The organism is Streptococcus sp. C150, from assembly GCF_000187445.1.
Taxonomy (GTDB): Bacteria; Bacillota; Bacilli; order Lactobacillales; family Streptococcaceae; genus Streptococcus; species Streptococcus raffinosi.
This window is the reverse complement of record NZ_GL698449.1, coordinates 1-57,671: the sequence shown is the minus strand read 5'-3', so window position 1 is coordinate 57,671 and position 57,671 is coordinate 1. Positions and strand designations below refer to the sequence as shown.

Sequence of the window (57,671 nt, the reverse complement as noted above, 5' to 3'; positions counted from 1 at the left end):
GAAATCAAAAGAACACGTGCTTCAGGAACAGTGATTGAAGCCAATTGATTAAGAGGCGTTGGGGCGCCATAATATTCGACTGTGATGCGGTCAAGAAGTGACGCATTGGCACGACCTGCACGGATTGAACCAAATTCGCGAGCCAATGACTCATGTGAGTGGGCGAAGCGTTCTTTAGCTTTTTCAATAATTGCGTTTGACATAATTTCTCTCTTTCTTACTTGTGTGCGTCTGCTTTATTTGAAACGGTAGTTCCGATGTGTTCACCTAGAATAACACGTTTAATATTACCTGGTTCATTCATGTTGAAGACTACGAGGTCAATGTCGTTATCCATTGACAAGGTAGAGGCTGTTGCGTCCATAATTTTAAGACCACGTTTGATAACTTCCACATGGGTCAATTCATCAAATTTAACCGCATCAGCATTCTTACGTGGGTCATCATTGTAGACACCATCCACACCATTTTTCGCCATAAGAATAGCGTCAGCCTCAATTTCAGCGGCACGGAGGGCTGCTGTGGTATCAGTTGAGAAGTATGGAGAACCGATACCTGCTGCGAAGATAACGATACGTCCTTTTTCAAGGTGACGAAGGGCACGACCTCGGATATAGGGTTCAGCCACAGATTTCATATCAATAGCCGTTTGAACACGTGTGTCAACACCAAGTTGTTTCAAACTGTCTGCCATAACAAGGGCATTCATAACTGTTCCAAGCATCCCCGTATAGTCCGCTTGAACACGATCCATTCCTGCTTCGGCTGCAGGTTCGCCACGCCAAAGGTTACCACCACCGATAACCAAGGCGATTTGAACACCTGATTCTGCGACTTCTGCTATTTCTTTAGCCATTGTCTGTACGGTTGGAAGATCAATCCCAACACCACGTTCACCAGCCAAAGCTTCACCTGAAAGTTTAATGAGGACACGTTTGTATTTTGGTTCTACCATGATTTCTCCCTATTAACTATGTTGTTTTTCTGATTGTATTCTTGGCTCAGATTTATCATTCCTAATCCGTAAATGACCATCTTTTTAAGAAGGAGATTAAGCTCTTACAAGCTCTTTCCAGATTGACAAATGGTCTCTTTATGACAAAGCGAACACTAAATCTTCATCCTTACTATTTTATCATAAATTAGGGTTTTCACCTAGTCAAATATTTTAAAATATCCTTACAAGATGACTGTAAAAGTGATGGTGTCATCTTTGTAGGAGGCAAAGAGACGCCCTTTAAATAATTTGACCATACTTTGAGCCATGGATAGACCTATACCGAAACCTTTATTTTCCTTGTTATTATGGGATTCTTCGATACGATAGAAGCGTTCAAAAAACTTACTATAATCGACTGCCTTACCATCCTTATAGGTATTCGACACTTCCAGGCGAGCCCGTTTACGAGTTCTTCCGACTTGACGAAGCCTTACCGTAACCGTCCCTTCTGGGTCACAATACTTGTTTGCATTATCAACCAGAAGAGTTACAAGTTCAAAGAGAGATTTTTCCTCTGCCTTAACATGGATGTCTGGAGAAATATCCATAAGGAAGGATTTCCCGTCACGAACAACTGGTCCCTTAAAGTCCTCTGCTGCATCCTCAGTAACATACGAAAAATCCACATCTTGAAGAACGATATCAGGATGCTCCTCAAGCCGAGATAAGGCCACAAGCGAATTGATTAGAGTGGTCAATCGTGCCACCTGGTCGTTAGTAGACTTGGTCCATTCGTTTTCCCCAGTCATGAGTTCCTGTAGCTCCGTGTTGGCAGAAATAATGGCCAATGGGGTCTTCAATTCATGACCTGCATTTGTGATAAAACGCCGTTGCTTTTCATAGTTTCGAATGAAGGGGCGAATGACGATTCCAGACAAAGCACTGACAATAACGACAAAAAAGATGAAGCCAAACAGTGATAAAAGGATACAAAGACTCATTAAAGCTTGGGAAGAATTATAATAAGAAGACGTGTCCAAAAAGACTACCAAAACCTTATTTTTACTGACCTTACTTACTTGATAGCTAAGATTGATGTTTTTTTCTCGAATCGTTCCTAGATTATTGGTCAAACGGCTAACTGTCAGGGCATAGCTAGCCGCTTCCTCGTCGTTTATTAGGGCCGTATGGCTGGTATCCTGGCTGACAACCTTATCACCCGATAAGGTCACACTGAAAAATCGAAAACTGTCTGAAGGAATCTCATGTCCTTGATTGGTCTCAATTTTTGTGGTTTTCCCAAAGCTACCATTATTTTCCGAAAGGGTGTTGAGTACCTTGCTAATTTCCTGCTCCGTCTGAAAAGACCTCACGGTATTGATGATTCCCACCATAAAGACCAAGATAAAGAGGATGGCCAAGGAAGCAATCGTAATAAATTGCAGGCGTAATCGTCTAAACATGGCCTACTCCTCTCTCATTAGCTCAAGACAAAAGTCGCCACCCTTTTCGCCCAAAATGCTAATATCAGCCTTAATAGCTTGCAATTTCTGGCGCAGATAGGAAATATAAACCCAGACAATTGATTCATCAACGTCATCTTCATCAGCCCAGATGGTTTTAAAGAGGTGCTCAGTGCTTAACTTCTTGGTAGGATTGTGCATGAAATAAGCCATTAACTTGGTCTCACGACTTGAAAGGCGAATACTATTACCAGCCACTAACTCTTGATCCTCTTGGTCCAAACAAACCGAGCCAAGCGTCAATACTTTTGTCGTAAAAGTCTCACTAAAACGGCGCTCCAATGAACGCAAACGAGCCAAAAGTTCCTTTAGGGACATGGGCTTGGTCAAGTAGTCATCCGCACCAGCATCAAGTCCCGTCACACGGTCATCAATTTCGGCCATGGCCGTCAACATAATAACATGCGTGGTATTCCCAGTTGAGCGAATTTCTCTTAGGGCTTCAATACCTGTTTTGATGGGCATCATGATATCCATGATCATCACTTGATAGGCATTCTCGGCAGCCAAATCCACTGCTTCTTGCCCATTAAAGGCCTGATCCACTTCGTACCCCTGATGTTCAAGAGCTGCTTTATAAACCCTGGAAAGAGCCTCCTCATCCTCTGCTAATAGAATTTTCAGAGCCATTTTAATCCCCTCCTTCTTGAATTAAGTTACGAATGGTCTGCATTGTCAAATCACATGAAGCCAATTCATCTGCACAACGCTTAAGCTCACGGGTAATCATTTCAGGATTCTTGATATCATGCTTGTACTTCATCTGATGTTCCAGACTGGCCCAGGAATCCTGAGCGATGGTCCGAAGCTGAACCTCCACAAAATAAGTACCTTTCTCATTTCCTAGCACATCTGGAAAGTCTGTTTCTATTTCCAAAATGAGGTGATAAGAACGATAACCGTTAGGCTTGGCATTTGAAATATAATCCTTCTCATTGTGGACCGTGACACCAGGAATAGCCTTTATCACTTCGATAGTTTTGTAAATATCATCAACAAAGCCACAAACGATACGGATTCCAATACTGTCACGAATTTCCTTGAGGGCAGACTGGCTAGTCTCAGGCAAATTCTTCCTACGACACTTTTCACGCATGGAGTCACTTTCCTTAATCCGTGAAATAAAATGTTCATAGAGTTTAAAGCCTGTTTCTTTTTTGCTCGCAATATTAGCCGCAATAATAGGGTCAGTTATTTCTTGTAAAATGTTGGGGAGATACTGAGCATATTCCCCATAAATACTTGGAGTTGACATAAAAACCTCCTCTAATAGCGTTTCTTCATTATAGCATAGATAGGCTTAAAAATAAGGAATGAGCCTAATAGAGCTGGCATTGTGACTATGAAAAAAATCCAGCCGAAGCCAGATTCATTTTACATCTCTAAGTTTTCCTTCCACTTGACTATTCTTCAAGAGATTTGACAAAAGGCCAATTGCCCAGCTTGTGTTTTTCATAAGTCAAAACCTTGTAACCACATAGCTTATAGCCATTCTTCTCATAAAAAGGTACATTATAGTCACGGTTAGTAATCAAGCCAAGACTACGGCCTCCTGTGCTACGCACAAAGGGTTCAACACCTTCAAGTAAGAAGCGACTTCCGATTCCCTTTCTTTGAAAATCAGGAGTTACCGCCAACATCATCAGGTACCAGTCGTATTCTGCAGAATCTTCCAAATGTCTCTCTGATTCTTCGACAAAGTTAAAATATTTAAACAACTTGGTAATACTGATGAAACGGAACAGCTTGGTCGCTCCATTTTGCAAATAGTTAAGCATGGAAACCGTCTGATGCTGCAAAATAGCTACCGCAACAATGCGACCATCCTGTTCGGCTACCAAGCAAGAATCCATCTTTATTGCCAAACGCACTAACATTTCCTGCAAGGCTAAGACAAATTCCTTATACTGCTCAGGTTTCTTTAAATTACTGGCAATCATTGAGAGATAGGGATAATCTTCAAAGGCATCTGCACATACTTGTGCAACTTCCTGAACTTCATCTTGTCTTGCTTGACGATATTGCATGACGGGTCTCCTAATCTATCTGTTTTTTCTCAGTATAACATAAAACGCACGACCTATAGTCATACGTTTTATGAAAATTTGTTAAATATTATAATTTTGTAAGAAAATCCTAGGCAACTTCTTCGGTAAACTGGCTATTATAAAGATCAGCGTAGAAACCATCTGCCGCCATAAGGTCAGCATGATTACCCTGTTCAATAATATTACCATCTTTCATCACAAGGATAAGGTCAGCATTTCGAATGGTTGACAAACGGTGAGCAATGACAAAGGAAGTACGACCTTCCATAAGCTTGTCCATAGCTTTTTGAATCAATTCTTCAGTACGTGTGTCAACTGATGATGTTGCCTCGTCCAAGATAAGGAGAGGGGCATCTTTAAGAAGGGCACGGGCAATGGTCAAAAGCTGTTTCTGACCAACTGAAAGTGTAACCGAGTCATCCAAATAAGTGTCATAACCTTTTGGAAGTGTGGTGATAAAGTGGTGAACACCGACAGCCTTGGCTGCAGCAATAACTTGCTCTTCAGAGATATTTTCTTGGTTGTAAATTAAATTATCACGAATAGTACCTTCAAAGAGCCAAGTGTCCTGAAGCACCATAGAGAATTGATCATGGACAGTTTCACGTTTCATGTCGCCAGTATCCACACCGTCAATGGTGATATGGCCTTGATCGATGTTATAGAACTTCATAAGTAAGTTAACAATAGTCGTCTTACCAGCACCTGTTGGACCAACAATCGCAATCTTTTGACCTGGCTTAGCAAGAGCTGAAAAATCATGAATAATAGTCTTTTCAGGAGTATAACCAAAGGAAACATGATCAAAGACAACTTGACCTTTAGTATCTGTCAATTCAGCTGTCTTACTTGATTCGTCATCCATATCTTTTTCTTCCAAAAATTCAAAGATACGCCCAATAGCTGCAGTTGCTGATTGGAGCTGTGTAATCCCTTGTGCAATTTGAGAAAGAGGTTGTGAGAAGATACGAACATAGGTCATGAAGGCTACTACATCACCAATAGTCAAGCTACCATCAATAACCTTAATAGCTCCCACAAGACAGACCATAACGTAACCAAAGTTCCCAATGAAAATCATAAGTGGCATCATAATTCCAGAGATAAATTGAGACTGCCACATCGACTTATAAAGTTTATCGTTTAGGGCCTTGAATGCCTTACTGCTCTCTTCAGTGGCATTATAGCTCGTTACAACAGCTTGACCAGTGTAGATTTCTTCGATATATCCATTAATGTTAGCCAAATTTTCTTGTTGACGTTTGAAAAGGGGTTGTGAGAAACCCATGATAAAGCCTACTAGAACAAATCCTATTAAGACAGAACCAATGGCAGTGAAAGCCATAGTGACATTTGAGTAAAACATCATAATAATGGCTGCGACCAAAAGAACACTTGAAGTAATTAGGGTACCCAGACCTTGACTAAGAGATTGTCCCAAAAGGTCAACGTCATTGGTCACACGAGAGAGGGTGTCCCCTTGAGAGTGACTGTCAAAATAATTAAGAGGTACACTGTTGATTTTCTTTTGGATAGCGGTACGGAAACGTTGTGAAAAGCGTTGTGTAACCGTCGCAACCGTAAAGCTTTGCAAATAACCAACAATGGCTGAGATAGCATAGAGAACAGCCAAGGTTAAAGCAATGCTGCCCACCTTGTCTAAATCAATACCGGGAATAACTCCCATCTTAGTTGGCGTAATCCCATCAGTAATAAGATTGGTGATTTCTTTTAATTTATCAGGTCCAATAACTGTAATGACCGCTGAAATAATAGCTCCAAAAATCGCTAAGACAAAGGGAATTTGGAAGCCTTTAATATAGGGTTTTAAGCGTTTATAGGACGATGTTTTTGGCTTATTTTCCATTTTCTAACTCCTCCTTAGACAATTGTGAATAGGCAATTTCTTGGTAGACTTCATTATTAGCCAAGAGTTCCTTGTGGGTTCCTTGACCAACAACCTTACCTTGGTCAAGCACCAAGATTTGATCGGCATCCATAATGGTAGAGATACGTTGAGCAACAATCAACTTGGTCATATCTTGTGTTTTTTCAGCTAATTCTTGACGCAGTTTACGGTCTGTCTTATAGTCCAAAGCTGAGAAGGAATCGTCAAAAATCAAGATTTCAGGCTTACGAGCCAAGGCACGCGCAATAGCCAAACGTTGTTTTTGACCACCTGAGAAATTAGACCCAGCTTGAGCCACTTCTGCCCTAAGTTGACCTTCTTTATTTTCAACAAAGTCTTTTCCTTGAGCCAATTCGAGAGCATCCCAAATCTTAGCATCATCAAGGGGACTATTATTGCTGGTTCCCATCGTCATATTTGACGTGATATCTCCTGAGAAAAGCACAGCCTTTTGCGGAATATAACCGATAATATTGTGCAAGGTGTCATGGTCATACTGACGTACATCTACACCATCAACCTTGATAGTCCCTTGCGTGGCGTCGTAAAAACGTGGGATAAGGTTGACAAGCGTTGATTTACCAGAACCAGTCGAACCAATGAAGGCAACCGTATCCCCCTTCTTAGCTTTGAAGCTAACATGCTCCAAAACAGGCTCTGACGTTTTAGAATAACGGAAGGAAACATCATCGAATGCGACAGTACCGACTTCTTTAGGCTTTTCAGAGTTATTTTCAGGGTAAGAAACTGAAGATTGGGTATCTAAAACTTCATTGATACGTCCAGCTGCTACAACGGCACGTGGAAGAAGGAAGAAGACAACAATCATCATCATGAATCCCATAACAACCTGCATTGCATAAGAGGAGTAAACCACCATATCTGAGAAGAGATGGATTTTATCTTCCATGGCACCAGCAATCTTAGTTGGATCTGTTGGAATCTTAACATCTTCAATCAAATGCGCACCAATCCAATAAATAGCTAAGGTTAAACCACTGGATACAGCTGTCATAACTGGTGTTAGTAATGCAAAAGAGCGTCCGATAAAAAGATTATTTCGAGTCAAGGCTATATTGGCATCTTCAAATTTATCCTCTTGATAACTTTCGGCGTTATAGGCACGCACCACACGAATTCCAGTAAGAGATTCACGTGTCACGCTATTGAGTTTATCTGTCAGAGTTTGAATCAAGCGTTGTTTAGGCATAACCATGATTAAAAGGAAAAGCAAGAGAATGGCAATCACCGCCACAGCAACGAGCAAGGCTAGGAGCCAATTTCCATTTTTATCTGCAATCTTAGTAATCGCCCAGATTGCCATGATTGGCCCTTGTGTAACAACCTGTAACCCCATGGTAAGCACCATCTGCAACTGGGTAATATCATTTGTCGTACGAGTCAAAAGACTAGGTATGGAGAATTTCTTAATCTCAGCATCCGAAAAATCAAGAACCTGATGGAAAATATCATCTCGAAGACGAGTAGTGAAACTTGCCGCTGTTCTGGCAGCTAGAAATCCAACTGCTACAGAGGCCATAAAGCCCGCAAAGGACATCAAAAGCATTCGCATCCCTGGGACATCCGTATTCCAGGCGAAAATATCTGATGCTTTAGTCCCCTTGGTTGATAAGAGGGTTGTGATGTCAGACATATAGTCTGGAATTTTCAAGTTTAGATAGACGTTCAAGCAAACAAAAATCACAGCTAAGACAATCATACTTAACTCTTTTGCCGTCAAACGTTTAAAAATTTTAAACATAAGTTACTCCTTATTTTTCTCTAAATTCTTGCGAATTTGATGAAAGACTCGAAAAGCCGTCTCGGCATCTTCTTTTGATATACCTTCTAACAACTGCTCATGAATGGCCTCTCGGAAATGTTCGACATCTTGGGCCTTCTTTTTGCCCAAGTCTGTCAGATGTACATACTTGTAGCGTTTGTCCTTATCTGATGTCACCAATTCAACGAAACCATTTTTCTCCATCCGTTTAACCAGATTACTAGCCACCGATTTAGAGATACATAGTCTTTTCTCAATGTCTTTAATAAAAATTTCCTTATCTTGGTTGTCAGACAAATACTTGACAGCAAAACCTTGAGGACCAGCTAGATGCTCAACACCATGCGCTTTACCTAGCTCTTGCACGCGAGATTCCATGGTATTGATGAACTCTCTAAATTCACTAAAGGGATCTTTTCCATGCATTGCATCTTCCTCCTTAAATAATTCTCATGGAAACTATTTTAGTTCTCATGAGAATTATTGTCAAGAATAAGGTTCCTATGAGAACTAAAAAAGAGTGAGGTAGGAATTTTTAGTGTCTACTCTCACTCTGCAACTGTAATTTGTCTCTCTTAGAATCTATTTCAAGTATCTTTTAGATAATAATACCCTCTAAATGATCCAATTCATGTTGAATAATTTGTGCCAGCATACCAGAAAAACTTAACTGTTTAGGCATCCATTGTTCATCTAAATAAGCTACCTCAATCGACTCATAACGTCTGGTTGGACGACTTCCTTCTAAAGACAAACAAGACTCCTCGGTTTGAAATAGCGAAGACTTGCTTACCAAAACAGGATTAAACATAACCAGATTGACAAAACCAATATTGACGATGATAACACGCTTTTTAACCCCAATCATATTGGCTGCCATACCCACACAAGCATCTTTGTAAAATTCCAGTGTATCACGCAAATCCTTAGCCAAATAGAGGTCCTCTTTAGTCGCTTCTGTCGATTTTTGTCCTAGAAAAAAGACATCCTTTACGATAGGTTTTATCATCTCTTTGCTCCTTCATCATTTCTTATTTATACTCTGACATCATATGTTCTTCTATTATCTGAGTCTAAGGTTTTTATTTTCAGACATAATGACCTCAACCTATTATATCAAAAATGGCGGACCCCTAGGAAAGCAGACGAAAAAAGAAACCCTCAGGCTTCTTTTCATCGTTCTTTCTTCACTCTATACAAATAGCCAATAAAAGCTAAAAAACTAATCGCTGAAACACTCATTGCCATTTTAGCTACTGAGGTATAACCATAGGTCAATACAACACGATGCTTGCCTGGTGGTAAAACTAAATTAGTCGGGTTCTTTTCATTAGATAAGTAAGTTGTTGCTGGTTTTCCATCTATCGTCACTTCCTGCCCCTTGTAGTAGAAAACAGGCAGTGACAAAACTTTCTCAACTTGAGAATTATTAGTCACCTTAAATGACAGCTCATGAGGAGATTGCTTGATAGCTGACTCCATTTCCTGATTACCAAGGAAAAGGTGTTTATCAAAGACAAACTTAAAGGGAACTTCTTTATTGGTATAATCACCGTTGATATTTTTGTAAGTTCCCTTAGCCAGCATTTCTTTCGTAACTTTTGTATTACTCGGCAATATGTTCTTGACTTTAGTCATCTTATCTTGAACAGTAACAATCTGAAACATATTCAGGCAAATACCACTCAGGACAAGTACCGTCGTAGCTTTTAGAGAAATAGTCTTTAAGATATTAGCCAGGGCTAAGCTGAAAAATAGCAAAGCCAAACTCCATAATCTCCAAGGAAATTGAAGATTGGACACCGGGCTTTCCTGCAATAACTGCCAAGGAAAATTCTTCAAGGTTAAAAAGGCTAAAGCAAGAGATATAAAAAGGTAAATTCTAGCTTCCCTATCCTTCACCAAACACTTAGCAAAGGCTAGACTTAACACTAAACCAACAAAATAAAGAAGATTAACTGATGGGGTCCTTAAATCACTACTGACAATAAGCCCCCAGGTATCTGACAAACTCAAAGCCGTTTTGGCTAGAAAAGGCTTAAATGTCGTCCGCAAAGTCACATACCTAAATTGCTCTATCATAGGCACAAAATAGGCCAGAGACATTCCCAAAGTTACTAGAGTAGCCTTAAGAAAGCCCAGTAACCGCTCTTTCTTAGAGTCCCAAATGCAAAAACTGGTTACCACTACTAAGAAAATCAAAACAGAGGCTAAGACGACCGATAAAACATGGGAATAGACAAGGCCAAGCATCCCAAGGGTCAAGACCCACCATTTTTTGTAATCTCCAAAAGTTAGCAAACGCACACCTACAAAAACTAGGGGCAGAAAAATCATCGCCAGCGTTTCGCCAACCGCTGCCCTATAGTAGGAATTATGCAAGAAATAACCCGAAAAGAGATAGAAGGTAGAAAATATCAGCACCTGCTTATCAGAATACCTCAATAAACGTAAGCCATAAAAACTAAGCAAACAGGTTGCAAAGCGAACAAGAAACTGAAAACTCATCCAAGCTACAAAAATAGATTGTGTCAACTTATATACTAAGAAGATTGGATAGTAGGTCAACCAAGGATAAAAGGTATTGATTAACTGGCCAGTGCCTCCATTGGTCGTAAAATTGATAGGACTCTTCCAAATGGTGTCTAGAGACAAAAGACGGTTAATATGAAAAACCACATCATCGCCATAAAGCTTATCTCTAAAAAAGAACATTGGCAAAATTGACACGAAACTTATCAAAAAACTCAGTACAAAAACTGCCCAATTACTAGAGTTCTTTTCTCTTTTCCCAAAGGGACTTTGTTCAATAATCACAATTCTTCCTCTCGTATTAAATCATAAAATTAGCTATAAAAAGAGATTCTTTGCTCCCTCATTATACCAAAAATCTAGCAGGAAACTTTTTACCTCTTTAAAAGATTACGTTCCTGACAACCAGACAGACTATCCACTACAGCTTGATCCACCTGCCATACCTTTTCAAACAAAAAAAGAAACCCGCAGGCTTCTTTTCTTATTTTATCGAGAGGCTTATTAATCAGGTCAGGTCTGCTAATTAAACAATACCTTGAGCTGACATTGCATCTGCAACTTTAAGGAATCCAGCGATGTTGGCACCAACAACAAGGTTACCTTCATGACCAAATTCTTTAGCAGCTTCTGCAGCATTTTCGTAGATACCTTTCATGATATCGTAGAGTTTAGCATCAACTTCTTCGAATGTCCATTGTGTACGTTGGCTATCTTGTGCCATTTCAAGAGCTGATACAGCAACACCACCAGCGTTAGCAGCTTTGGCAGGACCAAATGATACACCAGCTTTAAGGAAGACATCAATAGCTCCCAAAGTTGAAGGCATGTTAGCACCTTCTGAAACAGCAAGAACGCCATTTGCTACAAGTGTTTCTGCATCTGTTTCATCCAATTCGTTTTGAGTTGCACATGGGAAAGCCAAGTCAGCTTTGATAGACCAAACTGTCTTTTCACCACCAGCAGGTGTGTAAGTTGCATTTGGACGAGCTTCTGCATATTTGACAATACGTTCACGTTTAACTTCTTTGATTTCTTTCAACAAGTCAACGTCGATTCCGTCTGGATCATAAACAAAACCAGATGAATCAGAACATGTCACAGCTTTAGCACCTAGGCTTTGCAATTTTTCAATAGCGTAGATGGCAACGTTACCAGCACCTGAAACAACTGCTGTCTTACCGTTAAAGTTTTCACCACGTGCATTAAGCATTTGTTCTGCAAAGTAAACAGCACCGTAACCAGTTGCTTCTGTACGAGCAAGTGAACCACCCCAGTTCAAACCTTTACCAGTAAGAACACCTGTGTATTCGTTACGAAGACGTTTGTATTGGCCATAGAGGTAACCAATTTCACGTCCACCAACACCGATATCACCTGCAGGTACGTCTGTATCTGCACCGATGTGTTTGCTCAATTCAGTCATGAAGCTTTGGCAGAAACGCATGATTTCGTTATCTGATTTACCTTTAGGATCAAAGTTTGATCCACCTTTACCACCACCGATTGGTTGACCAGTCAATGAGTTTTTAAAGATTTGTTCGAAACCAAGGAATTTAATGATTGATTGGTTTACTGATGGGTGGAAACGAAGACCACCTTTGTAAGGACCAATAGCTGATGAGAATTGTACACGGAAACCACGGTTTACTTGTACTTGACCTTTATCATCAACCCATGGTACACGGAATGAAACGATACGTTCTGGTTCAACCAAACGTTCCAAAAGGTTTTCTTCAATATACTTAGGATATTTATCGAAGACAGGGACAAGTGAATCGAAAACTTCTTCAACTGCTTGAAGGAACTCAGCCTCGTGTCTGTTTTGAGCTTTCACTTTTTCAAAAACGCTAGCAACGTATTCTTTACCTGTTGTCATATCAATGTTTCCTTTCAAATAATTACCTTAGTAATTTAATTACATGAATAGTATAAATTTTCAGAATCTTCTTGTCAAGTATTTTTTGTTATTTTTTTGATTTGTATGTTAGATTTTATGACATCAATTCAATTTTATCTATTTTAAGTCTTTTCTAAAACCTTATCAATTCAGCAATGTAAGCGCATTAGCTTTTTTCAGCTTTTTCTTGGAAAAAATTTTGCCTTTTTTGAAATTTTCATGCTATATTGGACGTGAAAAGCAATTTAGTAATTTTACTATTTTCTATTTACAAAGACTTTGAGCTATGCTACTATTAATTTAGTAATTTTACTATATTTCAAATAAAGGATTATTCTTATGAAAAGAAAACAGCTATCAGGAAAGCGTATTGGGATTGTGTTTGGAACTTTCGCTCCAATGCACATTGGGCATGTTGACCTCATCACCAAAGCCAAACGCTATAACGACAATGTTCTAGTAATCGTTAGTGGCAGTAATGGTCAGGAAGATCGTGGAACACGCGCAGGCCTATCACTCAATCGACGCTTTCGTTACGTTCGTGAAGTATTTTATGATGACGAACTTGTTGTCGTAGATAAATTAGATGAAGAAGGGATGCCTGCCTACCCTGAGGGCTGGATTCCATGGGTTAAGCATGTTAAGGAGCTTATCGCGAAAAATACCGATACCCCTGAAAAAATCACCTTTTATGTTGGTGAGCCCGAGTATGTGGCTGAACTCAATGAACACTATCCCCAAGCTCAGGTAGAGCTCATCGAACGTTCTATTATAGACATCTCTGCTACCGAGATTCGTGATAACCCTATGGAAAATTGGCGATTTATCACTAAGCCTTTCCGTCGTCATTTTACACGAAAAGTCCTGGTTGTCGGATCTGCTAGCGGTGGAAAAACTACCCTAGTGAAAGATTTGGCTCGTACATACAATGCTCCCTGTTCTCTGGAATATGCCCGTGAGTATCAAGAAAAGTATAATGTTCGTGATGATGAATTGGATACCAATGACTATATTCACCTCTTGACCGACCAATATGCACAGACCGCTGATATCATTGATAAGGGGCAACACTCAGGTCTTATCTTTGCAGATACCAATTCAACGGTGACAAAGGTTTATATTGACTACTATTTGAAGGAGAGTATTTCTCAAGAAGAATTTGACACCTTGGACCGCCTCTATCAAGTCACTCAAGCTCGCGAAAAATGGGATTTGATTTTTGTCATTCTACCAAAGTCAAACTATGTTGATGATGGTTTTCGCGATATGACCATGGCTGACCATCATACACGTGACTGGTTTACCAAACATCTTTTAGACCTACTGTCACCATTTAAAGACAAAATCGTTATTTTAGGGGATAATAGTGACAGTGATAGTTTTTTTGCAGACAACTACCATTTTGCCAAAAAGGCAATCAAGGAACGGTTGCATATTGAAGTTTAGATGACCTCTTCAAGAAATCATCTCTCAACTTAGCATCAAAGACAAGGAGGAAAAAACATGTCAAAAACCTTTGAAAATTCTGGTAGTGAAAAGGACTTCTTGAAAATCTACCAACAAGAAGAAATGGATAAGTATGTCAGACCCTCAGTAACTGTAGACTCAGTCATCTTCCGCTATTATGAGGGAAGCGTTCAAACCTTACTTATCAAGCGAAAAAACCATCCCTTCTTGGGAAAATATGCGCTTAGTGGGGGCTTCGTCCAAGAACAAGAAGATCTCAATATAGCTGTTTGTCGCGAAGTTCTTGAAGAAACATCGGTTCAACTCAATCCAGAACATATTGAACAACTCATCACCGTTGGGACACCTTATCGTGACCCTCGAATGTGGACAATTTCAGTAGCCTATCTCTGTTTTATGTCTTACGATGACCACCAAGTAGAAAAGGCTGAAGATGATGCCGCATCGACCCATTGGCTAGACATTGCGATGATAAATGGCCAGTTACAACTGATTGACGGTGACAAGCAACTGACTCAAGATGACCTTGCTTTCGACCATTGGGATATTCTGTTGACTGCCATGAAACGCATTAAGGGACGATTAGAATATCATCCAACCATACTCAGCATCATGCCTGATGAAAACACCTTAACCACCTACCGTCAGCTTTTTGGGACTTTTAACGAGGATTATCTCAAAATGGATTCCACAAATTTCTTGCGTCGCTTTAAACATACTTTTCAAAAAACAGGCCGCCAGATGGCAACGAGAACCAAAAAAGCTGCCACTTATTCCTATAAAATCTAGACTCCTTAAAGAGGGTCTTTGTTTGACAATTCGACTCTCACATAGTAGTATTAAGAAAAATTAAAAAGAGGTATCGTATGAAAAGTTTTACATTGATTAGCGGAATCCTCATAACCCTCTTGGGTGTCTTTTTCTTTGCTAATCCCACCAATCTTCTGGCCATCGTCGGTTGGCTTTTTGCTCTAGTGATGTTAGTATCAGGTGTATCAAGCCTCATGGTCTATTTCAAACGAGATAATGAGAAGCGTTCCTTTATTCAACTTCTTCAAAGTATTATTTCAATCATTTTTGGTATTATTTTACTTTCAACATCAGCATGGGTACTCTCAGGTGTCGCCGTAACTATCATTGCTTGGTGGTTGCTGGTCTCAGCCTTTACTCAGGGTTTTCACGCCTATCGCCAACGTCAGTTTGGCTTTTCAGGTCAACCTGCCCTGTCAATTGCCTTGATTTGCCTCGTCTTTGGACTACTGCTCTTTAGCGCACCATTTTTCTCAGCCTTTCTGATTGGGCGCTTGGTAGCTTCATTGATTATTTTTGCAGGTGTCTCTGTTCTCTCCTTTTCATTCCGCTTGTGGTAGGATAGAACCATTCACTAGATAAACTTAAAAAAGCCTTGCATCTGCAGGGCTTTTGTCATACTTTGATTACTAAAGAACTTAGCCTTCTAGCTCACTCAAATACTCATAGCGTTCATATTTTTCAAGCAAGCTTTCATTAGTGGCATCCAAGTCTCGTTGGAGGGTGGCTAACTGTCCATAATCGCTTGCATTTTCGAGCATGGCTGCTTCAATCTCTTCGATTTTAGCTTCAAGCTCGGCAATTTCATCTTCAATAGTCGCCCACTCTTGTTTCTCAAAGTAACTCATGCGTTTTTTGTCTTCTTTGACTTTTTCAACCTTAACGCTAGCTTGTGCTTTTTCCTTTTCAAGAAGGGCCGATTGCTCTTGTAAGAAGGCTTTTTCATCAAGGTAGTCCGTATAATTGCCAAAGAACTCACGCACGCCGCCATCTTCAAAGGCTAGAATCTTGTTTGCCACCTTGTCCAAGAAATAGCGGTCGTGACTTACGGTAACGACAGGGCCTCCAAAACCATTAAGGAAGTTTTCCAAAACCGTCAAAGTTGCAATGTCCAGGTCGTTTGTCGGCTCATCCAAGAGCAGAACATTGGGCTTTTCAATCAAAATCTTAAGTAGATAAAGACGTTTCTTTTCCCCACCAGAAAGTTTAGCAATCTGTGTTCCATGGGTAGAACGAGGAAAAAGGAACTGCTCCAAGAGCTCGGTGATACTGGTTGTTCCAACTGTTGTCTTGACTTCATCCGCCACTTCTTGCAAGTAGTTAATGACACGCTTACTCTCATCCATGTCCTTAATTTGCTGTGAGAAATAACCAATACGTACCGTCTCACCAATATCCAGGACACCAGCTATAGGCACAAGATCACCATTAATGAGATTGAGCAAGGTCGATTTTCCGACACCGTTATCACCAACAATACCGATACGATCACGATTTTGCATGATAAGGTTGAAATCACTGAGAATTTGCTTGCCAGCTTCATAAGCAAAATCGACATGCTCGAAATTAACCACCTTCTTACCAATACGGCTAGTCTCAAAGTTAATTTCAAGATCGTCATTATTGCCCGTTTGGTGAACCTCACCCTTTAGATCCTTAAAACGATTGATACGAGCTTGTTGTTTGGTCGCACGAGCTTGTGGTTGCGTTCGCATCCAGGCCAACTCCTGCTTATAGAGTTGCTTTTTCTTGTGTAGAGCTGCTGCATCACGCTCATCTTGTTCAGCCTTGAGTCGCACGTAATCTTGATAATTTCCTTGGTACTCAATCAGATTAGCCTGGTCTAGCTCAAAGATGCGTGTTGCCACATTATCTAAGAAATAACGGTCGTGGGTAATGAAAAGCACGGTTTTTTTAGACGACTTGAGAAAATTTGTCAACCAGGCAATGGTATCAATATCCAAATGGTTGGTTGGTTCGTCCAAAAGCAAAAGATCAGCATCATTCAAGAGAACCTGAGCCAACTGAACACGACGTCGAAGACCCCCTGAGAGGTCACCAACCTTTTGCGAGAGGTCCGAAAGACCAAGCTTAGACAAGACTGTCTTAACCTCACTTTCAATAGACCAAGCATCCAGACTATCCATCTCAGCCATAACCTTCTCCAAGCGAGCCTGATTCTCCTCAGAATAATCCGCCATAAGCGTTTCATACTCACGAATCAAGGCCATCTCACGAAGGTCCGATGACAAGACCGTATCAAGAACTGTCTTGCTATCATCAAATTCTGGCTCCTGAGTCAAATAAGCTATCTTGTAGCCATTGGCCTTGGTAAAAGGCGAGACATCACCATCAAAGCCAATACGCTCAGATACAACATCTAACAAGGTTGTCTTACCTGTCCCATTGACACCAATAATCCCAATACGATCCAAATCATGGATAATGAATGAAATCTCTTTAAAAACCGTCTTATCTCCAACGGACTTGGTTAATTTTTCAACAATAAAATCTGACATCTTACCTCCTTTTTACAAATAACACCGCTACGGATCTTACGCATGCTCTGTAGCGGTGTGTCATTTTTATAACGTCTAAAGACTCACTTCATAGCTTGAACAAAGGCTATAATGGCTTCCTTGTCATTAGCTAGATTTCCATTAACAATAGTATTTTCAATAGCTTTGAGTGCACGACCAAGGTCCGGTCCAGGTTTGAAACCCAACTCCTTCATCAGCATACCGCCATTTACAACGATTTCGTGCTTATCATGGATGAGCAACTGACCATCCAACTCAGCAATACGCTCATAATCGACTGTCAAGCCCTGAGCTTGTCTCAAACCTTCAGCTTCCTCTAGGAGCTCCTTACCATACTGATAAACATCTGGCTTGGTCACAGCTCTCTCCATACGGAATTTAAAAATCCCAACCAGAGATTGTACTGTCTTCTGGAAATTCACAGAGGTCTTCCATTTTTTAAGGAAAGAGCGTGGATTGTCATGCTTGAGAGCCAAAAGCGTTGCTGCCCAGGCCTGCTCAGAACTTGTAAATCTAAATCCCTCAGCATAATCTGCCACAAAAGACTGCCATTTCTCAGCTGTCTCTTGAAAATCTGGAAGGTACTGATAGGCCTTAGTCTCTAGAAGGGCCTTGATTCCTTTCTTCCAATGTGGGGCCAAAAGTAGCTTATCAAACTCGATGAAACTTCGCTCAATCGAAATCTTTTCCAAAAGCGGAGCATGGCTGGTCATCGCCTCAAAAGTCTTTTCTTCGATATCAAAGTCTAAACTTGCTGCAAAACGTAACCCACGCATGATGCGAAGGGCATCCTCGTTAAAGCGTTCCTCAGCCTTACCAACAGCCCTCAAAACACGGTTGTCCAAGTCAGCAAGACCATTGAACTTGTCGATAACCTCAGCATTTTCATTAAGAGCAAAAGCATTGACTGTAAAATCACGACGCTTAAGATCCTCTTCCAACGAACGCACAAAGGACACACTAGACGGACGACGGTAATCTACATAAACATCCTCTGTTCGGAAGGTTGTCACCTCATATTCACCGCCATTTTCCAAAACCAAGACCGTCCCATGCTCTATGCCGATATCTACCGTACGCTCGAAAACCTGTTTGGTTTCCTCAGGGTAAGAAGACGATGCAATGTCCACGTCATGGATGGGACGATTGAGAAGAGCATCACGAACAGATCCTCCAACAAAGTAAGCCTCAAATCCAGCCGCCTTAATTTTCTCTAATATTGGTAAAGCCTCCTGAAACTCAGAAGGCAAATAACTTAATCTCATAGTAAATGTTCCAAACCATAAACAAGCTGGTCACGTTTAACCACTTCTTTAATCCCAAGATTAACACCACCCATAAAGGAAATACGGTCGTAAGAGTCGTGACGCAAGGTCAAGCCTTCTCCTTGGGCACCAAAGATGACCTCTTGGTGAGCCACAAGACCTGGCAAACGCACACTGTGAATACGGAAGCCATCAAACTCCGCACCACGTGCCCCAGCAAGTGTTTCCACCTCATCTTCAGCTCCTTGACGTTTAGGTTCACGAACTTCACGAATAAGTTCAGCCGTTTTCACTGCTGTACCTGAAGGGGCATCCTTCTTCTTATCGTGGTGAAGCTCAATGATTTCAAGGTCTGGGAAGTATTTGCTGGCTTCTGCCGCAAACTTCATCAGAAGGATAGCACCAATAGCAAAGTTTGGAGCAATCAAGCCACCAATTGACTTGTCTTTAGAAAGGGCTGTCAAGTCCTGAATCTGTGCTTCTGTAAATCCTGTCGTACCCACAACTGGTGCAAAACCATTTTCCAAAGCAAAATGGGTATTTTCATAGGCAACAGCTGGCATGGTGAAATCCACCCAGACATCTGCGTCAAAGCCAACCAAATCCGCCTTATCCGTGAAGACAGGAACACCGTCCACTTCTTTTTCTGTCGCAAATGGGTCAAGCAAGGCAGCTAAGGTCAATTCATCATCTCCCTTGACCATATCAACCGCAGTTGAACCCATTCTTCCTTTAAATCCAGCAACAATAACTTTAATAGACATATCATTTTTCCTCTCTATTGATCATAGTCGTAGACAATCCCCATTCAAAATGGATTGTTCTTTATTTGGTGAACTTAGGTGTCAAGCCTAGAACTAACGCTCCCTCTCCCAAATGGGTAGCAATCACGGCACAGAGGGACACCACTGTTGAAACCTTAACACCTTGGGCTTCAAGCTGTTCTTTAAAATCCTCTGCCTTTTCAGGAACATTGGTATGCAAAATGCTGAGCTCCATGTTTTGATTGTCCTCAGCTAGGGCAACCAAACGCTTCACAGCTTTCTTCTCTGTACGCACCTTTTCAAAAACAACGATTTTTCCTTCATCATTAAAATTCAAAATAGGTTTGATAGACAAAAGATTTCCTAAAAGCGCCGAACCATTCGACAAACGTCCTCCCTTAACCAAATGGTTAAGGTCATCCACGAGAATATAAGCTGTTGTTTGTGCAATTTGCTCATCTAGTTTCTTCAAGATATTGTCAAAAGACATCTCTTGAGCTGACCAATGCAAAACGTTTCTCACCATGGCACCCATAGGAGTTGCCGTTATTTTAGTATCAGGAAAAGCAATTTTCAACTTGGCATGATCTTCAATCAAAAATTGACTGTTGGCCCAAAAACCAGAAATGCCTGAAGAAAGGAAAAGCCCAATGACATGGGTGTAACCTTTATCCTCTAACTCCATCAGTAGGTTATCCAAATCAGCCAGATTAGGTTGCGACATCTTGAGCAGTTCTTCTGAGTTCGCCATTTGCTCATAAAACTGTTTCAAGTCCAAGTTTTTTCCTTCAACAAAAGGCTGACCCTCAATGATGACCGGAATATCTAAAATATATACATCAGCATGTCCCTGAATATCAGCAGGGAGATTAACCGACGAATCCGTAATAACTGCAAGAGACATCTTAGAACTCCAAGTTGATACCTGGGCGATCCAAGGCAATCTCAGTGACTTCATAAGTCAAACGTTGAAGCGTATCCAACAAAGGGGCTGCCAAAGCCTCAGCTTCTTCTTGTGAGAAGTCTTTAGGTTCATTGACGATACGGTTTTGAATATGATCCATTTGAGAGACAATCCCTGAGATAACAAACTCATCACGGACAATCATAAATTGCAAAACAGCAACAACAGACGTGTTGTTAGCTTCTTCATCTTTATTGTGCAACTGGAAAGTTACCTCAACATTAGTTTTAGGAACACCATTTTCTTTTTCCCACTCATGGTTACGAACATCATAGTGGTAACGGTTAACGAATACTTTTTCGCGAATTAAATCCATTAGTCATTATTCTCCTTGATACAATTACTCTTTATTATAGCATAAATATGGTTTTTGATGGAAATATTATTGACAGAAAAATGAGTATTTTAATGAGTTTTTAACACTATAATTCGGGAGTAACTGACAAATGAAAATAAAGACGAGAGTAGGGCAAAACTTGAATGAACGAGTAAAGAACTAAAAGAGGGCCCTCTCAACAATAAGAGAACCCTTTAAACAAGCACTAACATTCCTTTAATGAACGTTTCTGTTGTCCATTTTCATCAAAATTATCAGGAGCTAACCAGTTCTCAAAGCGCTCTTTTAGTGCAGGCCACTCACTGTCAATAATAGAGAACCAGTCCGTATCACGGCTACGTCCCTTATAGATAGCGTGGTTACGGAAACGTCCTTCGTAGGTGAAACCTAGTCGCTGTGCTGCATTGGCGGAAGGACGGTTGAGACTGTCACATTTCCATTCATAGCGACGGTAGTTTAGCACGTCAAAAACATAGGTCATCACTAAATATTGGGCTTCGGTAGCTGCTCGCGTTTTTTGTAAGGCTGGAGCCAAAATGACTCGTCCCATCTCTACACTACGATTTTTAGGCGTAATAGCCATGAGTGAGAAAGTGCCCAGAACCTTTCCTGAGGCCTTATCTCTAATGGCAAAGAAATAAGGATTAGAAGACTGCTCATAGTCTTCCAAACACTGGCGTACTGCTTCTTCAGATTCAAAAGGATCCGCATACATATAGGTCCAGTCAGAAAGAATCCGATTGGTAAAGTAAAAGTCAAGAATATCCTCGTAGTGTTCTGCTACTGTCAAATGTTCAACACTACAATAGCGACCGTCCAAGAGTGCGATATCCGGCATCTTCCCAGAGCTGACATCCGCTAAGCTTGGTCCGACTTCTTGTTGGTACTGATTCAAAGGCATGGGCATCTTCCTTTCATAAATAAGAAAAGCCTACACAAAAGTGCAGACTTTAGCTGAATTATTTAGCAACTGGGTATACAGATACTTGTTTTTTGTCGCGACCTTTACGTTCGAAACGTACAACACCTTCAACTTTAGCGAAGAGTGTATCGTCACCACCACGGCCTACGTTTACACCTGGATAGATGTGTGTACCGCGTTGACGGTAAAGGATTGATCCACCTGTTACAGTTTGACCATCAGCAGCTTTGGCACCAAGACGTTTAGCTTCTGAATCACGACCATTGGAAGTAGAACCCCCACCTTTTTTGTGGGCGAAAAGTTGCAAGTTTTCAAGAGTTTTCAACATAAGATTGTGTCCTTTCTTAGTGATTAGTCGTTAGCTTACGCGTTGATAGCGTTGATAACAACTTTTGTATAAGGTTGACGGTGACCTTGTTTACGGTGGCTACCTTTTTTAGGTTTGTATTTGAAAGTAACAACTTTCTTTTGTTTACCTTGTTTTTCGATAGTTCCGACAACAGTAGCTCCTTCAACAACTGGAGTACCTACTACAGTTTTATCACCACCGACAAGAACAACTTCGTTAAAAGTTACTTCTGATCCAGCTTCAGCGTTGATTTTTTCAACGTAGATCGCTTGACCTACTTCAACTTTAACTTGTTTTCCACCAGTTTTGATGATTGCGTATGTGCTCATGATGCACCTCCTATTAAAATTTTTAATGTGTCTGAGGTTTCCCTCTGTGAAGACTCGCCTAGTACTGCGGGGACGAACCCACTTGCAAACAGTAGTCGTGCGGTTGCACAGGACGTGCATTTAGTCAACGTTTCAATTATATCATTTTTTTACTCTAATAGCAAGAGAAAAAGTTTTTACTTTTTCTTATTTTGTCAACTTAGATTTAACTACAAAATCAAGCTTCTACTCCACTCTGACACCATGCTTGCCTAAAAAGGTCTTAGCCAAAGCGTTCTCCAAAGCTACTAGGGAAAGCGTCTTATCGGTTGTTAAAATCTGATAACGCTCAGTCCCTTCAAAATAGAAATGATTCAAAGCTTGATAGCCATTTTTTTCGTAAAATGCTAGACGTTTTAGACGTTGAGCTCGATTAGAAACATTAGGATCATCCATGGGCTCAATCGTGAGAACACATGGGCAAACGCCTGCTTCTTTCTTCACTTGTGCCAAAATCTGACTTCCGTATCCCTGAGACTGTTTACTTTCTTCAACCGCAAGAAAGAGTAAGTATACTAGGCTGTCAGTATAGATGGTATAGGTTAAGCCAATAAAAGTTTGCTTATCATAATAAGCCAGAAATTCCTGCCCTTTTTTCAAGCCATTCCAAGACAATTGCCAGAGGGGAAGACGCTCACAAGCAGGAAAAGCCGCTTCATAAAGCGAAGCGACCTGTCTAAACGTTGGTGTAAAAGGGTAAACCTTACGAACCTGAACTGCCATGACCCTAACCAATGACCTTTTGATAATCTTCTGGTGTCGCCACACGAGCATGCTCACGTTGACGGTCAAGAAGATGTCTAAAGAACTCATGGTTGCCCAAGGCTTCATGAAGGGTTTGCTTGAAGTGACCGGCATCCATCGGTGAAAAGATATTGCTTGGCGCTGTATACTCTGAACCATGACTAGTATTCGTAAAGGCAAGGATAAGCATATTATTTTCGAAAGCAGCACGGGTCGCTGACAAGATTTCATTTTGATGGTTAATATCCAAGTAGAAATCAGCTTCTTGATAAAGGCGTTTAACCTGTTCTGTTGTAATGTTAGGATAAAGACTAACATTGCTATATTTAGCCAAATCCATCAAGCGACTTGACATCTCTGTAATAGCCCCGATATGATAGTGCATGGTAGGTACTTCACTAACAATACTTTCCAGATGTTCAACCTGATCGGAATTGGTCAAGATAAGTGCATGGTTTTGGAAATGATTTTGACGTGCAAATGGATACATAAAGCCAAGGAAAGCTACATGAGAAGCCTGCTGGGGACTAATCAATTTTAGCAAATTCGTGTAGGCTGTGTAATCCTGAACAACAATCTTGGTTTGACGGTGATTGCTATCAAGGAGCAAACGCATATTGCCAGGAACTGTGTCTGTAATTGGCTCTTGCCAGAAAAGCACATCTTGGCCAGAATTTGGAAGGTTCATCGTTGTCAAGAAAGGCGTTGACAGTGAGTTATAAAGGATACGACTTAAATCATAACCCGCCTCTTGGAGATAGAAGACTACAAATTCCGACTTGTTTTTGAAAATGTAGACTTTTTCCTTCCAATTCAAGATAACATCCTTGGTCAAATGATTAACAACGATAACTTCCTTGTTATCTGGCGTGAAATAACTAGTGATAGTCGCTTCTTGTTTAACATTGTACGTTGTCTGAGAAAAACGATAGCCCTTGTTATTATAGCGGTCAGTCACGCGCAAGCGGCCTGACTCATCATACCAGTCCACAGCATTCACCAAACGTTGATGTTCAGGATGCGCATAATGAATATGTCCACGTTTTTTATCAAAACGGAAAATTTCTGCATTACTATTGGTCCCTAAAATTTCCCAGTAATCTGGCACGGGCACTTGATTAAAGTAAAGAGCAGATCCCTGAACCTTATCAAAACCAGTGAAATAAAGGTAGGGCGAGGTTACATCACTAGGTAGAAAGCCATCATCCGAAAGGCAAACCGTTGTATTGGCATAGCCAGCAACGATTAAGGAGTAATGGAGATCCCAACTACCCTGACTATAACTTTCAAATAAATTAATCATGACTAGTCATCTCCTTTACTAAGTTAAGCCACTTCTGCTCAATTTCCTCTGTCAAAAAGCCTTTAGCGATATCATAAGAGACTTGATGAACATGGTCCAAATCTGTGCGGTTAAAGAAGGCTACAATTTTCTCTGCCAAAGCCGCTACAATGGCAGGTTCATCATCTTTTTCGAAACGAGGAATGAGGTAACCATTTTCATTATCTTTAATAAAGGTTTGGTTCCCATAGCGCACGTCAAATCCAATCATACCAAGACCTGAACCAACAGCTTCTAAAAGAGTCAAGCCAAAGCCTTCACTCTTAGAACCTGACAGGTAAAGCTCGTAGTCCTTGTAGACTTCTGTCAACTCCTGATGACCTTTGAGATGGATGTAATCCTGAGCTTGATTTTCCTCAATAATAGCCTTAAGTTTAGCCTCCTCAGCCCCTGTACCAAAGATATCAAAATTAACTTGTGGCAAGCTCTCCTTGGCCTTAACAACAGCCTTAGCCAACCAGTCCACATGTTTTTCATTGGCCAAACGTGAAGCGGTAATGATAGAGAATGGTTTACGATTGCCATCAGGTTTTCTCAGTTTATCCACACTTCCCACAGGGATGGTTACGATATGAGGCCTAAATGGTGTGTACTTGTTGAACTGATCTAGCATGATATCACGCTGACGATTTGTCGCCGAGATAAAGAAATCGACCTTGTCCGCATTACTAAATTGATACTCGTAATAATTATTCCAAAGAATGGTCTTGTCTGTTACCGCATTCTCACTAAAGTGTTCCGCATGGACCACTACCCCAAGTTTGGCAGGTTTGGCATTACGGAAAACGGCTTGCCCTGTACCAGTTGCACGGTCCAAGATGACAATATCTTTGTCCGTGAGGCCAAGTTGAGACATAAAATAAGCGATAAACTCGTGCTTAGAAGACAAAATCTTATCTGAAAAACGGAAGATACTATCCTTTCCATCAACGATTTCGTCATAGGCAACACTACCATCTTCATTGAAGAAACGGCGTTGGTAAAGATGAGCCTTGTTGTCAACTGGTGTGTAATACTCTGTGAACATCTTGGTGTAAGAGTAAAAATCTTTACGAATCAAGCAACCACGAGAAACCTTTTCCACACGGTGAACAATCTCTTCACCCTCTTTACGCAAGTATGCCGCATAAAAAATGTCCTCTTTAGCACAAAAGAGCTTCACTACCTTACCATTAATTTCACGACGTGTAATATCATAAGGAATTTCATTTTCCAAATCCTTGACGGTATAGGTCGTTGGAGCAATCTTAAGGTCTGTAAAATAGCTATAGAGCCAGATGACATCTTCGTCCGCAAAACCCATGTTACGGGTCAAATCAGACAGGTTGTCCTGCAAGAACATATCCATAAAGACAAACTTAGCCTTGATACCAGTGTTTTTAAAAATGGTAGAACGGTAGGCCTGAGCATATTCGACACCACTTGACGCCCAACCAATTCCTAAATTGATGTTATAAACAGTCATGTATTTTCCTTTCTAGGTAAAATGCAACATCGATATTATTTCTTTATTTGATACAGCTGATGCTAATAAAATCTAAGCAGTCACTATATACTTTGGGACTAGAGCAAGTCATCAATAAGTGTGTCTACTTCGTCTTGTGCCTCTTCGATAGGTGTGATTTCAGTCACCATAATTCCTGCAACCGCCCGTTCAACCAAGGCGTCAACATCCATACGACGCTCATATTGTTCAACGTTTTTGATTTTTGGATTGGTCTTTGGACGGTCCGGTGCAAAGATGGTACAGCAATCTTCGAAAGGTTGAATAGAAATGTCGAAGGTATCGATTTTTTGTGCCAAATCAATGATTTCCAACTTATCCATAGTCACAACTGGGCGAATCACTGGCGTACAGGTGACAGCATTAATGGCCTGCATAGACTCCATAGTCTGACTGGCAACCTGACCAAGACTTTCTCCATTGATAATTACAAGGCCACGTCGTTCCTCACGAATGCGGTCAGTAATACGCATCATAAAACGACGAGTCAGAGTCATCAAATAAGCCTCTGGTGCTTTTTCCTTGATTTCCTCTTGAATTTCAGTAAAGGGTACTTCAATGAACTGGATATTGCCACCAAACTTAGTCAACTTACGGGTCAAATCTTGAGCCTTTTTCAGTGCACCAGGACTGGTGTATGGAGGACTTGCAAAATGGACAGCCTCAATATCCACACCACGTTTAAGGGCTAGATAACCTGCAACAGGCGAATCAATCCCACCTGAAAGCATGAGCATGCCTTTCCCAGCTGTCCCTACAGGTAATCCACCTACACCCTTAATTTCCTCATGAGAAATATAGGCAGCCTCCGCACGAATCTCTACCTTAAGATTAACATCTGGACCTTTCATTTGTGCTTTAATATCAGGCAATACATCAAATACAGCATTTCCTAAAGTAAGGTTGAGCTCACGACTGTCGAGAACAAAGTCGTGGTCACTACGTTTAGCCGTCACCTTAAAGGTAAGTCCATCATGATAAAGCCCAGTCATAATGTCTTGAACAGCTTTTTTCAATACTTCGACATTTTTTTCACATTTGTAAACAGGACTAAAGGCCTGAATCCCGAAAATCTGTTTCAAAGACTCTGCGACTGGTTCGTAGTCTGTGCCATTTAGATAGATGTGTCCACGGTCACGGTCAAAAGTCACTTTCACCTCTGGATAGATGGATAGGACATCCTTGATATTATTTTTAAGTTTATTGATGAAACGCATGCGGTTTTTGCCCTTGGTTGACAATTCCCCGTAGCGCACCATAATTTCTGAATACGTTAGTGTCATTCCTTTTCCTTTTGAACTTGAATTTAGTTTTATTTAATCGTTTTATCTCACTTTTTGTGTCTTAGCGTAGACCTGCTTGAAAATCGTGAGAAATTGTTCAACCTGTCCCATATCATTGTCATCATCGAGACTGATACGAACGGCAGTTTGGGCCAACTTACTTGGTACACCCATAGAAATAAGGGTTCCTGCTGGCTTACCGGCTTTTGAGGAGCAGGCTGATGTCGTTGAAATATAGATTTGATGTTCCTCAAAAGCATGGACAACAACTTCACCACGAACTCCCTTGATGCCAAAGGTCAAAATATTGGGAGCAAAGTTATCACCTTCACCTGAGAAGAGAGTAATGCCCTCATACTTCGACAATTCGTCAAAGATAACTTTTTTCATCTTGGCAATTTTAGGCAGAGACAAGGCCTCTTTATCAGTGACTAAGCGCAAGGCCTTAGCCATACTTGCAATCCCGGCAACATTTTCAGTCGTTGAACGAAGGTCTTTTTCTTGACCTCCACCTGTTAAGAGAGGCGTAATCTTTTTGCCAGCTTTTTTGTAGACAAAACCGACACCACGAACGGCATGGAACTTATGACCAGAAAAGGTCGCAAAGTCTACACGGTCAGTTAAATAAGACGATACAGGAACTTTACCAATAGCCTGAACAGCATCCACATGGAAAGAAATCGTTGGCTCATTAGCTAGAAGATCTGAAATCGCTTGAATGGGTTGGATAGATCCAATTTCATTATTAACAGCCATCACTGAAACCAAGATGGTATCAGGGCGTAACAGTTGAGCAAGAGCTTCTACATCCACGAACCCTTGAGCATTAACTGGCGCATAGGACACTTGAAAACCATGCTCAGAAAGCCATTTGGCAGACTCTTTGACAGCAGGATGCTCAATGTCAGATACGATGACATGTTTACCGTAGGGTTCTTTTTCAAAAGCTACGCCCTTGATGACCCAGTTGTCTCCTTCGGTTCCACCAGACGTAAAGAAAATCTCATCGGCTGATTTTCCAATGAGGTCCGCAACTTGCTTACGAGAAGCCTCCAAAATACGTGTCGCAGATGTTCCTAATTGGTGCAAGCTAGAAGGATTCCCAAAAATTTTCGTTGCCGCTTCTTGATAGGTTCTAAGAGCCTCTGGATAGGGCATGGTTGTGGCTGAATTATCAAAATAAATCATGTTTTTTCCTCGATTAATAGTTACTCCCTATTATAGCATAATTTTTTTAGCATTTTTTGCGAGAAAATCATATAATAGAGAGTACGAAATAATTTTTAAGGAGAGCATCATGTCTGAAAATTACTCACGCCGTAACCATACGTCCAATGAAGAAAGCAAATCTTCCCCTAAAGTGACTGAACACGTTTCTAAAGGCTTCACTGCCTTCCAAAAAGTCCTTACTGCTGTCGGGACCATTTTGTCAATCATCGTAGCGTCTATCACTATTATGAATTTCACATCTTCTAATAAAGATAAGGATACATCTGATTCTTCAGCAAATCAATCAACTGTAGTCATCAAAGAAGGTAACAATAAGACCCAAGATTCAAGCGCTGCCTCATCTAGTTATGGTAATGCGACTGACTCAGAAACAGAAACAAGCAGCCAAGCTGGTAATAACACTTATTCTTCATCAGCAGATACAACAACTGGTGGAAATACAACTACTTCTTCATCAGCAGCCACTGCAGACACAACTACTGGCAATGCGACAACTGGTGGTGCAACAACTGGTGGCGCTGCTTCCAACTAAGACATTTGAAAGGCTAGGAGTTTCCTGCCTTTTTCTATAATCCTATGAACTATACAGAAACCATAAATTTCATTCACTCTTTTAAAGGTAATGGTCGTCGTCCCAAGCTTGAGCGTATGCGCTGGCTTTTGGAGCAAGCTGGAAATCCTCAAATGCACTATCCAACAGTCCATATCGTCGGAACCAACGGTAAGGGATCAACAACCAGTTACTTACAACATATCCTAAGTAAGGCAGGCTATCAAGTCGGAACCTTTACTTCTCCTTACATTACTCGATTTAACGAGCGTATTAGTATTAATGGCACAGAGATTCCTGATAAGGACCTGATTGCTATTGTTGAGAAAGCTCAAGTTTTTCTCAATAATTTAGAACATAACACTTATTTTGACCGACCAACGGAATTTGAGTTGGTCACCCTACTCATGTTTCTCTACTTTGATTTGAAACAGGTTGATATTGCTATCATCGAAGCCGGAATTGGTGGCCGTCTTGATTCGACCAATGTGCTTTTACCAGAGCTTGTCATCTGTACTTCGATTGGCTTTGACCACACTGAAACTCTAGGTAATAGTCTTGCGGAAATTGCTGAGCATAAAGCTGGTGTCATGCAAAAGAATACCCCTACCTTACTAGGTCGTGTTCCTGAAGAAGTTGAACAGCTCTTTAGACAAAAATCACATGAATTTAAGGCTCCTTTGGCTGTTATTGATAGGGAAATCCAGCTCATTCATGCATCCAATCAAGCTCTTCAAGTTACTTATGGTAAGTGGCAGAGTTCAAAACTTAAGCTCTCCATGCTAGGACAGCATCAAGAAAATAATGCTGGTTTAGCCGTCACTGCTGCCCATCTCTTGACTCAAATATTTCCTAAGATTACTGATAAGAGTATCCAAGAAGGCATCGAAGAGACGCATTGGCCTGGTCGCAGTGAGTGGATTGGAAATAACATTTACCTAGATGGCGCCCATAATCCTCAAGGTATTGCCAGTTTAAAACAGGTACTAAAAGATAACTTCGCCAATCGTAGGGTCCACATCCTCTTTGCAGGACTTAGGCGGAAGCCTCTAGCAGACTTACTAGAGGAGCTGAAAGATTATGATATAACGGTAACTAGCTTTGACTTTTTTGAAGCACTGCCCTTGGATGACTATCCTCAACACTTCAAACAGGCGACCAACTATAAAGACTGGTTAATCCAAGCTGATTCAGCGAGTCCTGATGATTTATTTGTCATTACTGGGTCCCTTTACTTTATCTCAGAAGTCAGAAATTATTTGATTAACGAAAAAAAGGCCTAATGCCTTTTTTATTTAGACAAGTTATTTGCTACACACAAAGTGTGGGCTGCTATTTGAGCACAAAGAAAAGCCTGAAACTCTTGGTATTCAGACCTCACTTATTTATCTCATCGTCACAAATTCTTCTGAACCGGTTGGATGAATGGTTTCCATAGCCAAAAAGGCTATGGAAATTCGCAAGGGACTTCCTTGCGATCACTTTCAATTGAGGCCATTCAGACATAAAGAAAAGCCTGAAACTCTCGGTATTCAGACCTCACCTTTTTATCTCATCGTTACAAATTCTTCTGATCCGGTTGGATGAATGGCAACCGTATTATCAAAATCAGCCTTAGTTGCTCCCATCTTAATAGCCACAGAGAAGCCTTGAATCATCTCGTCGACACCGTAGCCAATGCCATGAAGACCGATGATTTTTTCATTCTCACCAAGTGTTACTAATTTCATAGTTGACGGCTGACGATTGTTTGCAAGAGCTGTATACATTGGAGTGAAACTAGATTTATAGACCTTGATATTCTCCGCACCATATTTAGCGATTGCTTTTTCCTCAGTCAAACCAACAGAACCAATGACTGGGTGGCTAAAGACCACAGTAGCAACATCTGTATAATCAAGCTTAGCATCAGCTTTATTGTTGAAGAGTCGCTCTGACAATTGACGTCCCGCCTTGATTGCAACTGGCGTCAAATCTAGTTTACCAGTCACATCACCAAGGGCATAGATACCAGGAACTGATGTATTTTCAAAGGCGTCTGAATAAATGTTACCTCGTTCAGTCAACTCAACGCCCGTCTTTTCAAGACCAAAGCCAGAGGTATTGGCTGCACGACCAATAGCCCAAATGAGGCAATCAACAGTTACTGTTTCTCCATTGTCAAAGCTAATGGTCAAAGAATCGTCAGCATTTTTCACTACTTCTGTAGCATTAGCATGCGTGTGAAGGGTCGGACCTGATTTAGCCATCTCATCGACTAAGACATCGATAATATCCTTGTCAAAGGTACGTAATGGGCGGTCCTTACGAACAAAGAGGTGCGTATCACTGCCAAGAGCATTGAGAACACCAGCAACCTCAACGGCGATATAGCCACCACCGATAACAGCTGTACGTTTTGGTACCTCATCTAACTCAAAGAAACCATCTGAAGTAATCCCATATTCACTACCTGGAATATTTGGATAAAGGGCATGTCCACCTGTTGCAATAAGGATATGTGGCGCTGTATAACGCTCCCCAGCTACTTCAACTATATGAGAATCAACAAATTTTGCATACTCGTATACACGTTCAACGCCATTACTATCAAAACCACGCTCATAAGAACCATGGATACGGTCGATATAAGCCTGACGATTGGCCTTAAGGGTCGCAAAATCAAACTTATTAAGCGTCACATCAAAGCCATATTCGCCCGCATAGCGGTGAAGAGTCTCAGCAACCTGAGCACCATACCACATGACCTTTTTAGGTACACAGCCCACATTGACGCAGGTACCGCCGACCTCTTTTCCTTCAAAGAGAATAACCTTAGCGCCGTGCATAGCAGCACGATTAGCACTGGCAATCCCGCCAGAGCCACCACCGATGACAATATAATCGTATTCTTTTACCATAATTTACCTCTTATATTTCTTTATGGAGCATATGAGCTTCTAGATAAGCCTTGTAAGCCATTTCTGGTTTTACTTTATCATAAATTAAATATCCTGACAAAAATCCGCTACGACACAAAAAACAACCCCGTACTCAACGAGATTGTTTAATCATATCTTATTTATCAAGTGGTTTGCGGAGGAATCCGAAAAGGATACCTGATACCACAGCACCAATCAAGATGAAGAGAAGGTAGAGAAGGGCATTTGAAGTGAGGGCAATAACGAAGATACCTCCGTGTGGTGCCATCAATTTGATTCCTGCCATACCTACGAGAGCACCTGTAAGAGCTGAACCGACGATAAAGCTTGGGATAGCGCGTGCTGGGTCAGCTGCACCAAATGGGATTGCACCTTCAGTGATGAATGAAAGTCCCATAACGATGTTTGTCAAACCAGAATCACGTTCTTCTTGTGAGAATTTATCTTTGAACAATACGGTTGCTACAAAGACTGCCAAAGGAGGAACCATACCAGCTGCCATAACTGCTGCCATAACAACTGAACCACCTGAAGTTACGGTTTCAGCAAGAGTACCTGTAGCAAAAACATAAGCAGCTTTGTTGACTGGTCCACCCATGTCTACCGCCATCATACCACCGACAAGAAGACCAAGGAGTACTGCTGAGCTTCCTGACAAGCTTGACAAGAAGTTATTAAGTCCAGTATTGATTGCTGCCATTGGGATATTCACTGCTAGCATGGCAAATCCTGTGAGGGCCACTCCAAGGAGAGGCATCAATAAGATTGATTTTGCACCTTCGAGTGCACGTGGAACCTTAATGTATTTTTTCAACAAAAGTACAATTCCACCAGCTAAGAAACCACCTACCAATGCTCCAAGAAATCCTGATGACACTTGATGAGAAGAAATCTTATCAACTGCTTCTTTCGCTGCATTTTCATCTAAACCTGCAACTTTTGCATAGACTACAATATTTCCATAAGCAAGACCTGCTTTCGCAATAGCCCCAGCTGCAAAACCGGCAATCAAACCTGGTTTCTCAGCAATTGAATAGGCAATATATCCTGCAAGAATAGGCAACATGAAACTGAAAGCAATATCACCAATTGATTTAAAGAGAGCTGGAAGTTCATTGTAACTACCCAAATGTGACAATTGATCTTTAGGAACACCCATGATTTGGTCAAGCAAGAAGGCAAGGGCAATCATGATACCACCACCAATAACGAATGGAAGCATTTGTGATACCCCACTCATCAAGTGTTTGTAGAAGGCACCACCAAGGCTCAATTTCTCACTTGATTCTTGAGCAGCTCCAGCATTTTCAGCATGGAAGACTTCAGCTTTACCATCCAAGATGTTTTGGATTAATTCTTGAGGTTGACGAATACCCGCAGCAACCGGTTTAGAAATCAATTTCTTACCGTCAAAACGTGCTGTTTCAACTGCCTTGTCCGCTGCTACGATAACACCTACAGCCTTACTGATTTCTTCAGCAGTCAATGGTGTTCCAACACCTGAAGCACCGTTAGTTTCAACACGAACATTGACTCCCATTTCTTCACCAGTTTTAATCAGTGATTCTTCAGCCATGTAAGTGTGCGCAATACCAGTTGTACAAGCTGTTACGGCTACGATAAGTGGTTTGTCGCTTGAAGCTGCTTCCTTAACAGCTTGTGCTTTCTTAGCTTCCTCAGCTTGTGCTTCTTCTTCACCAGTATTGAAAGCAGCAATCACTTCATCTGGAGAAGTTACTTGACGCAAACAATCTGCAAAACCATCTTGCATAAGGTATTTTGACAACTCAGCAAGGGCTGCCAAGTGAGTGTCATTTGCTCCCTCTGGAGCAGCAATCATAAAGAAGAGGTCTGTCGGTTGACCATCAAGTGATTCGTAATCCACACCCCTATTAGATTTAGCAAAAAGTACTGTTGCTTCTTTTACTGCAGCATTTTTACTGTGTGGCATAGCGATTCCATCACCCAAACCAGTTGATGTTTGTGCTTCACGAGCCATAATACCTGCTTTGAAAACATCAAAGTCGGTCACAACACCATTGTCAACCAGGCTGTTAATCATTTCATCGATAACAGCTTCTTTTGTAGTTGCTTGAAGGTCAAGCAACATGACTTTTTTGTTCAGTAAGTCCTGAATTTTCATAGTTTTTCTACCTCTACTTTATTGTATGTTTCTTTAATAAATTCAATTGTCGCTAAGTCATCTGAGAAGGCTGTAGATGTTCCACACGCCACTCCCCACTTGAGCGCCTCAATTGGGTCACCTGATTTAACAAACTCACCAGTGAAACCAGCAACCATTGAGTCACCCGCACCAACAGAGTTTTTAACTGTCCCCTTAATTGGTTTGGCAAAGTAAGCAGCCTCTGGTGTAACAAGGAGTGCCCCATCACCTGCCATTGAGATGATAACATTCTGCGCCCCCTTAGCCAGGATTTCACGTGCATATTTTTCAACATCAGAAATACCATTAAGTTTAACATTGAAAATAGCTTCAAGCTCATGATTATTTGGTTTAACCAAGAGTGGTTGGTGAGCCAATGAATCAAGAAGCGTTTGTCCCTCAAAGTCACAAACCACCTGAGCACCAGTTTCACGAACCAGTGGAATCAATTTGTTATAGACCTTGTTTCCAAGATTGCTTGGTGCAGAACCAGCAAAGACAACCACATCATCTGCAGTGATACTTGAAAGGATTGCCTCCAATTCAGCCAACTGTTCTTCTGTGATAATTGGACCCGTTCCATTAATTTCAGTTTCTTGATCGGCCTTAATTTTAACGTTGATACGTGTATCTTGGTCGACGGCTACAAACTTAGTTTTAATACCTTCAGCATCCAAACCATCTGTTACAAAACGGCCTGTAAAACCACCGATGAAGCCCGTAGCGGTATTATCAATGCCTAAACGTTGTAGAATACGACTAACGTTAATCCCCTTACCACCAGCGAATTTATCATCACTGTCCATACGGTTAACTTCACCAATCTCTACCTTATCGATACGAACAATGAAGTCAATAGATGGATTCAGCGTTACAGTATAAATCATACTTCAATAACCCTCGTTTTCTCTTTTAATTCTTTCAGGAGCTCTTCTTCCGAAGCATTTGTGATTATAGTGACCTTCTCAACCTCCGCTACCTTTGCATAGGTAATCTGACCAAGTTTCGAAGCATCGGCTAGAACGTAAGCTTTTCGTGCATTAGCAATCACTGTCCGTTTAATGACTGCCTCCTCCATGTCGGGTGTTGTAAAATAATTGGCATCAACACCATTAGCGCCAATAAAGGCACAGTCAAAATTCAGTTGTCTGATTTGCTCCTGAGCAGTGCTCCCTATGGAAGCATCTGTAGAGTGCTTAACCTTCCCACCAATAATTCTGGTGCTAATACCAAAATCTACCAGCTTAACTGCATGATGGATAGAATTAGTCACAACCGTCACCTGACGATTGAGCAAATGAGGAATCAACAGTTCATTCGTTGTACTAGCCTCAAGAAAGACGACATCACCTTCCTTAATTAAATCAGCAGCATAGCTAGCTAATTGTGACTTTTCTTGAACATTTCTGATGGCTTTCTGACTGTTGGCAATTTCTTCCTTCAGACCTCGAAGGCTTTCAGCACCACCATGAACACGTTTCAGTTGACCATCTGCCGCCAACTCATCCAAATCACGACGAATCGTTGACTCAGAAGTATCACTTAATAAAACGGTCAAATTTTCTAAAGTGACAAAACCATCTTGTTTCAATTGAGACAAGATAATCTGCTTACGTTCAGACTTTATCATAATCTCTCCTTCTGCAATCGTTTACATGTTCTATTATACAAAATTTTTAATACTTGTCAACAAAAACGGTCATAAAAGTTCAAAATATTCCATATACACTCACTATTCTATCAAAATGACGCATTCTACTAAGAATCGTCACACATTTCAACTAGGTAGACATTGCTTAACCTGACAAAACAAAAAAGCCTTGCGGCTTTCTTGTCCTATTTGGCATAGTCAATCGCACGGAATTCACGAATGACAGTAACCTTAATATTTCCTGGATAATCCAAGTTCTTCTCAATTTGTTCACGTACCTTGTGAGACAAGATAGTGACCTCATCATCTGAAATTTTATTTGGATGAACCATGATACGAATTTCACGACCTGCTTGAATGGCAAAGCTAGTTTGCACACCCTCAAAGCTTGATGCAATTTCTTCCAAATCACGAAGACGTTTGACATAATTCTCAACAGACTCATTACGAGCACCTGGACGTGCAGAACTCAATGCGTCCGCAGCAGCTACTAGGACCGCAATAACACTTTCTGGTTCCACATCTCCATGGTGACTGGCAATAGCGTTAACAACCACTGGATGTTCTTTATATTTACGGGCGAACTCAGCACCAATTTCTACGTGACTACCTTCAACTTCTTTGTCAATAGCTTTCCCCATATCATGGAGGAAACCAGCACGACGAGCAAGGGCAACATTTTCACCCAATTCGCCCGCCATAATCCCAGCCAATTTACCAACTTCAACCGAGTGACGAAGAACATTTTGACCATATGATGTACGGAACTGCAAACGTCCCATAATCTTGATCAAGTCAGGATGAAGATTCATGGCACCAATTTCATAAGCCGCTTCTTCACCATATTCACGAATACGATTATCCATTTCCTGGCGATTCTTCTCAACCAACTCCTCAATACGAGCTGGATGAATACGACCGTCTTTAATCAAAGCTTCAAGAGTCATGCGTGCAATCTCACGACGAACTGGATCAAAGCCAGAAAGAACAACTACTTCTGGCGTGTCATCAATAATGATATCAATACCAGTTAGGCTCTCAAGGGTACGAATGTTACGACCCTCACGTCCAATAATACGGCCTTTCATATTGTCATCTGGGAGATGAACAGTCGTTACTGTTTGCTCAGTAACATAATCTCCAGACAAACGTTGCATGGCTTGCGCTAACAGATTCTTGGCCTTTTTATCAACAGTATCTTTGACCTGTGCTTCTGCATCTTTAATACGTGTTGCAATCTCATGAGTTAAGTTATTCTCAGTCTCTGTTAAGATTACCTCACGCGCTTCTGCAATGGTCATTTGACCAACACGTTCAAGTTCTGCCTGCTTCTCAGCCTCCAACTGAGTCACATTCTCTTCACGCTCATTCAGATGTTTAGATTTGTCAGCAAGACTATGCTCTTTCTTCTCGAGGGCAAGTTCTTTATTTGATAGATTTTCATCCTTACGATCAAGACTAGTGGCACGTTCTGTTAAACGATTTTCCATTTGCTTAAGCTCTTGACGCTCAGATTTAAATTCTTTTTCAATATCTTCTCGATATTTTCTAGCTTCCTCTTTTGCTTCTAGCAAGAACTCTTTGCGTTGAGCCTTGCTATCACGCTCGGCAGTAACACGCAGATGATCTGCATCGTGTTCAGCCTGACTACGAAGGTTGACAGCATCTTGCTCTGCTTTTAGCAAAGTAGTTTCTGCCTGTTCCTTAGCCTTGCTAAGTTTGATAGAAATTGCTAAATATCCAACGACTAAACCAATGAGTGCAAAGACAACTAAAATTATCATGTTTAACATGTCTTTACCTCAACTTTTCTAAGGTTCCCCTAAAGAAAACCGTCTTCTAGTGTACCATATTTACAGCTAATTCTCAAATAAATACTAGAACTTTAAACTGATTTTATGGTATGATAGCTCTATTAGAATAGGGAGGTATTACCATGCCAAAAGACGTAACTGTTGAAAGTTTCGAACTTGATCACACGATTGTAAAGGCACCTTACGTTCGTCTTATTTCAGAAGAAGTCGGACCTAAGGGAGATATTATCACAAACTTTGATATCCGTTTAATTCAACCAAACGAAAACAGTATTGATACCGGCGGTCTTCACACTATCGAACACCTACTTGCTAAACTAATTCGTCAACGTATTGATGGACTCATTGATTGTTCACCATTTGGTTGTCGTACTGGTTTTCACATGATTATGTGGGGCAAACAAGACCCTACAGAAATTGCTAAAGTTATCAAGTCTAGTCTTGAAGCTATTGCAAATGATGTCACTTGGGAAGATGTTCCAGGAACTACCATTGAATCTTGTGGAAACTACAAGGATCACAGCCTTCATTCAGCTAAAGAATGGGCTAAACTTATCCTTGAACAAGGAATCTCAGACCAAGCCTTTGAACGTCATATCGTTTAAAAAAACATTGGGACAGATATCCCAATGTTTTTTTAATATTTTCTAAAACGTTGATAACGTGCCTCAAGCAAGTCCTCAGTTGACAATTGACTCAATTCTTTCAACTCATCGACAATTGCTGTCTTGACTGCTTCAAGAATTTCACTAGTGAAGTAACCACGTTCTGGAATAATTTTATCAATAATTCCCATATTAATCAGCTCGCTTGAAGTAATCTTCATTAATTCTGCTGCTTCTTCTGCACGTGAACCATCTTTCCAGAGAATTGTCGCAAAGCCTTCTGGACTCAAAATAGAGTAAATTGTATTTTCCAGCATCCAAACCTTATCAGCCACTGCCAAAGCAAGAGCTCCTCCGGAACCACCTTCACCAATAATAATAGCAATAATTGGAACTTTAAGGTCACTCATCTCCATAAGGTTACGAGCTATCGCCTCACCTTGTCCACGCTCCTCTGCACCAACACCAGGATATGCACCTGCCGTATTGATAAAAGTAACGACTGGACGACCAAACTTTTCAGCCTGCTTCATAAGACGAAGAGCCTTACGATAGCCCTCTGGATGGGGCTGACCAAAGTTTCGACTTAGATTATCTTGTAGGTTCTTACCTTTTTGAATACCCACTACAGTTACGGCTTGGCCATTTAAGCGACCAATACCACCGATAACGGCACCATCATCACGGAAGTTACGATCACCATGCAGTTCGATAAAATCATCAAAAATCCCTTGGGCAAAGTCCAAAGCAGTCAAACGGCCTTGATCACGCGCTTCTTTTAAAATACGTGTTACGTCGCTCATTGAACACCTCCATGGAATGATAAGAGTGTGGCAATAGTATCAGCCAACTCTGTACGTTTGACAATAGCATCAACAAATCCATGTTCTTTAAGGAACTCAGACTTTTGAAAACCATCTGGCAAAGTCTCACGTACAGTATTTTCAATCACTCGGCGACCCGCAAAACCAATTAAGGTTTGTGGCTCAGCCAAGATAATATCACCTTCCATAGCAAAACTTGCTGTAACCCCACCAGTTGTCGGATCTGTCAACACAGTTAAGTAAAGAAGACCTGCATTTGAATGACGTTTTACTGCTGCTGAAATCTTAGCCATTTGCATCAAGCTCATGATTCCTTCTTGCATACGGGCACCACCAGATGCTGTAAAGATAACAACTGGCAATTTTTCTTCAATGGCATGCTCAAAAAGTCTTGTGATTTTTTCACCAACTACGGTTCCCATTGATGCCATGATAAAGTGAGAATCCATGATTGCTAAGGCAGTCTTTTGACCCTTGATGGTCGCAACACCAGTCACAACGGCTTCATCAAGTCCTGTTTTTTCCTTGGTTGCTGCCAATTTCTCCATATAGCCTGGAAAATTCAATGGATTTTCAGTTTTAATGCCTGTAAACAGTTCTTGGAAAGAACCTTCATCAACTGTTAAATCCAGACGTTCCTTTGCTGAGATACGGAAAGTATAAGAACAATTTGGACAAATCTTAGCTTGTCCCAAGTCCTTTTGATAAATAGCCTGTTTACATCCAGGACATTTGGCAAAAAGCTCATCTGGAACTTCTGGCACTTGGTGATCAACCCCATTACGTACAGAACGGTTAGGATTGATCCGAATATACTTTTCTTTTCGATCAAATAATCCCATAAGTCCTATTCCTCACGATTCTGATAAGCTGGCAAGAAAGTCTCCATCAAGAAGGAAGTATCATAATCCCCAGCAATAACGCTACGGTCTGAGATCAAATCCAACTGGAAGTCAGCATTAGTCATTACACCATCAATTTCAAGCTCGTAAAGAGCACGTTGCATCTTCATGAGTGCTTCAAAACGGTTTGCTCCATGAACAATAATCTTGGCAATCATTGAGTCATAGTAAGGTGGGATAGTGTAGCCAGGATATACGGCACTATCAACACGAAGTCCAACACCACCACTTGGTAAGTAAAGATTACTAATTTTACCTGGGCTTGGTGCAAAATTAAACTTAGGATTCTCTGCATTGATACGACACTCAATAGCATGTCCCTTGATTTTAATATCATCTTGGGTTACAGATAATTTCTCACCCGCAGCTACACAAATTTGTTCTTTGACGATATCCACACCACTAACAAATTCTGTGACCGGGTGCTCAACTTGAACACGGGTATTCATTTCCATGAAGTAGAACTGACCTGTTTTTTCATCAAGAAGAAACTCAATTGTACCCGCATTTTCATAATTAACCGCCTTAGCAGCACGGGCAGCCGCAGACCCAATTTCATGACGAAGGGTTTTACCAATGGCAACTGAAGGTGATTCTTCCAAAACTTTTTGGTTATTACGTTGAAGAGAACAGTCACGCTCACCTAAGTGGACGATGTTACCATAGCTATCCCCCAAAATTTGAACCTCAATGTGACGGGCTGGGTAGATAACTTTTTCGATATACATTGCCCCATTACCAAAGGCAGCCTTAGCTTCTTGGGACGCCGATTCAAAAGCAGGAGCCAACTCTTCCTCAGTGCTGACTTTACGAATTCCCTTACCGCCACCACCAGCAGAGGCTTTAAGCATTACTGGGTAACCAAGGCGATTGGCAACTTCTAGAGCTTCTTCAGCTGTAAAGACTTCACCATCTGAACCAGGAATAACGGGAACATTAGCCTTTATCATCTCTGCACGAGCATTGATTTTATCACCCATCTTGTCCATCACTTCACCTGATGGTCCGATGAACTTGATGTTCATTTCTTCACAGAGAGTAGAAAATTTAGAGTTTTCACTCAAAAATCCAAACCCTGGGTGAATAGCTTGTGCACCTGTTACAATAGCCGCAGACAAGACACGGTTCATATTTAAGTAAGATTCAGTGGATCTCGCTGGTCCAATACAAATAGCTTCATCTGCCAAAATCGTATGAAGAGAATCCTTATCAGCTTCTGAATAGACAGCAACCGTCTGTATTCCCAATTCACGTGCTGCGCGGATAATACGAACGGCAATTTCACCACGATTAGCAATCAATAATTTTTTAAACATAAAACAAGATAACATCAGACATCTTTTGGAAGTCTGTGTTTATTTCCTTTCTATGTGATAGGCCAATATCTAAAGAAAAATCCTTTCCGACTGTCGCCAGAAGGATTTTCACCAAACATTAGCTTCCAATAGCAAAAGTCAAAGTCCCTGATGCAGCCAGTTTACCATCGACTTCAGCCTTAGCTTCGACAACAGCGATTGTTCCACGACGTTTAACAAACTTAGCTGTCATTACAAGTTGATCTCCAGGAACAACTTGTTTTTTAAATTTAACCTTATCCATACCTGCGTAAAAGACTAATTTGCCTTTATTCTCAGGTTTTGACAATTCAAGAACACCAGCAGTTTGTGCGAGTGCTTCCATGATGAGAACACCTGGCATAACTGGGTATTGAGGAAAATGTCCATTGAAGAAAGGTTCATTGATAGTTACATTTTTAATAGCTGTGATTTCATCTTCTGAAACTTCTAGAACACGGTCAACCAAAAGCATTGGATAACGGTGAGGTAAAGCTTCACGAATTGCATTAATATCAATTGTCATTTGATGCGTACCAATCCTTTTCCGTAGTCAACAACTTCTTCGTTTGTTACCAAGATTTCAGTGATAACACCATCTTTAGGTGCAGGCACTTCATTCATGACCTTCATTGCTTCAACGATAAGAAGGGTTTGACCTTTCTTAACAGTATCACCAACTGAAATAAAGGCTGGTTTATCAGGAGCTGATGACAAGTAAGCTACACCTACTAGAGGGCTCTCCACCACGTCCCCTTCTGCAGCTGACGCTGGTGCTACAACATCTTCCGCTGATGCTGAAGCTGTTTCAACAGCTGGAGCAGGAGCCACTGCTGGTGCAGCTGGAGCTTGAGGAGCAGGCGCAACCACTTCAACTGTAGGAGCTACAGGAGCTCCCACCACTGAACTTGTTTGGTTCTTACTCAAGCTCAATTCTTCACCATTATTCTTATATGAGAATTCACGTAAAGTTGAGGCATCAAATTGAGCCAACAAATCTTTAATTTCAGAAATATTCATAGATTAGTCCTCCCAACGTTTGAAGGCAAGAACCGCATTGTGTCCACCAAAACCAAAAGTATTTGAGATGGCATACTTGATATCAGCTTCTTGACCTTCACCGTAGACAACATTCGCTTCAATGTAATCAGACAATTCTTTGGTACCAGCAGTTTTTGGTACATAGCTGTGACGAATGGCTTCGATTGTTGCAATCGCTTCAACGGCACCAGCAGCACCAAGCAAGTGTCCTGTAAATGACTTAGTAGATGAAACTGGGACTTCTTTACCAAGTACAGAAACGATGGCACCACTTTCACCTTTTTCATTGGCAGGTGTTGATGTCCCATGCGCATTGACATAATCAACATCTTCAGGCTTAATACCAGCTTCATTGATAGCCAATTTAATGGCTTTAGCCGCACCTGAACCGTCTGGTGTTGGTGTTGTCATATGGTAGGCATCACAGTTTGATCCGTAACCAACAATCTCAGCCAAGATATTAGCACCACGTTTTTGCGCATGTTCCAGGCTTTCAATAACGAGAACCCCAGCACCTTCACCCATAACAAAACCATTACGGTCTTTATCAAATGGAATTGAAGAACGTTCTGGATCTTCTGTTGTTGAAAGAGCTGTAAGAGCGTTAAAACCACCAATACCAATCTTAGTGATTGAAGCTTCAGCACCACCAGCCAAGACAACATCGTGCAAACCAAATTTAATTTCACGGAAGGCCTCACCAATAGCGTCATTGGCAGAAGCACAAGCAGTTGTTACTGATTTACATACCCCTTGAGCACCAATCTTAAGAGCAATGTTACCTGCCCCCATGTTTGAAAGAGCTTTAGGGATAAACATTGGCTTGATGCGTTTCATACCACGTTCATGCATACGGATAATTTGATCTTCAAGTTCTTGCAAACCACCAATACCAGATGACACAATAACACCAACACAATCACGATTTTCTTCTTCCATGTTAAGTCCTGAGTTCTCTAGGGCATCCATAGCAGCATAGATCGCATAAAGTGAGTAAGTATCCATACGATTCGTATCTTTTTTCACAAAATATTTATCGAATGGGAAATCTTGAATCTCACCAGCATTAAAAACTGGAATTTCGGAGGCATCAAACTTAGTAATTGGTTTGATACCGATTTTACCGTCATGAAGACTGTTCCAAAATTCTTCTGGTGTATTACCGATTGGTGAGGTTACACCGTAACCTGTAACAACAACACGATTTGTAGACATATATATTCTCCTTTTGTCGGATGGATATTCAAATAAATAATTCTTGATAATTGACAAGCAATTATTGCATAGTCATACCACCATCAATAGCGATGGTTTGACCTGTGAGATACTCTTGGCTAGCCAAGAAAGCCGCGACTTCAGCAACTTCTTCTGCTTGACCAATACGTTTCATAGGTACTTGAGCAATCATAGCGTCCTTCATTTTTTCTGGAATCGCATCAGTCATATCTGACTCAATGAAACCAGGAGCAATAGCATTAACACGAACGCCACGAGCCGCAACTTCACGAGCCACTGATTTTGTGAAACCAATCAAACCTGCTTTTGAAGCTGCGTAATTAGCTTGACCAACATTTCCCATGAGACCTACAACAGATGACATATTGATAATAGCACCTTGACGGGCCTTAGACATAGGTTTCAAAACGGCTTGCGTCATATTGAAAGCACCAGTCAAGTTGATTTTTAAAACACGTTCAAAATCTTCTTCAGTCATCTTAAGCATAAGCTTATCATTGGTGATACCAGCATTATTTACTAAAACATCAATGCTACCAAGCTTTTCAGTAGTCTCTGCAACCATACGTTTGGCATCTTCGCCATTAGAAATATCACCTGAGATACCAATAACTGTTACACCATAGTCCGCAAATTGTGCCAATAACTCATCAGAAATCTCTGAACGTCCATTCAAGACAACATTAGCACCTAGACTCGCAAATTTGTGCGCCACGGCTAATCCAATTCCACGTGTTGAACCTGTTACAAAAACATTTTTATTCTTAAGTTCCATGTTTACCTCGTTTTAAGCATTAAGAAGGGCCTCAAGGCTCGCTTGATCTTCCACATTATGAGTTGATAGGCTTTTGTCAATTTTTTTCAAGAAGCCTGACAAGACTTTCCCAGGACCAATCTCAATCACTTCATCAACCCCAAATTTTTGGATTGTCGCAATTGAATCGTAAAATCGTACAGGTTCCATAACCTGACGTGCCAAAAGCGCTTTGATTTCTTCTGACTTCATAATTTTAGCTTCAGTATTACCTACCAAAGGAAGTTTAAAGTCATTGAAGGACACTTTCTCAAGTTCTTCCGCTAGATTTTGGCTAGCTGACTTAAGTAAAGCTGTGTGGAAAGGTCCTGAAACCTTAAGAGGAATCAGACGTTTAGCACCAGCTTCTTTAAGTAATTCCACAGCATAATCAACTGCCTCAACTTCACCACCAATCACAATTTGTGCTGGAGTATTATAGTTAGCAGGAGTCACCACACCCTTTTCAGAAGCTTTTTGACAAATCTCTTCAATCAAACTAGGGTCTGTATTCATGACAGCAACCATTTTTCCACTTCCAGCTGGAGCTGCAGTTTCCATGAATTCACCACGTTTAGCAACCAAGGCTACTGCATCTTCAAATGAAAGGGCACCAGCCGCCACTAGGGCAGAATATTCCCCAAGAGAAAGGCCGGCAACAATATCAGGAGTGATACCATTTTCTGCCAAGAGACGATAAATAGCTACTGACGTTGTCAAAATAGCTGGCTGTGTGTAACGTGTTTGATTAAGCTTTTCTTCGTTAGAATCAATCAATTCACGCAAATCATAACCTAAAATACGACTAGCTGTATCAAATGTTTCTTTGACAATTGGATAAGTCGCATACAAATCGCTTGCCATACCCAATTTCTGAGCTCCTTGACCAGCAAATAAGAACGCACGTTTTGTCACTATCCTAATCCTTTCGACGTTTTTAGACGTTTACATCTGCCCAACGAGCAGCTTCTTCTTTAATTACCTTAGCAGCACCTGTGTACAAATCTTCCAAGATCTCTGCACAAGTTTCTTCTTTACGAACAAGACCTGCAATTTGTCCAGCCATAACTGAACCATATTCCACATCTCCATCAACAACGGCATTACGAAGTGCACCTGCACCAAGCTCTTCAATTTCCTCTTGAGTTTTCTTACCAGCCAAGAAATCTTTTTCAGCCTGGTTGTACTCTGTAGCCAATTTATTCTTAATCGCACGAACTGGGTGTCCCACAACAGAGGCAGAGATAACAGTGTCAATGTCTTTAGCCTTCAAAATCTTATCTTTGAAGTTTTGGTGTGCATTAGATTCCTTGGCAACAACAAAACGTGTTCCAACTTGAACAGCATCCGCACCCAACATAAGTACCGCTGCCATACCATGGCCATCGGCAACACCACCAGCACCAATTACAGGAATTGAAACTGCGTCTGCGACCTGACGAACCAAGGTCATAGTTGTTAATTTACCAATATGACCACCAGCTTCCATACCTTCTGCAACAACGGCATCAGCGCCTAGTTTTTCCATACGTTTAGCAAGTGCTACTGATGGAATAACTGGAATAACTGTGATACCTGCTTCATGGAGACGTTCCATATATTTACCTGGGTTTCCTGCACCAGTTGTAACAACTTTTACACCCTCTTCAATAACAAGGTCAACGATGTCATCTGCAAATGGTGACAAAAGCATAATATTAACACCAAATGGTTTGTCAGTAATTGATTTTACTTTATCAATATTAGCTTTTACCACTTCTTTAGGGGCATTACCACCACCAATAATTCCGAGTCCACCAGCATTTGAAACGGCTCCAGCCAAGTCACCATCGGCAACCCAGGCCATACCACCTTGGAAGATTGGATATTTAATTCCTAACAGTTCTGTAATACGAGATTTCATTTTTCACCTTTTTTCGATTTTCTAATCAAATAAATAGTTTAATAATCAAAGTAATTGTATAAACAAAGGAGAATATCCCTAATAAGAATATTCTCTATACCCTGCTTATTTAGTTTTTTCTTCTACGTAAGCAACAAGGTCACCAACAGTGTTAAGACCTTCTTCAGTTTCGATTTGGATATCGAATTCGTCTTCGATTTCTGAGATAACTTGGAATACGTCAAGAGAGTCAGCATCAAGTTCGTCAAAAGTAGTTTCCAATTTTACTTCTTCTGCATCTTTCCCGAGTTCTTCAACGATGATTTCTTGTACTTTTTCAAATACTGCCATTTTACATTCTCCTTTAAGATAAATATATTTCTTATAATCTATGCTGGTGCATAATTTATATAACTAGATTTTAACAATAAGACTGCCCCATGTCAAACCCCCACCAAAACCTGATAGTAGAATTGTTTGACCGCTGCCTAATTTAAGGGTCCCATTTGCTACGTTTTCAGAAAGCAAAATCGGGATACTTGCCGCACTGGTATTACCATAAGACATCATGTTTGCCAAGAATTTATCACGACTAACATCAATTTTCTTAGCCATAATATCTAAAATACGAATATTGGCTTGATGAAGAAGGAAGTAATCCGGCTCACCTTTTTCTTCAACCAATGTTTTGATGCTTTTTGAAACAGTCTTCACTGCAAAGTCAAAAATTGCTTTTCCATCCATTTTCATGTATGGGTTAGACTGTTCAGTTTGAGCAGAATAAGGTGAGATTACCGCCGAAGCTCCTGACTCCAGACCACCCTTGCTACCATCAGTATTTAGAGACTCCCCAAAGAAGTGCTCTTCATCAGATTCTTCTAGGAGGACACCTCCTGCGCCATCACCAAAAAGAACAGCTGTGGTACGATCAGACCAATCCAAAGTTTTGGAAAGAACCTCTGCTCCAATAACGATACCCTTTTTGTAAACACCCGAACGAATCAATTTTTCAGCAGTTGCCAAAGCAAAGACAAAACCACTACAAGCTGCAGTAATATCAAAGGCAAAAGCATTGACCGCTCCGATTATTCCTTGAACACGCGCTGCCACCGATGGCATCGAACTATCTGGTGAAATCGTTGCAACTAAAACAAAGTCCAAATCTTCAGGAGATACTCCTGACTTTTCTAATAGCTGTTGAGCAACATGGGTAGCCAAATCACTCGTATTCTCGGTCAATGAGATGCGACGTTCTTGGATACCTGTGCGTGTACGAATCCACTCATCACTGGTATCCATGATTTTTGATAGGTCATCATTGGTCACGACCTGAGCAGGTGCATAATGGGCAACCTGACTAATTTTTGCAAATGCCATTATTTCAACTCCTCAAGAAAGGCGTGGAGATTTTCCAATCCCTTGCTCATAACCTTCAATTCCTCGTCATTAAAGCCATCTGTAATCTTCATCACCATTGACTTATGGAAACGACGATGAAGACGGTATACTAAACGACCCTTTTTAGAAAGTGACAAATGAACCACACGTCGGTCAACGGATGAACGCGTACGGATAATATACCCTTTCTTTTCAAGTTTATTGAGAGAAGTTGTCACAGTACCTAGAGTTAGCATAAGTTCTTTAGCCACAGCACTCGGTGTTATATCTGGATGTGTACCGATCACATCAATGGTATGCATTTCCTTGAGGGAAACATCATTAAATTTTGAATTTTTCAAACTTGCTTCTTCGATAATAACCACGTTATTAAAAATATCAACAAGATAGCCATCAATTTTATCGTAATTCACACCAGACTCCTTTCAATAAACTTTGACTTTCAAAGTATATCAGACTCAAACTAATTTAGCAAGTCGAATTAGAAAACCTTAGTTTTAATTTCAGAAAATGAGTTTATTTCCCTTGAAACTTCGGACGACGACGTTCACTATAAGCACGAACACCTTCCTTGAAATCTTCTGTAAATGCAAGTGATTTCTGCAAATCAAGCTCTAACTTGGCATAATTTTCCCAACCTGCAAATTCAGATTCCCAAACCATTTCTTTAATTGCCTTAAATGAGTTTACTGAAGAACGATTTAATTTCTTAATTAATTGGCTGACAGTTTTTTCAAGTTTTTCTGATTCAACAACTTTATAAGCAATTCCCCAATCTAAAGCTTTGTCAGCAGACACAGGTTCCCCAGTCATCGTAATTTGAGTAGCACGATTAATACCAATTGAACGTGTCAAAAGGTATAGTCCACCAGCATCAGGGGCCAAACCAACACCCACAAAAGCTTGAATAAATTTAGCTTTTTCAGACGCAATTGTGAAGTCTGCTGCAACAGCTAAGTTAGCTGCGGCACCAGCACAAGGACCGTCTACAACCATGATAACAGGTTTAGGCAATTTTTTAAGAGCAAAAGAAATTTCATTTACCTGCTCAGCAATACGAACCAAAGATTGGACATCATCTACGGCAACCGCTTTTTGCATTTGATCAAGATCACCACCAACAGAAAAGACCTTTCCGTTTGCCTTAATAACCAAGAACTTCACTGAGGCATCCTGACCAGCTTCCTCAATGGCAGCCATAATTTCATCACAAACAGGGATATTAAACCCATTTTGAACTTCTGGGCGATTGAGCGTCAAAGTCGCCACTCCCTCTTCGACACTATAAATAATTGTTTCGTAAGCCATTTTTAGCATTCCTCCGATAACTAGTTCCTACATAAAAACCGCATGTTATTTGACTTTTTTGTCATATTTTATTTGATGAATAGATAATTTGATAATCAAATCATTCACCATTATTTTCTAGTATACCATAGTCAACATAAAGGTCAACATAAACTTAATTTTTTTGGTTAATATACCAAAACACCGAGCATTAAAACTCGGTGTTACCTCTCACTTCAATAAATCCAAAACATCTTTAAGACTGTCTAATAAGCCATTTGCATATTCTTGATTCATGCCAAAACGATTATCCTTAATCGCCCAAACCTCAACACCTGCAGCAACCCCAGCAGCAATTCCCTTTTCACTATCCTCGATAATGAGAGCTTTATTAGCTTCCACTCCCAATTGCTTCAAAGCGGTTAAATAAATCTCCGGATTGGGTTTACTTTCTTTGAATTCTTCTCCAGAGAGCACCACATCAAAGAAACCTTGCAAATGGTTTTCCTCCAAAGCTCTTAGGATATCTGCTTTTACTGAGCTAGAGGCTAAACCGATTTTTAACCCTCGAGATTTGACTTCATTCAAAACCTTTAAAACATCAGGAAAAATCAATTTTTTATAAGGTAGGGGATGATTTTTCTTATAAGCATTGTACTCTTCCTGTAAGGTTGAGACATCCCATTTATCATAATCATCTCTTAAAATATTTTCCCAAACCCGTTTGGTGTTACCTCCTATAAAGAAAGATGGAGGTAAATGGTCTATAGATATTCCCTTTTGGTTTAAAAAGCTAGCTCGTCGATCATAATAATACTTTTCCGTGTCAAAAAGGACACCATCCATATCAAAAATAATTGCCTCTACCACGGGATATCCTCCTTTTTCTTACCTTATTGTACCATAATCAGACTAAATCTTACTCGCTTTTAAAAACAATGTGACAAATTGTCAGAATTTTGCTATAATTGTAGAGTAATTTAAAATTTTTGGAGTAACTATGAAAGTCATCAAATTCGGTGGAAGCTCACTTGCTTCAGCCACACAATTAGAAAAAGTCTTAAACATTGTAAAATCTGACCCTGAACGTCGCTTTGTCGTTGTATCAGCCCCTGGTAAACGTAACGATGAAGATACCAAAGTCACAGATGCCTTGATTAAATACTATAAACACTACACAAAGGGTGTTGATGTTAAAGCTGACCAAGAATGGATTATTAACCGCTACCAAGCTATGGTCGATGAGCTAGGCTTCAAATCAACAGAAATGACGAAGATTGCCAAATCTATCAACGATCTTGCCACTCTTCCGATTGAAGATAATGATTTCCTTTATGATACTTTCCTAGCTGCAGGGGAAGATAATAACGCAAAATTAATCGCTGAATATTTCCGTAATAACGGTATTGAAGCACGTTACGTTCATCCTCGCCAAGCTGGTATTTTTGTCTCAAGCGAACCAGGAAATGCCCGTATTCTTCCAGGAGCCTATGATAAACTAGAAGAACTCCGTGAATCAGATGAGGTGCTTGTTATTCCTGGGTTCTTTGGTGTTACCACTGACAATCAAATCTGTACCTTCTCACGTGGAGGTTCTGACATCACTGGTTCTATCGTTGCGGCTGGGGTTAAAGCAGACCTTTATGAAAACTTCACTGATGTAGACGGTATTTTTGCTGCCCACCCTGGTGTGGTTCACGAGCCTCATTCGATTCCAGAATTGACCTACAAGGAAATGCGTGAGTTGGCATATGCTGGTTTCTCAGTCTTGCATGATGAAGCTCTTCTTCCTGCTTACCGTGGTAAAATTCCATTGGTTATCAAAAACACTAACAATCCTGAGCACCCAGGTACACGTATTATTCTAGAACACAAGGGTGCAACTGTACCTGTTGTAGGTATCGCCAGCGATGATAAATTTGTTAGCATTAACATGACTAAGTATCTTATGAACCGTGAAGTAGGTTTTGGTCGTAAGGTACTTCAAATCTTGGAAGATTTAAATATTCGTTGGGAACACATGCCTTCTGGAATTGATGACCTCTCAGTCATTATTCGTGAACGTGAACTCACCCCTATTAAAGAACAAGAAATCTACTCATACTTGACTCGTGAACTAGGTGTTGATGATGTAGAATTTGAACACGGCCTTTCTATTCTTATGATTGTAGGTGAGAATATGCGAGATCATATAGGTGTTACAGCAACAGCTGCCAAGGCACTTTCTGAAAAACACATTAACCTAGAAATGATTTCTCAAGGATCTAGTGAGGTTTCTGTTATGTTTGTTATTGATACTGTGCAAGAAAAAGAAGCCGTTAGAGCACTTTATGATGCCTTCTTCCGTAATAAAGACTAATTTTCTACCAGTTTAACAAAAAGCTCCAAGGGCTGAATAAGTGTAGCAATAACTGTATGATACAGTAGCTAATTGTTCAAGATGAGGTTGAGGTATAAATCTTTCAAAGTAACTTTCCCTTTATCTACAGGTTTAAACAGAACTATGAGCCCCTTTGAAATTTAAAGGAGTGATACAGAATAATCTGAGTACGATTATTCTGTATCACTCCTTTTTCTTATAGGCACGGACATGCTCCCCTTTAGATAAAATAAGATTCACTTAGCGAATTAGTTTATCAACTGTTCCCATATAACAAGAAACGAATAAAAGTAAAACTAAAAGGACTCGGTCCTCTATAATACAGAACCAAATCCTTTGCTTAAATAAATTGTCTAACTTTTTGAGGTTAGTACATATTAACTCTTCTTTAGTTACAAGATATTTTCGTAAGTTTCACGAACATCATCTGGCCAAACTGACGTTTGTACCTCACCGATATGTTTTTTACGAAGTAAGAACATAGCCATACGTGATTGACCGATACCACCGCCAATTGTAAGTGGGAAAAGACCATGTAACAAGGCTTGGTGCCAATCTAATTTCAAACGATCTTGGTCGCCAGTGATTTCAACCTGACGTTTAAGAGCATCCTCATCCACACGAATACCCATAGATGACAACTCAAAAGCGTGACCCAACTGTTCATTCCAAACCAAGATATCTCCATTTAAGCCATGATAACCCTTTTCTGACTCAGTAGTCCAATCGTCATAGTCAGGTGCACGACCATCATGTGGTTTGCCATCAGGAAGAACACCACCAATACCAATCAAGAATACAGCCCCATATTCCTTAGTAATAGCATCTTCACGCTCTTTCGGTGTCAAATCAGGATACTTCTCAACAAGTTCTTCTGAGTGGATGAAGGTGATTTTCTTAGGCAAAATGGCTTCAATATCGTAACGTGCTTCAACTGCGAGCTCAGTCAAACGGATGACCTTATAAATAGTTTCAACAGTTTCTTTCAAGTAAGCAATATTACGGTGTCCATCGGGAATAACCTTTTCCCAGTCCCATTGGTCAACATAAACAGAGTGCGTTGCATCCAACGAATCTTCATCTGGACGAAGAGCTTTCATATTAACTACAAGCCCCTCACCTTCATTAAAACCAAAACGAGCCAATGTGTGGCGTTTCCATTTTGCTAATGAGTGAACAACTTCGTATGTAGCGTCTGGGATTTGAAGCACATTAACAGTTACAGGATTTTCAATACCGTTCAAATTATCCTGCATACCATCCCCGACCTTGCTTAAAATAGGCCCTTGCACTTCGATGACGTCAAGTTTATCAATCAAATACTGTGTAAAAGTATTTTTAACAAAAGAAATCTCCTTTTGTTGATGAATGAAGCTCTTTTTCATACGCTCCTCCTTTAAAAAATCGATAGTCCTATTATACTCCTATTCATTGGAAAAATAAAGAAATTTTCCAACAATTTGGAAAATTTCTTGTTTTTTATGTTAGGTTTTATTACATTTTCCTTGTCAACTTCACGACGGCCTCTGTTCGAGCAGTATGAGGGAACATGTCTACCGACTGGATGTAATTTACTTCATAAGCCTGAGTTAAAGAAACAAGATCTCTGGATAACGTAGAGACATTACATGAAACGTATACCATCTTCTCTGGTACATACTCTAAGATAGTCTGAAGTAACTTATCATCAAGACCTGTTCTAGGTGGATCTACAATAAGAGCATCTGCTCGATACCCTTCCTTGTACCATCGTGGAATAATATCCTCAGCTTTACCGACTTCATAGTGATAATTCTCTAACCCAAGTGCTTCAGCATTCTTCCGTGCATCGTCAATAGCTTCTGGAATAATGTCCATACCTCGAATGTCCTTAACTTTATTTGCAAAAGCAAGACCAATAGTACCAACACCGCAATAGGCATCAATAAGATTGTCATTTTTGTCCACATCCAAAGCCTTAACTGCCTGACCATAGAGTACTTCTGTTTGCTGTGGATTTAACTGATAGAAGGCACGGGGAGAGAGCTCAAAACTATAATCAAGTACCTCTTCACTAATTGTATCCTGTCCCCAAATAATTTCTGTCTCCTGTCCATAAATCTCACTAGATTTCGAATAATTATAATTGATAGCAATGGTTACGATTTCAGGGTAGATTGCAGTTAACTCCTTGACCAACTTAGCGAAAGAAACCGATTTAGAGGTGACAAAGATTAACTGTACCTGATTAGACCCTAAGGCACGTCGAATCATTACCGTCCTAATACCAGAAATTTTACGTTCATCATAAATCGGTAGCTTGTACTTATCCAATAAAACTACCACTTGGTTCACAATAGCCTGTGTTAGCTTATCTTGTACGACGCAATTGTTGATATTAATGAGACGATGGCTTCCCTCAGCAAATAAACCAGCTTTAACTGAGCCACCACCAAATGAACGTGTTTGAAATTGTAATTTGGCACGGTAATGCCGAGGTTCCTTCATTCCTATTGTTGGACGAATATCATAAGACTCAAAATGTTCTGGTTTAAACTTCTTCAAAGCTTGTCCTAACAGATCTGTTTTAAACTCCAATTGCTTATCATAACGAAGGTGCATTAACTGGCAACCACCACATTCTTTATAGACGCCACATTCTGGCTCTACACGAAACTTAGAAGGTTTATTAATCTTCAATAATTTGGCTTGAACAAAGTTCCTTCTAACAGAAACAACCTGACAGAACACCTCTTCACCCTTCAAAGCCCCAGGGACAAAGACCAGAGTTTTCTTATAAAACCCAATACCTTCACCATTGATTCCCATACGTTTAATCTTAAGCGGGATTCGCTGTTTCACTTGTAAATTCATACTACCATTCTAACATTTTGATATAATAATAACTATGAAAATCACAAAAATCGAGAAGAAAAAAAGACTCTATTTCCTTGAGATAGACCAAAAAGAAAGTCTGTATGTTACTGAAGACACTATCGTCAAATACATGCTAACTAAAGGCATGACTATTGACAAAAAACAACTAGAAGATATTAAGATTTTTGCCCAATTTTCACACGGTAAAAACCTTGCTCTCTATTATATTTCCTTCAAACAACGAACCGAGAAAGAAGTAAAAGATTATCTGTTTAAACATGATATCAATCCACACATAATCCCAAAAATCATTACTAATCTTAAAAAAGACCATTGGATAGATGATTACAAACTACTAGAGAGTCTAGCCCAACAGAATCTTAACTCAGGCGATAAGGGGGCTTATGTCCTTAAACAAAAGTGGCGACAAAAAGGTTGCGACAAACAAGTTATTGACGATATTTTAATCCAATTTGATTTTTCAGAAGTAGAAATGAAAGTAGCAGAAAAACTATTACGAAAATATCAAGGAAAATTACCGGCAAAAGCGCTCAAAGATAAATTGACTCAGAGCCTCATCAACAAAGGATTCTCATTTCAAGAAAGTAAGCTTGCTATCAATCAATTAGAATTGGAACCAGATGAAGAAACTGAGCAAGCCTTGCTATATAAGGAAATAGATAAACAATATAACAAATTTAGCAAAAAATATAATGGATATGAACTAAAACAACGTTTGACTCAATCTTTAGCTCGTAAAGGCTATGATTTTGATGCTATAGCATCTGCTCTTAGAGAATATTTATAGGAATTCCCCCTCTTTTTACAAAATTATGATACAATAATGGGGATAACCTTTATTGTAGAAAGAGGACGCCATGAAATTACCAAAGGAAGGCGACTTTATCACAATTCAAAGTTATAAGCATGATGGTAGTTTGCACCGTACTTGGCGCGATACTATGGTACTAAAGACAACTGAGAATGCTGTTATTGGCGTTAACGACCATACCCTCGTTACTGAAGCAGACGGGAGGAGATGGGTTACACGTGAACCTGCTATTGTTTATTTCCACAAAAAATACTGGTTTAATATTATAGCCATGATTAGGGATAACGGCATTTCCTACTACTGCAATTTAGCCAGTCCATATGTTTTGGATCAAGAAGCTCTAAAATATATTGACTATGACCTAGACGTCAAAGTCTTTGCTGATGGTGAAAAAAAATTGCTGGATGTAGATGAGTATGAAACCCATAAAAAAGAAATGCATTACTCTCACGACATTGACTATATCTTAAAGGAACATGTTAAAATCTTGGTAGACTGGATTAACAATGGAAAGGGTCCATTTTCACAATCTTATGTTAACATCTGGTACAAACGTTATCTTGAACTAAGGAATCGTTAAAGTTGTCATAAAAAAGACTAGTAAATTATCACTAGTCTTTTTTGGTACTATAAACTAAACCATCAATATCTAAGTCCATATTCAAAGTATAATGCCCCTCTTCCACTTGGATAATATATCCCAGAATTTCTAAAGCATCGACAAAGATGTTCCTCCTCTTTTGAAGCAAAACATCTTTCCTAACAAATTTCAGAAGAAAAGTTGTTACGTACTTCAAAAAATACTCCGGATTGACATCGCCTAATAAATTATATAACCTATTCTGTTCTTCCGAAAATGGTAAATTTTCTCTTAACTTATAAAAATAATTAGAAATTGTATTATCATCCCTCGTTATACTGGTGTACTCTTGAATAATAACATCATTAGTAGAATTCAAAACTTTAGTCCTAAAACGACGACCTATTAATTCTTGATAAAGAGAAGTGGCATCATCAATAAATAAATGCTGATCCAAATCAACTGTAGAAACATCAGAAACAAAACTAATTAATAAAGAATATCGTTTATTAGAACGTTCAATATAGTTTGCCTTCACAAATTCTTCTATCAAACGGTCTAGATTATCCTGAGAAGAAAATTCTTTTTTAATCTCCCGTAATGTTACAGGCTGATTTAAATATAGAAAATTAATCAAATCAATAAAAAATGGTTGTTTGGATAATTTGTCTGGGTTAAATTGTTTTATCATAGAAAGTATTATACCATTATTCAGATTACAAAAAAAAGGCCTAAAGGCCTATTTTTTAAGCATTAAAGCTTTCAGTTAATTGAGGTACTACTTGTTTTTTACGTGAGACAGCTCCCTCAAGAAAAGCATGATTATTTTCAAGAACAAAATCAAAAGCTTTCTCAACCCTATCAGCATTAGAACCAAGGGCAAGAATCTCTGAATTTGAATTAAGAATATCAGTAATCATCAAGACAAAATCAGAATAACCATTATCCTTGATTGAAGTATTAATAGCTGCTTCAATTTCTTCTTGACGTGAAAGAACATCAGCAATATCAACTGTATTAACTTGAGCAACACGAACTTTATTACCATTCAACTCAAAAGTTTTAGCATCAATATCAATAAGTACTTCAGCAGACTTGGAAGAAAGATTAGTACCAGCTTTTAACATTGCAAGACCATATTCTTCCAAATTAACACCAGCAATTTCAGCAAGATCAGCTGCAACTGCAGGATCTGTAGCGTGAGTAGTTGGAGATTTGAGAAGAAGAGTGTCAGAAATTAAACCAGACAAGAGCAAACCGGCAACTTCTTTAGGAACTTCAACATTATTTTCTTTAAACATACGATAAACAATTGAAGAAGCAGAACCAACAGGTTCAAGGCGCATCATTAAAGGATTAGCCGTTTCAAAATTAGCTACACGATGGTGATCGACTACTTCAATAATTTGAACATCCTTAATATCAGAAATTGATTGTTGAAACTCATTGTGGTCAGTAAGAATAACTTGATTAACACCCTCTTCTTGTGCTGAATTAACAACACGAGGAGCCTTAACTCCGAAATAGTCAAGAACAAAAGCAGTTTCCTCATTTGGAGCACCCAAAGCAACTGCCTCAGCGTCAACACCAAGCTGACGTTTCAAATAAGCATAACCATACGAAGAACCAATAGCATCAGAATCAGGATTTTGATGACCAAAAACAAATACTTTAGACATAAATTCACCTCAAAAATAATATTATAAATCATTATAACATATAAAAAAAAGAAACAAAATAAAAAGAGTAACATAAGCTACTCAAAACATAGTCCGTACGGGATTCGAACCCGTGTTACCGCCGTGAAAAGGCGGTGTCTTAACCCCTTGACCAACGGACCATATCAAATGCCGGCTACATGACTTGAACACGCGACCCTCTGATTACAAATCAGATGCTCTACCAACTGAGCTAAGCCGGCTATCTCTTTTATGCGGGTGAAGGGACTTGAACCCCCACGCCGTTAAGCGCCAGATCCTAAATCTGGTGCGTCTGCCAATTCCGCCACACCCGCATATATGACCCGTACTGGGCTCGAACCAGTGACCCATTGATTAAAAGTCAATTGCTCTACCAACTGAGCTAACGAGTCTCAAA

The 57,671-nt window shown here is 40.2% G+C and carries 57 protein-coding genes, 4 tRNA genes and 1 other annotated feature (1 of these 62 running past the window's edge); of the genes, 9 read left to right on the top strand and 52 right to left on the bottom strand.

What is annotated here, in order from left to right; translation table 11 throughout:
* From frr to gdhA, 12 genes are all read right to left on the bottom strand, one after another.
* Window positions 1-203 carry the beginning of a ribosome recycling factor gene (gene frr / locus HMPREF0848_RS00305; RefSeq protein WP_004183951.1) on the bottom strand. The gene continues 355 nt to the left of window position 1, outside the view, so only the first 203 of its 558 coding nucleotides appear in the window; it begins with the start codon at window positions 201-203; its stop codon lies off the left edge, out of view.
* Between the two features lie 14 nt (window positions 204-217).
* Complete coding sequence (gene pyrH, locus HMPREF0848_RS00300) at window positions 218-955, bottom strand: UMP kinase (RefSeq protein ID WP_004183953.1); 738 nt, start codon at window positions 953-955, stop codon at window positions 218-220.
* Between the two features lie 224 nt (window positions 956-1,179).
* Window positions 1,180-2,403: a sensor histidine kinase gene (locus HMPREF0848_RS00295; protein WP_008533895.1), complete on the bottom strand. Its 1,224-nt coding sequence runs from the start codon at window positions 2,401-2,403 to the stop codon at window positions 1,180-1,182.
* Window positions 2,404-2,406: 3 nt separating this feature from the next.
* Window positions 2,407-3,093, bottom strand: coding sequence for a response regulator transcription factor (locus tag HMPREF0848_RS00290; protein ID WP_008533894.1), 687 nt, complete (start codon window positions 3,091-3,093; stop codon window positions 2,407-2,409).
* A 1-nt stretch (window position 3,094) separates the two neighbouring features.
* Window positions 3,095-3,718 carry a GTP pyrophosphokinase gene (locus HMPREF0848_RS00285; protein ID WP_004183960.1) on the bottom strand — a complete coding sequence of 208 codons (624 nt, stop codon included), beginning with the start codon at window positions 3,716-3,718 and terminating at the stop codon, window positions 3,095-3,097.
* 148 nt (window positions 3,719-3,866) lie between these two features.
* Window positions 3,867-4,490: a GNAT family N-acetyltransferase gene (locus HMPREF0848_RS00280; RefSeq protein WP_004183962.1), complete on the bottom strand. Its 624-nt coding sequence runs from the start codon at window positions 4,488-4,490 to the stop codon at window positions 3,867-3,869.
* 109 nt (window positions 4,491-4,599) lie between these two features.
* The gene (locus HMPREF0848_RS00275; RefSeq protein ID WP_008533890.1) at window positions 4,600-6,378 is read right to left on the bottom strand and encodes an ABC transporter ATP-binding protein; all 1,779 of its coding nucleotides are present in this window, start codon (window positions 6,376-6,378) and stop codon (window positions 4,600-4,602) included.
* Window positions 6,368-8,182 (bottom strand): ABC transporter ATP-binding protein, encoded by a 1,815-nt coding sequence (locus HMPREF0848_RS00270; RefSeq protein ID WP_008533889.1) that lies wholly within the window; start codon window positions 8,180-8,182, stop codon window positions 6,368-6,370. Before HMPREF0848_RS00270 ends, HMPREF0848_RS00275 begins: the two co-directional genes overlap by 11 nt.
* A 3-nt stretch (window positions 8,183-8,185) precedes the next feature.
* Window positions 8,186-8,629: a MarR family winged helix-turn-helix transcriptional regulator gene (locus tag HMPREF0848_RS00265; protein WP_008533888.1), complete on the bottom strand. Its 444-nt coding sequence runs from the start codon at window positions 8,627-8,629 to the stop codon at window positions 8,186-8,188.
* Window positions 8,630-8,801: 172 nt separating this feature from the next.
* Window positions 8,802-9,212 (bottom strand): peptide deformylase, encoded by a 411-nt coding sequence (locus HMPREF0848_RS00260; RefSeq protein ID WP_008533887.1) that lies wholly within the window; start codon window positions 9,210-9,212, stop codon window positions 8,802-8,804.
* A 164-nt stretch (window positions 9,213-9,376) separates the two neighbouring features.
* Window positions 9,377-11,020: a membrane protein gene (locus HMPREF0848_RS00255; RefSeq protein WP_008533886.1), complete on the bottom strand. Its 1,644-nt coding sequence runs from the start codon at window positions 11,018-11,020 to the stop codon at window positions 9,377-9,379.
* 241 nt (window positions 11,021-11,261) lie between these two features.
* Complete coding sequence (gdhA, locus tag HMPREF0848_RS00250; protein WP_021145961.1) at window positions 11,262-12,614, bottom strand: NADP-specific glutamate dehydrogenase; 1,353 nt, start codon at window positions 12,612-12,614, stop codon at window positions 11,262-11,264.
* A gap of 360 nt (window positions 12,615-12,974) precedes the next feature.
* On the opposite strand from gdhA, the gene HMPREF0848_RS00245 reads away from it, so the two are divergent.
* The 3 genes from HMPREF0848_RS00245 (at window position 12,975) to HMPREF0848_RS00235 (ending at window position 15,472) form a co-directional block, all read left to right on the top strand.
* Window positions 12,975-14,081, top strand: a complete 1,107-nt coding sequence (locus tag HMPREF0848_RS00245; RefSeq protein ID WP_008533884.1) for an AAA family ATPase — start codon at window positions 12,975-12,977, stop codon at window positions 14,079-14,081.
* Window positions 14,082-14,138: 57 nt separating this feature from the next.
* Window positions 14,139-14,891 (top strand): NUDIX domain-containing protein, encoded by a 753-nt coding sequence (locus HMPREF0848_RS00240; RefSeq protein WP_008533883.1) that lies wholly within the window; start codon window positions 14,139-14,141, stop codon window positions 14,889-14,891.
* Between the two features lie 77 nt (window positions 14,892-14,968).
* Complete coding sequence (locus tag HMPREF0848_RS00235) at window positions 14,969-15,472, top strand: HdeD family acid-resistance protein (protein WP_008533882.1); 504 nt, start codon at window positions 14,969-14,971, stop codon at window positions 15,470-15,472.
* A 78-nt stretch (window positions 15,473-15,550) separates the two neighbouring features.
* Here the strand turns inward: HMPREF0848_RS00235 and HMPREF0848_RS00230 are convergent, their stop codons facing one another.
* The 13 genes from HMPREF0848_RS00230 to HMPREF0848_RS00170 form a co-directional block, all read right to left on the bottom strand.
* On the bottom strand, window positions 15,551-17,431 hold the full coding sequence (locus tag HMPREF0848_RS00230) for an ABC-F family ATP-binding cassette domain-containing protein (protein ID WP_008533881.1): 1,881 nt from the start codon (window positions 17,429-17,431) through the stop codon (window positions 15,551-15,553).
* 83 nt (window positions 17,432-17,514) lie between these two features.
* Window positions 17,515-18,717, bottom strand: coding sequence for a CCA tRNA nucleotidyltransferase (locus HMPREF0848_RS00225; protein ID WP_008533880.1), 1,203 nt, complete (start codon window positions 18,715-18,717; stop codon window positions 17,515-17,517).
* Entirely contained in the window at window positions 18,714-19,481 is a 768-nt protein-coding gene (gene dapB, locus HMPREF0848_RS00220) for a 4-hydroxy-tetrahydrodipicolinate reductase (protein WP_004183981.1), read from the bottom strand. The genes HMPREF0848_RS00225 and dapB overlap by 4 nt, the downstream gene beginning before the upstream one ends.
* 61 nt (window positions 19,482-19,542) lie before the next feature.
* Entirely contained in the window at window positions 19,543-20,385 is an 843-nt protein-coding gene (locus tag HMPREF0848_RS00215) for a DegV family protein (RefSeq protein ID WP_037608695.1), read from the bottom strand.
* 1 nt (window position 20,386) lies between these two features.
* Window positions 20,387-20,761: a DUF1149 family protein gene (locus HMPREF0848_RS00210; protein ID WP_002885550.1), complete on the bottom strand. Its 375-nt coding sequence runs from the start codon at window positions 20,759-20,761 to the stop codon at window positions 20,387-20,389.
* A gap of 226 nt (window positions 20,762-20,987) precedes the next feature.
* Window positions 20,988-21,683: a GNAT family N-acetyltransferase gene (locus HMPREF0848_RS00205; protein WP_008533876.1), complete on the bottom strand. Its 696-nt coding sequence runs from the start codon at window positions 21,681-21,683 to the stop codon at window positions 20,988-20,990.
* Window positions 21,684-21,741: 58 nt separating this feature from the next.
* Complete coding sequence (gene rpmA, locus HMPREF0848_RS00200) at window positions 21,742-22,032, bottom strand: 50S ribosomal protein L27 (protein ID WP_004183988.1); 291 nt, start codon at window positions 22,030-22,032, stop codon at window positions 21,742-21,744.
* A 35-nt stretch (window positions 22,033-22,067) separates the two neighbouring features.
* The gene (rplU, locus tag HMPREF0848_RS00195; RefSeq protein ID WP_002885597.1) at window positions 22,068-22,382 is read right to left on the bottom strand and encodes a 50S ribosomal protein L21; all 315 of its coding nucleotides are present in this window, start codon (window positions 22,380-22,382) and stop codon (window positions 22,068-22,070) included.
* Window positions 22,383-22,422: 40 nt separating this feature from the next.
* Window positions 22,423-22,497: a sequence feature (ribosomal protein L21 leader region), on the bottom strand.
* A 110-nt stretch (window positions 22,498-22,607) separates the two neighbouring features.
* Entirely contained in the window at window positions 22,608-23,144 is a 537-nt protein-coding gene (locus HMPREF0848_RS00190; RefSeq protein WP_008533874.1) for a GNAT family N-acetyltransferase, read from the bottom strand.
* 4 nt (window positions 23,145-23,148) lie between these two features.
* On the bottom strand, window positions 23,149-24,468 hold the full coding sequence (gene gtfB, locus HMPREF0848_RS00185; protein ID WP_008533873.1) for an accessory Sec system glycosylation chaperone GtfB: 1,320 nt from the start codon (window positions 24,466-24,468) through the stop codon (window positions 23,149-23,151).
* A complete protein-coding gene (gtfA, locus tag HMPREF0848_RS00180; protein ID WP_008533872.1) occupies window positions 24,461-25,972 on the bottom strand; it encodes an accessory Sec system glycosyltransferase GtfA in 1,512 nt (503 codons plus the stop codon). The genes gtfB and gtfA overlap by 8 nt, the downstream gene beginning before the upstream one ends.
* 98 nt (window positions 25,973-26,070) lie before the next feature.
* On the bottom strand, window positions 26,071-27,294 hold the full coding sequence (thiI, locus tag HMPREF0848_RS00175; RefSeq protein WP_008533871.1) for a tRNA uracil 4-sulfurtransferase ThiI: 1,224 nt from the start codon (window positions 27,292-27,294) through the stop codon (window positions 26,071-26,073).
* Window positions 27,295-27,336: 42 nt separating this feature from the next.
* Window positions 27,337-28,482, bottom strand: coding sequence for a cysteine desulfurase family protein (locus HMPREF0848_RS00170; RefSeq protein WP_008533866.1), 1,146 nt, complete (start codon window positions 28,480-28,482; stop codon window positions 27,337-27,339).
* Window positions 28,483-28,591: 109 nt separating this feature from the next.
* Between HMPREF0848_RS00170 and HMPREF0848_RS00165 the strand changes: the two genes are divergently transcribed.
* Window positions 28,592-29,056, top strand: coding sequence for a DUF6556 family protein (locus HMPREF0848_RS00165; RefSeq protein ID WP_004183998.1), 465 nt, complete (start codon window positions 28,592-28,594; stop codon window positions 29,054-29,056).
* A 44-nt stretch (window positions 29,057-29,100) separates the two neighbouring features.
* A complete protein-coding gene (locus HMPREF0848_RS00160; RefSeq protein ID WP_008533864.1) occupies window positions 29,101-30,357 on the top strand; it encodes a bifunctional folylpolyglutamate synthase/dihydrofolate synthase in 1,257 nt (418 codons plus the stop codon).
* Window positions 30,358-30,621: 264 nt separating this feature from the next.
* On the opposite strand, the gene gorA is transcribed toward HMPREF0848_RS00160, so the two are convergent.
* The 5 genes from gorA to HMPREF0848_RS00135 all read right to left on the bottom strand — a co-directional run bounded on the left by gorA (window position 30,622) and on the right by HMPREF0848_RS00135 (window position 37,603).
* The gene (gorA, locus tag HMPREF0848_RS00155; protein WP_008533862.1) at window positions 30,622-31,974 is read right to left on the bottom strand and encodes a glutathione-disulfide reductase; all 1,353 of its coding nucleotides are present in this window, start codon (window positions 31,972-31,974) and stop codon (window positions 30,622-30,624) included.
* A gap of 157 nt (window positions 31,975-32,131) precedes the next feature.
* Entirely contained in the window at window positions 32,132-34,138 is a 2,007-nt protein-coding gene (locus HMPREF0848_RS00150; RefSeq protein WP_008533861.1) for a PTS fructose transporter subunit IIABC, read from the bottom strand.
* Window positions 34,135-35,046, bottom strand: a complete 912-nt coding sequence (gene pfkB, locus HMPREF0848_RS00145) for a 1-phosphofructokinase (RefSeq protein WP_008533860.1) — start codon at window positions 35,044-35,046, stop codon at window positions 34,135-34,137. Before pfkB ends, HMPREF0848_RS00150 begins: the two co-directional genes overlap by 4 nt.
* Complete coding sequence (locus HMPREF0848_RS00140) at window positions 35,043-35,789, bottom strand: DeoR/GlpR family DNA-binding transcription regulator (protein ID WP_008533859.1); 747 nt, start codon at window positions 35,787-35,789, stop codon at window positions 35,043-35,045. The genes pfkB and HMPREF0848_RS00140 overlap by 4 nt, the downstream gene beginning before the upstream one ends.
* 206 nt (window positions 35,790-35,995) lie before the next feature.
* The gene (locus HMPREF0848_RS00135; RefSeq protein WP_008533858.1) at window positions 35,996-37,603 is read right to left on the bottom strand and encodes a ribonuclease Y; all 1,608 of its coding nucleotides are present in this window, start codon (window positions 37,601-37,603) and stop codon (window positions 35,996-35,998) included.
* Between the two features lie 143 nt (window positions 37,604-37,746).
* Here HMPREF0848_RS00135 and HMPREF0848_RS00130 point away from each other — a divergent pair, with 143 nt between their 5' ends.
* Window positions 37,747-38,229, top strand: a complete 483-nt coding sequence (locus HMPREF0848_RS00130; protein ID WP_008533857.1) for an S-ribosylhomocysteine lyase — start codon at window positions 37,747-37,749, stop codon at window positions 38,227-38,229.
* Window positions 38,230-38,261: 32 nt separating this feature from the next.
* On the opposite strand, the gene HMPREF0848_RS00125 is transcribed toward HMPREF0848_RS00130, so the two are convergent.
* The 14 genes from HMPREF0848_RS00125 to HMPREF0848_RS00060 form a co-directional block, all read right to left on the bottom strand.
* On the bottom strand, window positions 38,262-39,032 hold the full coding sequence (locus tag HMPREF0848_RS00125; RefSeq protein ID WP_008533856.1) for an acetyl-CoA carboxylase carboxyl transferase subunit alpha: 771 nt from the start codon (window positions 39,030-39,032) through the stop codon (window positions 38,262-38,264).
* A complete protein-coding gene (accD, locus tag HMPREF0848_RS00120) occupies window positions 39,029-39,895 on the bottom strand; it encodes an acetyl-CoA carboxylase, carboxyltransferase subunit beta (RefSeq protein ID WP_004184012.1) in 867 nt (288 codons plus the stop codon). The genes HMPREF0848_RS00125 and accD overlap by 4 nt, the downstream gene beginning before the upstream one ends.
* 5 nt (window positions 39,896-39,900) lie before the next feature.
* Window positions 39,901-41,271, bottom strand: coding sequence for an acetyl-CoA carboxylase biotin carboxylase subunit (locus tag HMPREF0848_RS00115; protein ID WP_004184018.1), 1,371 nt, complete (start codon window positions 41,269-41,271; stop codon window positions 39,901-39,903).
* Window positions 41,272-41,389: 118 nt separating this feature from the next.
* Window positions 41,390-41,815 carry a 3-hydroxyacyl-ACP dehydratase FabZ gene (gene fabZ / locus HMPREF0848_RS00110; RefSeq protein WP_002885470.1) on the bottom strand — a complete coding sequence of 142 codons (426 nt, stop codon included), beginning with the start codon at window positions 41,813-41,815 and terminating at the stop codon, window positions 41,390-41,392.
* Window positions 41,812-42,309 carry an acetyl-CoA carboxylase biotin carboxyl carrier protein gene (gene accB / locus HMPREF0848_RS00105; RefSeq protein WP_008533844.1) on the bottom strand — a complete coding sequence of 166 codons (498 nt, stop codon included), beginning with the start codon at window positions 42,307-42,309 and terminating at the stop codon, window positions 41,812-41,814. Before accB ends, fabZ begins: the two co-directional genes overlap by 4 nt.
* A 3-nt stretch (window positions 42,310-42,312) precedes the next feature.
* The gene (gene fabF / locus HMPREF0848_RS00100) at window positions 42,313-43,545 is read right to left on the bottom strand and encodes a beta-ketoacyl-ACP synthase II (RefSeq protein ID WP_008533842.1); all 1,233 of its coding nucleotides are present in this window, start codon (window positions 43,543-43,545) and stop codon (window positions 42,313-42,315) included.
* 61 nt (window positions 43,546-43,606) lie between these two features.
* Window positions 43,607-44,341, bottom strand: a complete 735-nt coding sequence (gene fabG, locus HMPREF0848_RS00095) for a 3-oxoacyl-[acyl-carrier-protein] reductase (protein WP_008533841.1) — start codon at window positions 44,339-44,341, stop codon at window positions 43,607-43,609.
* Window positions 44,342-44,353: 12 nt separating this feature from the next.
* Complete coding sequence (gene fabD, locus HMPREF0848_RS00090; protein WP_004184031.1) at window positions 44,354-45,274, bottom strand: ACP S-malonyltransferase; 921 nt, start codon at window positions 45,272-45,274, stop codon at window positions 44,354-44,356.
* A 22-nt stretch (window positions 45,275-45,296) separates the two neighbouring features.
* Complete coding sequence (gene fabK / locus HMPREF0848_RS00085; protein WP_004184032.1) at window positions 45,297-46,262, bottom strand: enoyl-[acyl-carrier-protein] reductase FabK; 966 nt, start codon at window positions 46,260-46,262, stop codon at window positions 45,297-45,299.
* Window positions 46,263-46,367: 105 nt separating this feature from the next.
* Window positions 46,368-46,592: an acyl carrier protein gene (locus HMPREF0848_RS00080; RefSeq protein ID WP_004184034.1), complete on the bottom strand. Its 225-nt coding sequence runs from the start codon at window positions 46,590-46,592 to the stop codon at window positions 46,368-46,370.
* A gap of 63 nt (window positions 46,593-46,655) precedes the next feature.
* Entirely contained in the window at window positions 46,656-47,618 is a 963-nt protein-coding gene (locus HMPREF0848_RS00075) for a beta-ketoacyl-ACP synthase III (RefSeq protein WP_004184035.1), read from the bottom strand.
* Complete coding sequence (fabT, locus tag HMPREF0848_RS00070) at window positions 47,618-48,052, bottom strand: fatty acid biosynthesis transcriptional regulator FabT (protein WP_008533840.1); 435 nt, start codon at window positions 48,050-48,052, stop codon at window positions 47,618-47,620. Before fabT ends, HMPREF0848_RS00075 begins: the two co-directional genes overlap by 1 nt.
* Before the next feature lie 103 nt (window positions 48,053-48,155).
* Complete coding sequence (locus HMPREF0848_RS00065) at window positions 48,156-48,947, bottom strand: enoyl-CoA hydratase (RefSeq protein WP_008533839.1); 792 nt, start codon at window positions 48,945-48,947, stop codon at window positions 48,156-48,158.
* A 210-nt stretch (window positions 48,948-49,157) separates the two neighbouring features.
* Entirely contained in the window at window positions 49,158-49,796 is a 639-nt protein-coding gene (locus HMPREF0848_RS00060) for an HAD family hydrolase (protein WP_008533838.1), read from the bottom strand.
* A 130-nt stretch (window positions 49,797-49,926) separates the two neighbouring features.
* Here HMPREF0848_RS00060 and HMPREF0848_RS00055 point away from each other — a divergent pair, with 130 nt between their 5' ends.
* On the top strand, window positions 49,927-51,285 hold the full coding sequence (locus HMPREF0848_RS00055) for an aspartate kinase (protein ID WP_008533837.1): 1,359 nt from the start codon (window positions 49,927-49,929) through the stop codon (window positions 51,283-51,285).
* Window positions 51,286-51,698: 413 nt separating this feature from the next.
* Here HMPREF0848_RS00055 and asnA read toward each other — a convergent pair whose 3' ends face one another.
* Window positions 51,699-52,691 (bottom strand): aspartate--ammonia ligase, encoded by a 993-nt coding sequence (asnA, locus tag HMPREF0848_RS00050; protein WP_004184045.1) that lies wholly within the window; start codon window positions 52,689-52,691, stop codon window positions 51,699-51,701.
* A 109-nt stretch (window positions 52,692-52,800) separates the two neighbouring features.
* Window positions 52,801-54,159, bottom strand: coding sequence for a 23S rRNA (uracil(1939)-C(5))-methyltransferase RlmD (gene rlmD, locus HMPREF0848_RS00045; protein WP_008533835.1), 1,359 nt, complete (start codon window positions 54,157-54,159; stop codon window positions 52,801-52,803).
* Between the two features lie 34 nt (window positions 54,160-54,193).
* On the opposite strand from rlmD, the gene recX reads away from it, so the two are divergent.
* Both recX and ntdP read left to right on the top strand, forming a co-directional pair.
* Window positions 54,194-54,970 (top strand): recombination regulator RecX, encoded by a 777-nt coding sequence (gene recX, locus HMPREF0848_RS00040; RefSeq protein ID WP_008533833.1) that lies wholly within the window; start codon window positions 54,194-54,196, stop codon window positions 54,968-54,970.
* Between the two features lie 70 nt (window positions 54,971-55,040).
* Window positions 55,041-55,574, top strand: a complete 534-nt coding sequence (gene ntdP / locus HMPREF0848_RS00035; RefSeq protein WP_004184049.1) for a nucleoside tri-diphosphate phosphatase — start codon at window positions 55,041-55,043, stop codon at window positions 55,572-55,574.
* Window positions 55,575-55,605: 31 nt separating this feature from the next.
* Here the strand turns inward: ntdP and HMPREF0848_RS00030 are convergent, their stop codons facing one another.
* The 6 genes from HMPREF0848_RS00030 to HMPREF0848_RS00005 all read right to left on the bottom strand — a co-directional run bounded on the left by HMPREF0848_RS00030 (window position 55,606) and on the right by HMPREF0848_RS00005 (window position 57,666).
* Window positions 55,606-56,265 carry a DUF1803 domain-containing protein gene (locus HMPREF0848_RS00030; RefSeq protein ID WP_008533828.1) on the bottom strand — a complete coding sequence of 220 codons (660 nt, stop codon included), beginning with the start codon at window positions 56,263-56,265 and terminating at the stop codon, window positions 55,606-55,608.
* Window positions 56,266-56,320: 55 nt separating this feature from the next.
* On the bottom strand, window positions 56,321-57,253 hold the full coding sequence (locus HMPREF0848_RS00025) for a manganese-dependent inorganic pyrophosphatase (RefSeq protein WP_008533826.1): 933 nt from the start codon (window positions 57,251-57,253) through the stop codon (window positions 56,321-56,323).
* An 89-nt stretch (window positions 57,254-57,342) separates the two neighbouring features.
* A tRNA-Glu gene (locus HMPREF0848_RS00020) sits at window positions 57,343-57,414 on the bottom strand.
* 8 nt (window positions 57,415-57,422) lie between these two features.
* Window positions 57,423-57,495 (bottom strand) — tRNA-Thr (locus HMPREF0848_RS00015).
* 11 nt (window positions 57,496-57,506) lie between these two features.
* A tRNA-Leu gene (locus HMPREF0848_RS00010) sits at window positions 57,507-57,588 on the bottom strand.
* A gap of 5 nt (window positions 57,589-57,593) precedes the next feature.
* A tRNA-Lys gene (locus HMPREF0848_RS00005) sits at window positions 57,594-57,666 on the bottom strand.
* Window positions 57,667-57,671: the final 5 nt, after the last annotated feature.

Bases quoted from the DNA above. Each gene is read 5' to 3' on its own strand.
- pyrH (WP_004183953.1), bottom strand. From the start codon at position 955: ATGGTAGAACCAAAATACAAACGTGTCCTCATTAAACTTTCAGGTGAA.
- HMPREF0848_RS00295 (WP_008533895.1), bottom strand. From the start codon at position 2,403: ATGTTTAGACGATTACGCCTGCAATTTATTACGATTGCTTCCTTGGCC.
- HMPREF0848_RS00290 (WP_008533894.1), bottom strand. From the start codon at position 3,093: ATGGCTCTGAAAATTCTATTAGCAGAGGATGAGGAGGCTCTTTCCAGG.
- HMPREF0848_RS00285 (WP_004183960.1), bottom strand. From the start codon at position 3,718: ATGTCAACTCCAAGTATTTATGGGGAATATGCTCAGTATCTCCCCAAC.
- HMPREF0848_RS00280 (WP_004183962.1), bottom strand. From the start codon at position 4,490: ATGCAATATCGTCAAGCAAGACAAGATGAAGTTCAGGAAGTTGCACAA.
- HMPREF0848_RS00275 (WP_008533890.1), bottom strand. From the start codon at position 6,378: ATGGAAAATAAGCCAAAAACATCGTCCTATAAACGCTTAAAACCCTAT.
- HMPREF0848_RS00270 (WP_008533889.1), bottom strand. From the start codon at position 8,182: ATGTTTAAAATTTTTAAACGTTTGACGGCAAAAGAGTTAAGTATGATT.
- HMPREF0848_RS00265 (WP_008533888.1), bottom strand. From the start codon at position 8,629: ATGCATGGAAAAGATCCCTTTAGTGAATTTAGAGAGTTCATCAATACC.
- HMPREF0848_RS00260 (WP_008533887.1), bottom strand. From the start codon at position 9,212: ATGATAAAACCTATCGTAAAGGATGTCTTTTTTCTAGGACAAAAATCG.
- gdhA (WP_021145961.1), bottom strand. From the start codon at position 12,614: ATGACAACAGGTAAAGAATACGTTGCTAGCGTTTTTGAAAAAGTGAAA.
- HMPREF0848_RS00245 (WP_008533884.1), top strand. From the start codon at position 12,975: ATGAAAAGAAAACAGCTATCAGGAAAGCGTATTGGGATTGTGTTTGGA.
- HMPREF0848_RS00240 (WP_008533883.1), top strand. From the start codon at position 14,139: ATGTCAAAAACCTTTGAAAATTCTGGTAGTGAAAAGGACTTCTTGAAA.
- HMPREF0848_RS00235 (WP_008533882.1), top strand. From the start codon at position 14,969: ATGAAAAGTTTTACATTGATTAGCGGAATCCTCATAACCCTCTTGGGT.
- HMPREF0848_RS00230 (WP_008533881.1), bottom strand. From the start codon at position 17,431: ATGTCAGATTTTATTGTTGAAAAATTAACCAAGTCCGTTGGAGATAAG.
- HMPREF0848_RS00225 (WP_008533880.1), bottom strand. From the start codon at position 18,717: ATGAGATTAAGTTATTTGCCTTCTGAGTTTCAGGAGGCTTTACCAATA.
- dapB (WP_004183981.1), bottom strand. From the start codon at position 19,481: ATGTCTATTAAAGTTATTGTTGCTGGATTTAAAGGAAGAATGGGTTCA.
- HMPREF0848_RS00215 (WP_037608695.1), bottom strand. From the start codon at position 20,385: ATGTCTCTTGCAGTTATTACGGATTCGTCGGTTAATCTCCCTGCTGAT.
- HMPREF0848_RS00210 (WP_002885550.1), bottom strand. From the start codon at position 20,761: ATGGATTTAATTCGCGAAAAAGTATTCGTTAACCGTTACCACTATGAT.
- HMPREF0848_RS00205 (WP_008533876.1), bottom strand. From the start codon at position 21,683: ATGCCTTTGAATCAGTACCAACAAGAAGTCGGACCAAGCTTAGCGGAT.
- rpmA (WP_004183988.1), bottom strand. From the start codon at position 22,032: ATGTTGAAAACTCTTGAAAACTTGCAACTTTTCGCCCACAAAAAAGGT.
- rplU (WP_002885597.1), bottom strand. From the start codon at position 22,382: ATGAGCACATACGCAATCATCAAAACTGGTGGAAAACAAGTTAAAGTT.
- HMPREF0848_RS00190 (WP_008533874.1), bottom strand. From the start codon at position 23,144: ATGGCAGTTCAGGTTCGTAAGGTTTACCCTTTTACACCAACGTTTAGA.
- gtfB (WP_008533873.1), bottom strand. From the start codon at position 24,468: ATGATTAATTTATTTGAAAGTTATAGTCAGGGTAGTTGGGATCTCCAT.
- gtfA (WP_008533872.1), bottom strand. From the start codon at position 25,972: ATGACTGTTTATAACATCAATTTAGGAATTGGTTGGGCGTCAAGTGGT.
- thiI (WP_008533871.1), bottom strand. From the start codon at position 27,294: ATGACACTAACGTATTCAGAAATTATGGTGCGCTACGGGGAATTGTCA.
- HMPREF0848_RS00170 (WP_008533866.1), bottom strand. From the start codon at position 28,482: ATGATTTATTTTGATAATTCAGCCACAACCATGCCCTATCCAGAGGCT.
- HMPREF0848_RS00165 (WP_004183998.1), top strand. From the start codon at position 28,592: ATGTCTGAAAATTACTCACGCCGTAACCATACGTCCAATGAAGAAAGC.
- HMPREF0848_RS00160 (WP_008533864.1), top strand. From the start codon at position 29,101: ATGAACTATACAGAAACCATAAATTTCATTCACTCTTTTAAAGGTAAT.
- gorA (WP_008533862.1), bottom strand. From the start codon at position 31,974: ATGGTAAAAGAATACGATTATATTGTCATCGGTGGTGGCTCTGGCGGG.
- HMPREF0848_RS00150 (WP_008533861.1), bottom strand. From the start codon at position 34,138: ATGAAAATTCAGGACTTACTGAACAAAAAAGTCATGTTGCTTGACCTT.
- pfkB (WP_008533860.1), bottom strand. From the start codon at position 35,046: ATGATTTATACTGTAACGCTGAATCCATCTATTGACTTCATTGTTCGT.
- HMPREF0848_RS00140 (WP_008533859.1), bottom strand. From the start codon at position 35,789: ATGATAAAGTCTGAACGTAAGCAGATTATCTTGTCTCAATTGAAACAA.
- HMPREF0848_RS00135 (WP_008533858.1), bottom strand. From the start codon at position 37,603: ATGTTAAACATGATAATTTTAGTTGTCTTTGCACTCATTGGTTTAGTC.
- HMPREF0848_RS00130 (WP_008533857.1), top strand. From the start codon at position 37,747: ATGCCAAAAGACGTAACTGTTGAAAGTTTCGAACTTGATCACACGATT.
- HMPREF0848_RS00125 (WP_008533856.1), bottom strand. From the start codon at position 39,032: ATGAGCGACGTAACACGTATTTTAAAAGAAGCGCGTGATCAAGGCCGT.
- accD (WP_004184012.1), bottom strand. From the start codon at position 39,895: ATGGGATTATTTGATCGAAAAGAAAAGTATATTCGGATCAATCCTAAC.
- HMPREF0848_RS00115 (WP_004184018.1), bottom strand. From the start codon at position 41,271: ATGTTTAAAAAATTATTGATTGCTAATCGTGGTGAAATTGCCGTTCGT.
- fabZ (WP_002885470.1), bottom strand. From the start codon at position 41,815: ATGACAATTGATATTAATGCAATTCGTGAAGCTTTACCTCACCGTTAT.
- accB (WP_008533844.1), bottom strand. From the start codon at position 42,309: ATGAATATTTCTGAAATTAAAGATTTGTTGGCTCAATTTGATGCCTCA.
- fabF (WP_008533842.1), bottom strand. From the start codon at position 43,545: ATGTCTACAAATCGTGTTGTTGTTACAGGTTACGGTGTAACCTCACCA.
- fabG (WP_008533841.1), bottom strand. From the start codon at position 44,341: ATGGAACTTAAGAATAAAAATGTTTTTGTAACAGGTTCAACACGTGGA.
- fabK (WP_004184032.1), bottom strand. From the start codon at position 46,262: ATGAAATCTCGTATTACAGAACTGTTAGGAATTAAATATCCAATCTTC.
- HMPREF0848_RS00080 (WP_004184034.1), bottom strand. From the start codon at position 46,592: ATGGCAGTATTTGAAAAAGTACAAGAAATCATCGTTGAAGAACTCGGG.
- HMPREF0848_RS00075 (WP_004184035.1), bottom strand. From the start codon at position 47,618: ATGGCATTTGCAAAAATTAGTCAGGTTGCCCATTATGCACCTGCTCAG.
- HMPREF0848_RS00065 (WP_008533839.1), bottom strand. From the start codon at position 48,947: ATGGCTTACGAAACAATTATTTATAGTGTCGAAGAGGGAGTGGCGACT.
- HMPREF0848_RS00055 (WP_008533837.1), top strand. From the start codon at position 49,927: ATGAAAGTCATCAAATTCGGTGGAAGCTCACTTGCTTCAGCCACACAA.
- asnA (WP_004184045.1), bottom strand. From the start codon at position 52,691: ATGAAAAAGAGCTTCATTCATCAACAAAAGGAGATTTCTTTTGTTAAA.
- rlmD (WP_008533835.1), bottom strand. From the start codon at position 54,159: ATGAATTTACAAGTGAAACAGCGAATCCCGCTTAAGATTAAACGTATG.
- recX (WP_008533833.1), top strand. From the start codon at position 54,194: ATGAAAATCACAAAAATCGAGAAGAAAAAAAGACTCTATTTCCTTGAG.
- ntdP (WP_004184049.1), top strand. From the start codon at position 55,041: ATGAAATTACCAAAGGAAGGCGACTTTATCACAATTCAAAGTTATAAG.
- HMPREF0848_RS00030 (WP_008533828.1), bottom strand. From the start codon at position 56,265: ATGATAAAACAATTTAACCCAGACAAATTATCCAAACAACCATTTTTT.
- HMPREF0848_RS00025 (WP_008533826.1), bottom strand. From the start codon at position 57,253: ATGTCTAAAGTATTTGTTTTTGGTCATCAAAATCCTGATTCTGATGCT.